The sequence below is a fragment of the Marispirochaeta aestuarii genome, assembly GCF_002087085.1.
In the GTDB taxonomy this organism is placed as follows: Bacteria; Spirochaetota; Spirochaetia; order JC444; family Marispirochaetaceae; genus Marispirochaeta; species Marispirochaeta aestuarii.
In genome coordinates this window covers 1-55,743 of sequence record NZ_MWQY01000023.1, presented here as the reverse complement: position 1 = coordinate 55,743, position 55,743 = coordinate 1, and the positions used below count along the sequence as shown (strand labels likewise).

At 51.2% G+C, this 55,743-nt stretch carries 59 protein-coding genes and 3 tRNA genes (1 of these 62 only partly in view); 22 read left to right on the top strand and 40 right to left on the bottom strand.

What is annotated here, in order from left to right; translation table 11 throughout:
* From B4O97_RS16645 to B4O97_RS16630, 4 genes are all read right to left on the bottom strand, one after another.
* On the bottom strand, positions 1-1,080 hold the 5' portion of the coding sequence (locus B4O97_RS16645; protein ID WP_083052593.1) for a putative bifunctional diguanylate cyclase/phosphodiesterase. 564 nt of this gene lie to the left of the window's left edge; the window shows 1,080 of its 1,644 coding nt (coding positions 1-1,080); it begins with the start codon at positions 1,078-1,080; its stop codon lies off the left edge, out of view.
* A 477-nt stretch (positions 1,081-1,557) separates the two neighbouring features.
* Positions 1,558-1,631 (bottom strand) — tRNA-Thr (locus B4O97_RS16640).
* Positions 1,632-1,650: 19 nt separating this feature from the next.
* Positions 1,651-2,457, bottom strand: a complete 807-nt coding sequence (gene map / locus B4O97_RS16635; protein ID WP_083052591.1) for a type I methionyl aminopeptidase — start codon at positions 2,455-2,457, stop codon at positions 1,651-1,653.
* A complete protein-coding gene (locus B4O97_RS16630; protein WP_143305786.1) occupies positions 2,439-2,693 on the bottom strand; it encodes a hypothetical protein in 255 nt (84 codons plus the stop codon). Before B4O97_RS16630 ends, map begins: the two co-directional genes overlap by 19 nt.
* A gap of 164 nt (positions 2,694-2,857) precedes the next feature.
* Between B4O97_RS16630 and B4O97_RS16625 the strand changes: the two genes are divergently transcribed.
* The 3 genes from B4O97_RS16625 to B4O97_RS16615 are packed head-to-tail and all read left to right on the top strand — an operon-like array spanning position 2,858 to position 5,106.
* Positions 2,858-3,751, top strand: coding sequence for an HAD family hydrolase (locus B4O97_RS16625; protein ID WP_083052588.1), 894 nt, complete (start codon positions 2,858-2,860; stop codon positions 3,749-3,751).
* Between the two features lie 5 nt (positions 3,752-3,756).
* Positions 3,757-4,590, top strand: a complete 834-nt coding sequence (locus tag B4O97_RS16620) for a hypothetical protein (RefSeq protein ID WP_083052586.1) — start codon at positions 3,757-3,759, stop codon at positions 4,588-4,590.
* Positions 4,591-4,605: 15 nt separating this feature from the next.
* Positions 4,606-5,106 (top strand): HIT family protein, encoded by a 501-nt coding sequence (locus B4O97_RS16615; RefSeq protein ID WP_083052585.1) that lies wholly within the window; start codon positions 4,606-4,608, stop codon positions 5,104-5,106.
* Here the strand turns inward: B4O97_RS16615 and B4O97_RS16610 are convergent.
* Both B4O97_RS16610 and B4O97_RS16605 read right to left on the bottom strand, forming a co-directional pair.
* On the bottom strand, positions 5,070-6,824 hold the full coding sequence (locus B4O97_RS16610; RefSeq protein WP_083052583.1) for a DUF5312 family protein: 1,755 nt from the start codon (positions 6,822-6,824) through the stop codon (positions 5,070-5,072). The genes B4O97_RS16615 and B4O97_RS16610 overlap by 37 nt on opposite strands.
* Positions 6,821-7,453, bottom strand: coding sequence for a thiamine diphosphokinase (locus B4O97_RS16605; RefSeq protein ID WP_083052582.1), 633 nt, complete (start codon positions 7,451-7,453; stop codon positions 6,821-6,823). Before B4O97_RS16605 ends, B4O97_RS16610 begins: the two co-directional genes overlap by 4 nt.
* 141 nt (positions 7,454-7,594) lie before the next feature.
* Between B4O97_RS16605 and B4O97_RS16600 the strand changes: the two genes are divergently transcribed.
* On the top strand, positions 7,595-8,467 hold the full coding sequence (locus B4O97_RS16600) for a flagellin N-terminal helical domain-containing protein (RefSeq protein WP_083052580.1): 873 nt from the start codon (positions 7,595-7,597) through the stop codon (positions 8,465-8,467).
* Positions 8,468-8,577: 110 nt separating this feature from the next.
* On the top strand, positions 8,578-9,930 hold the full coding sequence (locus B4O97_RS16595) for a CCA tRNA nucleotidyltransferase (protein ID WP_083052578.1): 1,353 nt from the start codon (positions 8,578-8,580) through the stop codon (positions 9,928-9,930).
* Here the strand turns inward: B4O97_RS16595 and rnc are convergent.
* Genes rnc through coaD form a run of 4 tightly spaced genes read right to left on the bottom strand, consistent with a single transcriptional unit; the run spans position 9,900 to position 11,678 of the window.
* Positions 9,900-10,634, bottom strand: coding sequence for a ribonuclease III (rnc, locus tag B4O97_RS16590; protein WP_233143099.1), 735 nt, complete (start codon positions 10,632-10,634; stop codon positions 9,900-9,902). The two genes, B4O97_RS16595 and rnc, sit on opposite strands and share 31 nt — an antisense overlap.
* Before the next feature lie 54 nt (positions 10,635-10,688).
* Positions 10,689-10,925, bottom strand: coding sequence for an acyl carrier protein (gene acpP / locus B4O97_RS16585; protein ID WP_083052575.1), 237 nt, complete (start codon positions 10,923-10,925; stop codon positions 10,689-10,691).
* Positions 10,926-10,947: 22 nt separating this feature from the next.
* Entirely contained in the window at positions 10,948-11,136 is a 189-nt protein-coding gene (gene rpmF, locus B4O97_RS16580; protein ID WP_083052574.1) for a 50S ribosomal protein L32, read from the bottom strand.
* A gap of 59 nt (positions 11,137-11,195) precedes the next feature.
* Positions 11,196-11,678: a pantetheine-phosphate adenylyltransferase gene (gene coaD, locus B4O97_RS16575; protein WP_083052572.1), complete on the bottom strand. Its 483-nt coding sequence runs from the start codon at positions 11,676-11,678 to the stop codon at positions 11,196-11,198.
* Between the two features lie 104 nt (positions 11,679-11,782).
* Here coaD and B4O97_RS16570 point away from each other — a divergent pair, with 104 nt between their 5' ends.
* On the top strand, positions 11,783-12,352 hold the full coding sequence (locus tag B4O97_RS16570) for a hypothetical protein (protein ID WP_083052570.1): 570 nt from the start codon (positions 11,783-11,785) through the stop codon (positions 12,350-12,352).
* A gap of 68 nt (positions 12,353-12,420) precedes the next feature.
* Entirely contained in the window at positions 12,421-13,146 is a 726-nt protein-coding gene (locus B4O97_RS16565; protein WP_083052568.1) for a HEAT repeat domain-containing protein, read from the top strand.
* A gap of 53 nt (positions 13,147-13,199) precedes the next feature.
* Here B4O97_RS16565 and B4O97_RS16560 read toward each other — a convergent pair whose 3' ends face one another.
* The 15 genes from B4O97_RS16560 to B4O97_RS16495 all read right to left on the bottom strand — a co-directional run bounded on the left by B4O97_RS16560 (position 13,200) and on the right by B4O97_RS16495 (position 24,522).
* Complete coding sequence (locus B4O97_RS16560) at positions 13,200-13,604, bottom strand: hypothetical protein (protein ID WP_083052566.1); 405 nt, start codon at positions 13,602-13,604, stop codon at positions 13,200-13,202.
* Between the two features lie 3 nt (positions 13,605-13,607).
* A complete protein-coding gene (locus tag B4O97_RS19640) occupies positions 13,608-13,751 on the bottom strand; it encodes a hypothetical protein (RefSeq protein ID WP_198947093.1) in 144 nt (47 codons plus the stop codon).
* On the bottom strand, positions 13,748-14,107 hold the full coding sequence (locus B4O97_RS16555) for a YraN family protein (RefSeq protein WP_083052564.1): 360 nt from the start codon (positions 14,105-14,107) through the stop codon (positions 13,748-13,750). The genes B4O97_RS19640 and B4O97_RS16555 overlap by 4 nt, the downstream gene beginning before the upstream one ends.
* The gene (locus B4O97_RS16550) at positions 14,104-15,252 is read right to left on the bottom strand and encodes an HD-GYP domain-containing protein (RefSeq protein WP_083052563.1); all 1,149 of its coding nucleotides are present in this window, start codon (positions 15,250-15,252) and stop codon (positions 14,104-14,106) included. The genes B4O97_RS16555 and B4O97_RS16550 overlap by 4 nt, the downstream gene beginning before the upstream one ends.
* Positions 15,252-15,512 carry an EscU/YscU/HrcU family type III secretion system export apparatus switch protein gene (locus B4O97_RS16545; protein WP_083052561.1) on the bottom strand — a complete coding sequence of 87 codons (261 nt, stop codon included), beginning with the start codon at positions 15,510-15,512 and terminating at the stop codon, positions 15,252-15,254. The genes B4O97_RS16550 and B4O97_RS16545 overlap by 1 nt, the downstream gene beginning before the upstream one ends.
* Complete coding sequence (locus B4O97_RS16540; protein WP_083052559.1) at positions 15,509-16,486, bottom strand: hypothetical protein; 978 nt, start codon at positions 16,484-16,486, stop codon at positions 15,509-15,511. The genes B4O97_RS16545 and B4O97_RS16540 overlap by 4 nt, the downstream gene beginning before the upstream one ends.
* Before the next feature lie 12 nt (positions 16,487-16,498).
* Entirely contained in the window at positions 16,499-16,876 is a 378-nt protein-coding gene (rplS, locus tag B4O97_RS16535; RefSeq protein WP_083052552.1) for a 50S ribosomal protein L19, read from the bottom strand.
* On the bottom strand, positions 16,863-17,618 hold the full coding sequence (gene trmD, locus B4O97_RS16530) for a tRNA (guanosine(37)-N1)-methyltransferase TrmD (protein WP_083052551.1): 756 nt from the start codon (positions 17,616-17,618) through the stop codon (positions 16,863-16,865). Before trmD ends, rplS begins: the two co-directional genes overlap by 14 nt.
* A complete protein-coding gene (gene rimM, locus B4O97_RS16525) occupies positions 17,615-18,118 on the bottom strand; it encodes a ribosome maturation factor RimM (RefSeq protein WP_083052549.1) in 504 nt (167 codons plus the stop codon). The genes trmD and rimM overlap by 4 nt, the downstream gene beginning before the upstream one ends.
* Positions 18,118-18,351: a KH domain-containing protein gene (locus B4O97_RS16520; RefSeq protein WP_083052548.1), complete on the bottom strand. Its 234-nt coding sequence runs from the start codon at positions 18,349-18,351 to the stop codon at positions 18,118-18,120. The genes rimM and B4O97_RS16520 overlap by 1 nt, the downstream gene beginning before the upstream one ends.
* A gap of 39 nt (positions 18,352-18,390) precedes the next feature.
* Positions 18,391-18,642, bottom strand: a complete 252-nt coding sequence (rpsP, locus tag B4O97_RS16515) for a 30S ribosomal protein S16 (protein ID WP_083052546.1) — start codon at positions 18,640-18,642, stop codon at positions 18,391-18,393.
* A 32-nt stretch (positions 18,643-18,674) separates the two neighbouring features.
* Positions 18,675-20,012 (bottom strand): signal recognition particle protein, encoded by a 1,338-nt coding sequence (gene ffh / locus B4O97_RS16510; RefSeq protein WP_083052545.1) that lies wholly within the window; start codon positions 20,010-20,012, stop codon positions 18,675-18,677.
* A 99-nt stretch (positions 20,013-20,111) separates the two neighbouring features.
* Entirely contained in the window at positions 20,112-21,317 is a 1,206-nt protein-coding gene (locus tag B4O97_RS16505) for a hypothetical protein (RefSeq protein WP_083052543.1), read from the bottom strand.
* A complete protein-coding gene (locus B4O97_RS16500; protein WP_143305784.1) occupies positions 21,301-21,621 on the bottom strand; it encodes a hypothetical protein in 321 nt (106 codons plus the stop codon). Before B4O97_RS16500 ends, B4O97_RS16505 begins: the two co-directional genes overlap by 17 nt.
* Before the next feature lie 51 nt (positions 21,622-21,672).
* Positions 21,673-24,522 (bottom strand): chromosome segregation SMC family protein, encoded by a 2,850-nt coding sequence (locus B4O97_RS16495; protein ID WP_083052539.1) that lies wholly within the window; start codon positions 24,520-24,522, stop codon positions 21,673-21,675.
* Positions 24,523-24,688: 166 nt separating this feature from the next.
* Here B4O97_RS16495 and B4O97_RS16490 point away from each other — a divergent pair, with 166 nt between their 5' ends.
* A complete protein-coding gene (locus tag B4O97_RS16490) occupies positions 24,689-25,231 on the top strand; it encodes a ribonuclease HII (protein ID WP_198947094.1) in 543 nt (180 codons plus the stop codon).
* On the opposite strand, the gene B4O97_RS16485 is transcribed toward B4O97_RS16490, so the two are convergent.
* The gene (locus tag B4O97_RS16485) at positions 25,232-25,483 is read right to left on the bottom strand and encodes a DUF3276 family protein (RefSeq protein ID WP_083052536.1); all 252 of its coding nucleotides are present in this window, start codon (positions 25,481-25,483) and stop codon (positions 25,232-25,234) included. It abuts the gene before it with no gap.
* A gap of 155 nt (positions 25,484-25,638) precedes the next feature.
* Here B4O97_RS16485 and B4O97_RS16480 point away from each other — a divergent pair, with 155 nt between their 5' ends.
* Both B4O97_RS16480 and B4O97_RS16475 read left to right on the top strand, forming a co-directional pair.
* Positions 25,639-26,241 (top strand): pentapeptide repeat-containing protein, encoded by a 603-nt coding sequence (locus tag B4O97_RS16480; protein ID WP_083052535.1) that lies wholly within the window; start codon positions 25,639-25,641, stop codon positions 26,239-26,241.
* On the top strand, positions 26,238-26,807 hold the full coding sequence (locus B4O97_RS16475) for an MBL fold metallo-hydrolase (protein ID WP_083052533.1): 570 nt from the start codon (positions 26,238-26,240) through the stop codon (positions 26,805-26,807). The genes B4O97_RS16480 and B4O97_RS16475 overlap by 4 nt, the downstream gene beginning before the upstream one ends.
* On the opposite strand, the gene B4O97_RS16470 is transcribed toward B4O97_RS16475, so the two are convergent.
* The 3 genes from B4O97_RS16470 to B4O97_RS16460 are packed head-to-tail and all read right to left on the bottom strand — an operon-like array spanning position 26,776 to position 28,726.
* Complete coding sequence (locus B4O97_RS16470) at positions 26,776-27,684, bottom strand: RluA family pseudouridine synthase (RefSeq protein ID WP_083052531.1); 909 nt, start codon at positions 27,682-27,684, stop codon at positions 26,776-26,778. The two genes, B4O97_RS16475 and B4O97_RS16470, sit on opposite strands and share 32 nt — an antisense overlap.
* A 6-nt stretch (positions 27,685-27,690) precedes the next feature.
* Positions 27,691-28,029 carry a hypothetical protein gene (locus tag B4O97_RS16465; protein ID WP_083052530.1) on the bottom strand — a complete coding sequence of 113 codons (339 nt, stop codon included), beginning with the start codon at positions 28,027-28,029 and terminating at the stop codon, positions 27,691-27,693.
* Positions 28,030-28,045: 16 nt separating this feature from the next.
* Positions 28,046-28,726 carry a YggS family pyridoxal phosphate-dependent enzyme gene (locus B4O97_RS16460; protein WP_083052528.1) on the bottom strand — a complete coding sequence of 227 codons (681 nt, stop codon included), beginning with the start codon at positions 28,724-28,726 and terminating at the stop codon, positions 28,046-28,048.
* A 143-nt stretch (positions 28,727-28,869) separates the two neighbouring features.
* Between B4O97_RS16460 and pdxS the strand changes: the two genes are divergently transcribed.
* The 6 genes from pdxS (at position 28,870) to fusA (B4O97_RS16430) (ending at position 35,768) form a co-directional block, all read left to right on the top strand.
* Complete coding sequence (gene pdxS / locus B4O97_RS16455) at positions 28,870-29,775, top strand: pyridoxal 5'-phosphate synthase lyase subunit PdxS (protein WP_083052527.1); 906 nt, start codon at positions 28,870-28,872, stop codon at positions 29,773-29,775.
* Positions 29,776-29,802: 27 nt separating this feature from the next.
* Positions 29,803-30,441 carry a pyridoxal 5'-phosphate synthase glutaminase subunit PdxT gene (gene pdxT / locus B4O97_RS16450; protein ID WP_083052525.1) on the top strand — a complete coding sequence of 213 codons (639 nt, stop codon included), beginning with the start codon at positions 29,803-29,805 and terminating at the stop codon, positions 30,439-30,441.
* Between the two features lie 25 nt (positions 30,442-30,466).
* A complete protein-coding gene (locus B4O97_RS16445; RefSeq protein ID WP_083052524.1) occupies positions 30,467-31,264 on the top strand; it encodes a DUF6675 family protein in 798 nt (265 codons plus the stop codon).
* Positions 31,265-31,349: 85 nt separating this feature from the next.
* Positions 31,350-31,422 (top strand) — tRNA-Val (locus B4O97_RS16440).
* Between the two features lie 124 nt (positions 31,423-31,546).
* Complete coding sequence (fusA, locus tag B4O97_RS16435; protein ID WP_083052522.1) at positions 31,547-33,580, top strand: elongation factor G; 2,034 nt, start codon at positions 31,547-31,549, stop codon at positions 33,578-33,580.
* A 106-nt stretch (positions 33,581-33,686) separates the two neighbouring features.
* Positions 33,687-35,768, top strand: a complete 2,082-nt coding sequence (gene fusA, locus B4O97_RS16430) for an elongation factor G (protein ID WP_083052521.1) — start codon at positions 33,687-33,689, stop codon at positions 35,766-35,768.
* A gap of 131 nt (positions 35,769-35,899) precedes the next feature.
* Here fusA (B4O97_RS16430) and B4O97_RS16425 read toward each other — a convergent pair whose 3' ends face one another.
* The 4 genes from B4O97_RS16425 to mfd form a co-directional block, all read right to left on the bottom strand.
* The gene (locus B4O97_RS16425) at positions 35,900-37,252 is read right to left on the bottom strand and encodes a citrate/2-methylcitrate synthase (RefSeq protein WP_083052519.1); all 1,353 of its coding nucleotides are present in this window, start codon (positions 37,250-37,252) and stop codon (positions 35,900-35,902) included.
* 64 nt (positions 37,253-37,316) lie between these two features.
* Positions 37,317-37,943 carry a tRNA (guanosine(46)-N7)-methyltransferase TrmB gene (gene trmB, locus B4O97_RS16420; RefSeq protein ID WP_233143096.1) on the bottom strand — a complete coding sequence of 209 codons (627 nt, stop codon included), beginning with the start codon at positions 37,941-37,943 and terminating at the stop codon, positions 37,317-37,319.
* A 49-nt stretch (positions 37,944-37,992) separates the two neighbouring features.
* A complete protein-coding gene (gene ptsP, locus B4O97_RS16415) occupies positions 37,993-40,269 on the bottom strand; it encodes a phosphoenolpyruvate--protein phosphotransferase (protein WP_083052511.1) in 2,277 nt (758 codons plus the stop codon).
* A gap of 40 nt (positions 40,270-40,309) precedes the next feature.
* Entirely contained in the window at positions 40,310-43,714 is a 3,405-nt protein-coding gene (mfd, locus tag B4O97_RS16410; RefSeq protein ID WP_083052509.1) for a transcription-repair coupling factor, read from the bottom strand.
* An 83-nt stretch (positions 43,715-43,797) separates the two neighbouring features.
* Between mfd and B4O97_RS16405 the strand changes: the two genes are divergently transcribed.
* From B4O97_RS16405 to B4O97_RS16385, 5 genes are all read left to right on the top strand, one after another.
* Positions 43,798-44,697: a hypothetical protein gene (locus B4O97_RS16405; protein ID WP_143305782.1), complete on the top strand. Its 900-nt coding sequence runs from the start codon at positions 43,798-43,800 to the stop codon at positions 44,695-44,697.
* Positions 44,694-45,422 (top strand): hypothetical protein, encoded by a 729-nt coding sequence (locus B4O97_RS16400; protein ID WP_083052505.1) that lies wholly within the window; start codon positions 44,694-44,696, stop codon positions 45,420-45,422. Before B4O97_RS16405 ends, B4O97_RS16400 begins: the two co-directional genes overlap by 4 nt.
* Positions 45,423-45,477: 55 nt before the next feature.
* Positions 45,478-45,855: a hypothetical protein gene (locus B4O97_RS16395; RefSeq protein WP_083052504.1), complete on the top strand. Its 378-nt coding sequence runs from the start codon at positions 45,478-45,480 to the stop codon at positions 45,853-45,855.
* A 17-nt stretch (positions 45,856-45,872) separates the two neighbouring features.
* Positions 45,873-46,856, top strand: a complete 984-nt coding sequence (amrS, locus tag B4O97_RS16390) for an AmmeMemoRadiSam system radical SAM enzyme (RefSeq protein ID WP_233143093.1) — start codon at positions 45,873-45,875, stop codon at positions 46,854-46,856.
* 52 nt (positions 46,857-46,908) lie between these two features.
* A tRNA-Asn gene (locus B4O97_RS16385) sits at positions 46,909-46,981 on the top strand.
* Positions 46,982-47,151: 170 nt separating this feature from the next.
* Here the strand turns inward: B4O97_RS16385 and B4O97_RS16380 are convergent.
* From B4O97_RS16380 to B4O97_RS16360, 5 genes are all read right to left on the bottom strand, one after another.
* Positions 47,152-48,525, bottom strand: coding sequence for a VWA domain-containing protein (locus B4O97_RS16380; RefSeq protein ID WP_158084364.1), 1,374 nt, complete (start codon positions 48,523-48,525; stop codon positions 47,152-47,154).
* 22 nt (positions 48,526-48,547) lie between these two features.
* Entirely contained in the window at positions 48,548-49,429 is an 882-nt protein-coding gene (locus B4O97_RS16375; RefSeq protein ID WP_083052500.1) for an FHA domain-containing protein, read from the bottom strand.
* Positions 49,430-49,435: 6 nt separating this feature from the next.
* Positions 49,436-51,325, bottom strand: a complete 1,890-nt coding sequence (locus B4O97_RS16370; RefSeq protein ID WP_083052498.1) for a serine/threonine-protein kinase — start codon at positions 51,323-51,325, stop codon at positions 49,436-49,438.
* Between the two features lie 2 nt (positions 51,326-51,327).
* Positions 51,328-52,263 (bottom strand): metallophosphoesterase, encoded by a 936-nt coding sequence (locus B4O97_RS16365; RefSeq protein WP_158084363.1) that lies wholly within the window; start codon positions 52,261-52,263, stop codon positions 51,328-51,330.
* Between the two features lie 109 nt (positions 52,264-52,372).
* Positions 52,373-52,909, bottom strand: coding sequence for a hypothetical protein (locus tag B4O97_RS16360; RefSeq protein WP_083052495.1), 537 nt, complete (start codon positions 52,907-52,909; stop codon positions 52,373-52,375).
* 133 nt (positions 52,910-53,042) lie between these two features.
* On the opposite strand from B4O97_RS16360, the gene B4O97_RS16355 reads away from it, so the two are divergent.
* Complete coding sequence (locus tag B4O97_RS16355) at positions 53,043-53,903, top strand: HU family DNA-binding protein (protein WP_083052494.1); 861 nt, start codon at positions 53,043-53,045, stop codon at positions 53,901-53,903.
* Between the two features lie 3 nt (positions 53,904-53,906).
* Here B4O97_RS16355 and udk read toward each other — a convergent pair whose 3' ends face one another.
* Positions 53,907-54,515, bottom strand: coding sequence for a uridine kinase (udk, locus tag B4O97_RS16350; protein ID WP_083052493.1), 609 nt, complete (start codon positions 54,513-54,515; stop codon positions 53,907-53,909).
* Positions 54,516-54,522: 7 nt separating this feature from the next.
* Positions 54,523-55,314, bottom strand: a complete 792-nt coding sequence (locus B4O97_RS16345; protein WP_158084362.1) for a M23 family metallopeptidase — start codon at positions 55,312-55,314, stop codon at positions 54,523-54,525.
* Positions 55,315-55,743 lie beyond the last annotated feature (429 nt).

Here is a 55,743-nt window from a genome sequence, read left to right as displayed (position 1 = left end):
AATGACCCATTCTGTCATGGGGTTTATAAGATCACTTTTCTCTGCATAAGGAATAAATGCTCCGGGACTGATAATCCCCAGGCCTGGGTGCTTCCAGCGTACCAGAGCTTCGGCACTGATAAGACGATGTTCATTTACTGTAACTTTGGCCTGGTATTCAAGATAGAGTTCATCTTTGTCTATTGCTCGTCGGAGCTCTCCGATAAGAGCAATAGCTTCTTTAGGTATAGTCTGCAGACCTGGTGTATACACCACATACTCGCTATCGAGGCGTTGTGCTTCCTCCTGTGCGATTGTTGCCTTTCTTACAAGCTCGAGAGCTGAATCGTCAGTCCCGATTTTGGTTTGATGAAATCCCACCGACAGTTCCAAGTGAATCGGGATATCGTCTATATGAAAAGGTTCCACTGTAATCTGTCTTATCCGCGGCGCAAGTTCAGTTTCCATATCTTCATTAAAATCAGGAACGAGAATGACCAGCTTGCCCATGCGTTTCAGGAAAACAGAAGCTCCTTCCGGACAGTACTTCCCCGCCCTCTCTGTAAACTGAAGTATGCCAGATTCTCCTGACCTCATACCGAAGGTGCTTACAATCTCATCATAGTTTTCAACAGAGCATAAGCACACTCCGATCTGTTTATCCGCGGGCGACTCTTCCTGTAGCTGATAGAAACGGTCCTCAAAGAGAGATAAAGTTCCAATACCGGTTTCCGGATCATGTCGACTTGCCCATTTCAACATGTCCAGACGAGACCGCAGGTAATCAATTATGGAGCCCCAAATCCCACCAGTACCAATGAAAATGAAGAGCCTAAAAATCCAGTTAATGAAGGTCTGGATCTCTCCGGTAGCTACATCCATGGGCATTTTCGGTCCGAGCAACAGGCCTGCAATAAATGCAGTAAGAATACCGCCTTTTGCTCCGAACCATAACCCTGCAAGCAGGATGATCGGATACATTGAATGAGAATAGACATGTTTAATGCCACCGGTTTCATATACCAGAAAAGTTACCGCAAGGAGCGCTAAGCTTAGACTCAATATCTTAACGATATTCTTATGTATATCACGATTTGTCATCGTCTCATTATATAAAACTTTCACTTCAGATCAATAATTTTTCTTTAAATGATACATTTTCTCAACTAAATAACATAGCAACTCAGCAAGTATTTGCCCTGCTGCCTATCTATCCTGAAACCCTTTCCAGTGCATAAGTTATCCATAACAAACTGCTCACAGGTACCCCCACACGATTAACCCGGGAAATGAATATTACGTAGAAACAATGAAATAGAAACACATTGTGCAATAAAATCAATGTGATCTTTCTACCTGAAAAAACAGTAGTATATATAATATCTACCTGCGACAAGAAGCGCTTCGGTGCTTCTTGGTATCCCGTGTTAAAAACGATTTTTACCTATTCTGAATTTGTCTACAGTGTACCCAAAAACGTGCATTTAATCAGCTGTCAGCCAAAATCACGCACATCAATAATACCACGTAATTCCTTACAGGACAATAAAAAAGCTCCCCTAAGGGAGCTTGTAGGTTAGCCGACTGTCAGATTCGAACTGACGACCCCGAGATTACAAGTCACGTGCTCTGGCCAGCTGAGCTAAGTCGGCGTTTGCAGGGCGCATATTATTAGATAAACGGGGGAAAGTCAAGCAGCAGGTCACGCTGATTTCGCATGGTAAGAACCTCTGTATGGGTCGAAAAAACCGCAACGGTATGCTCGAACTGGGCAGTCAGGCTCCCGTCCACCGTCGTCTGGGACCATCCGTCATCCAGAAGCTTTGTGGCAGATCCGCCAAGGGACACAATGGGCTCTATGGTCACCACAAGGCCCGGAACAACAGGACATGGCAGCTGGTCCACCAGCGTATGCAGGACCTTCGGCTCTTCGTGTATGCTTCGGCCGATGCCGTGTCCTACAAAATACGGCAGCACCGTACAGCCGTACCTGCGGGCAACAGAATCAATGGCCTTCCCTACCTCACTCAGATAGAACCCCGCCTTCAGCGCGAGAATCCCCTCCCGTGTGGCCTGCCAGGCGCAGCGCAGAAGTCTTTTGGCCGCCGGCCCCGGTCTGCCGACAGCGAAGGTCCAGGCACCGTCGCCGTGCCAGCCATCCCGCACGGTGGTTACGTCTATCGTAACCAGGTCGCCTTCCTGCAGTACCTCCGCAGTGGAAACTCCGTGGGCCGCCACATTGTTTACGGAGATACAGATGTCCTCGGGAAAGCCGTTAAACCCCCGCAGTGCGGGTTCGCAGCCCTGTCCGCGCAGGAATTTCAAACAGTAGCTCCGCAGTTCCTCAATCGGGTACCCTGTTTTCAGGACCGATGGAAGAGATCTGAACAGTTCTTCTATGGGTGTACAGGCGTAACGGATTCTGTGGATCTCGGGCCTGGTTTTTAAAACCACCTCGTTCACGGAGAATACAGCCATGCCTTCAGGAATTTTACAAAAAAGAGCAGCATTACAAGGGTAAAAAGTCCCAGAGAAGAGCTTATCCAGACTGCAATGGATAATTCCCTGCCGAATACTGCCAGAAAAAGGCTCAGGATAATGAGGAAGAACAGTGAAATGCCGCCGATCATGGCGGTGGTTTCCAGAATCAGCAGGATTCTCTCCAGGGTGGAATCGAGAAAGTTCTGGAAATTCCCGATCACAAACACCGTCATGACTATGCAGACATACAAAAAAAGAAAAAGAGACAAACGGCGAAGAAAGTGAATGAACCAGTATCTTGTTCCGGAAAATCTCACGATGCTAAAATGTAGCATACTATTTAAAAAATGGCCATGAATCTTGATAGTTACGGGTGTAAAGAATAAAATGACGTGTAATGAGTACTGTCTCCAGTGTCGATTACGGACGACATTTCTGCCGTTACTGTTCTCCTCTGGAACCCGAACCAACAGGCGTTCCGGCCCTGCTGCCGGATCTTAATACCGTCGATGCGGTATTGTTCGATGTGTACGGTACCCTGGTAATCAGTTCCAGCGGTGATGTGGGAACCGTCATGGAGGATACAGCAGGCGACACTTTTCGCAGTATGGTCCTCAGGGAGATGGATCTTCTGATTCCTGAGGACGTCCCGGTGGATGAGCTCGTTAAGGAAGAGATACTGAAGGACCATCGGCAGAAAAAAGCGGGGGGTACCCTCCATCCCGAGGTGGAAATCAGATCCATCTGGAAGCGGGTGCTCGGAAAAATCTATACAGACATTTCCAGTGCCAAGTTATCGACTCTGGCGGAAGAGCTTGCCCTGCTGCATGAACTTTCCAGAAACAGGGTCTGGCCGATGCCGGGAAGCAGGGATGTTCTGGAACTGCTTCGGGGCCGTTTCCGCATCGGTGTAGTATCCAATGCCCAGTTTTATACCCCCCTTATGATGAAGCATTTTTTTGGAGAGAGTTTTTCCGTCTTTGAAGACAAATTGTGCATTTGGTCGTATTGTGAAGATATGGCGAAACCTGATCCCGCTCTGTTTAAAAAAGCTTTGGTAAATCTCGGCGGAGAATACCTGGCGCACCCATCACGCGTACTCTATGTCGGGAACGACATGCTCAACGATATAGCTGCAGCCTCTTCCCTTGGAATGCGGACCCTTCTGTTTGCGGGGGACAGGCGGTCTTTGCGAATGAGAAACTCTGAGCCCCGCGTTTTACACATACAACCCGATGGAATTGTAAAGGATTTCAATCAGATGGCCAAAATATTAGGTATTGGAGAGTAACCTGAATGAAGAAGTTTATTTTTACCCTGGTCCTTCTCATTATTATTGCCGCTACGGTATTCTATTTCGGCTATGTTTCTTTCCGTATTCCCGAGGGTTCCTACGGGGTCGTTCTGACAAAGACCAACGGTTATGATCATCCGGTTCTCTCCCCGGGAAGCTTTCAGTGGATGTGGCAGGGATTGTTACCCACAAACCTGCGTCTGTTCCATATACGCCTTCAGGAGCAGACTGTCTCCCTCGATTTTAACGGGGAACTCCCTTCCGCCGGGGCGTATGAGAACTATGCGGATGCAGAAGTGGATTTTGCGCTTCGTGTGAAGGCTTTATTTCGTTATCGTCTTCGGCCCCAGTCCTTACCGCAGATTTTTCAAAGGGCGGGTATAAACGCTGAAACCAGTGATTACAGCGACATTCTTCTTGAAACCTACCAGGTAATCGAAACTGATGTAAAAACTCTCTTTGCCGATGCCCTACGTACGCTTGTCGAGGATGAAAATTTCGACCTGGGTGCTGCGGACTTCGAGGAGGCCCTGAACGCCCGCATAACCCGTGAGATACCCCAGCTTCAGGATTTCGATATCAGCCTATCCGATTACAGCTTTCCGGACCTGGATCTTTACCGAAAGGTAAAAGAGAACTATCTGGCCTATCTGGAAAGAAGTCATGAAATAGCCGTCCAGGCGCTGGAAGCCGCTTCAAGCGCCCGTACCCGGGAAATAAGCCGCATTGAGGTCCTCAAGGAATACGGAGCGCTGCTGCAGGAATACCCGGTCCTGCTGGAAATTTTCCGGGACCAGAGTGATGAACCCCTGATCGTCCTGCCGGAAACAGACTAGGAGAACGGCATTCCCATGGATTATTTTCTGAATTTCGCCAAGGGCGATTATGTTCACGGCAAGCGCCCCGACGGGTGTATTCTGTGCAAACTGACCCGGGGCGATACGGATGTAAGCAATCTCATTGTCTTCTGTACTGCCAGGTTCGGGGTCAGCGTCAATCTCTATCCCTTCAATCCAGGTCACCTGCTGATTTTCTCTCTGAGGCATACGGAGGATTTACGCACGCTTTCCGACGAAGAACAGACGGAGCTCTGGCAGCTGCGAAACTATCTGCTGGATATGCTGGATTCGGTCTATCAACCCCATGCCTACAACGTTGGAGTAAACATGGGATTGGCGGCCGGGGCTTCGATATCCCATCTGCATGAACACATCATTCCCCGCTACCCCAATGAAATAGGAATACCGGAGCTCATGGGTGGCAAAAGAGTCCTGGTGGAGGATCCCCGCAAAACCTGTGAACGCCTGAAATCCTACTACGAGGATCTGCCCTTTTCGATCCGCAGCACCTGATTAAAAAGAATCAGAAAATCGTTAATATGCCTGGTCCAGTGCTTAAGAGCCGATTCAAGGCTTGTGGATTTTCCGTTCAGTAAAAAGTGACTTTTCAGCTGTATCCTGATACTGTCGGATCTGGTAAGAATGAGTTCCTGGAATATTTTTGAGAGTCCCTCCAGGGATTCGTGGGAGCGGTCGAGAAGCGTTTTTACCTCCCGGTCCTTCTGTACCACCAGGGTCCGGTACATACGCTGATGAGAAGGATCCCCGGCCAGGGAAAAACGCAAACGCTGAAAAAGCTTTCCGTCCTCCGAGTCCGGAGAAAGGGAATAGTCGAACTGTTTTATCTTGTCTTCCAGATCTTCCAGGTTCGCGGCATGGGACAAAAGAAGGTCCCGGGTAATTCGATTCTGATCAAGGACGTTCCGTTCCAGTATCCTGACAATCTCCTGCATATACTCCCGGTAGAAAATCTTCAGATAATTATAGACAAGAGAGACTGAACGAGTATGGATAAAAAAGGGCAAATCAGCAGCTTTATAATCAATACTCATGTATACCCGGTAATAGGGAAAGTTAAAGTAGCGTTTTTCCTTGAAAAATTTCGCCGTCTCACGTTCAATATAGGTATCCCGCACCTTGTCGAACACCTCATCGAGATCAGAAAGCAATCGGATTTTCAGTATCGACAGATAAAAATCCTTCAGATTCATTGTGGGCATATAGAAAATCAGCTGATAATAGGGATCTTTGCGGAAAAATCGGATTATATCCGCCAGAGGTACATCGTTGTAAAAACTTTTCCCCAGCTTGATTACGTCCTTAATGCCTTGAATTATCTGCTCTTCGCTGTATACGTCATCCTGATCTTCATTACTGAACAGACGCCTGAGAAGGTTTACGTTCAGTTCTCCTTTGTCATCCGCCTTTGAAATAATATAGACGGCATAGTAGAGACGCTCTATAAGATCCAGGCTCAAATTGGCGGAGGCGGTTTTAAAAAACGGTGCGCTCTCTCCGGGGTCCCGGGGCGGTACATAATGAAACATTTCAAAAAACGAATGAAAAGGAAAGCTTACCAGTTCCTTTATATAATAGACGGGAAGAATTTCCTCCTCCAGGTTATGAAAAATATCATCCCCCAGGGTATCGGTGTAAGACTGGAGCCTGGAAATAAACTCGCTGCGAACGGCAGCACGGGTTCCTTTCCGGGAATAAATCTCTACCATTTCGTCGGTTGTAATGAGATCTTCAACTTTTTGTCGAGGTTCGCCCAGACGTTCCTCGATTACGGCAGCCAGAATCGCCTGAAAATGTTCACCCTCAGACCAGAAGCGTTTAAAGGGCTCCCGGAGGGGCAGAACAGCCTTGAAGAGCTCAAAAACCTTCAGTGCGAAGGCCGGATACAATACCTGGGTATCGAATCCGGCGAAGCCCGGGACCTTTCGGTTCACCCGCCGCTGTATCGATCGTAATTTGTTCTCACTGACGACCTGGTTCAGGGGTTTCCCGGAAAAAGTCATTCTCATCCACAGAAAAAACCTCTGCAGCCAGTTGAGAGCTGCAACCTCTTTTTCTATGAGCTTTTTTCGTTCTTCCCGGTTGGGATCCTTATGGTAGATGTTGTCTTCCGCATCGGTACGGTAATTAAGACTGTCGGAGATCCTCTTGAGAAGAGCCTTACGTTCTTCGTCTCCCAAAGACCTGGACAGTTCATGAAATACATCGCTCATAAGCTGTCCTCGTTTCCCAAATCATAGACCATTATCAATTTTCCTTTTTTCATCTCAATTTTTACTTCTTCATTAGTGACAATATTGCTGATGCCGAAATCCCCGACCTTCCAGCGCAAGCTGTCCAGGGGCCACTTGAGACCGGAGGTCTTCATTCGGCACTCCCCTGTTCCAAGGGGGAAGAAGGATACCCTGCGGTTTATTCCCGGGTATATCAGCATTTCTCCCTGAATGAGCTGTATATGCTCACGGTGGGTATACCAGTAGTCGGGAGGATTCTCCCGGTGAAAGAGGGATAACAGCGCATACAGATGGTCCAGACGGCCACCGCCCCCTCCTACAATATGGATTCTCCGGGCCCCCCGCCTACGCAGAAGTTCGATACCAAGTTCCGTATCCGTCTCGTCCTTGTCAGGTTTATGCCGGTGAATGATCATATCCGGATAATCATCGATACATTGCTGCTCAACGGAATCAAAATCCCCTATGAGTTCCGTGGGCGTCAGGCCCAGACTCCGGGCATGGTGAAGCCCGGAGTCAGCGGCAATAATGATGTCCCAGTCATTCATACGGGGACCAAGCAGGTTTTTGTCCGGCGCTTTTCCGCCTATCAGTAAACATCCGTCCATTTTGTGTAATACCCAGCATACCAAAGGCTAATGGTATTTGCAATTTGTAGTGTAAAAAAAACTAAAGAGTTATTTTCAGGTACCGATCAGTATAGGTGAAGGAACAAGGATGTTCCTATCGAAAACATCACGGAGGATGTTATGATCATCAATCACAACATGAGCGCAAACTTCGCTCAGCGTACTCTCAAATTCTCAAACCGACGGGTAGACGGCAACATGGAGGCCCTCTCATCCGGTATGCGCATCAATCGCGCCGGCGACGATGCTTCCGGACTGGCTGTAAGTGAGAAAATGCGGTCCCAGATCCGCGGTCTGCAGCGGGCGGAACGGAATGCCCAGGACGGCATCTCCTTTATCCAGACCACCGAGGGTTACCTGCAGGAGACCCAGGATATTCTGCAGAGAATGAGAGAACTCGCAGTACAGTCTTCCAACGGAATCTACTCAGCGGAAGACAGGATGCAGATTCAGGTTGAGATTTCTCAGCTCGTTGACGAGATCAACCGGATTGCCAGTCATGCCCAGTTCAACGGCATGAACATGCTCACCGGTCGTTTCGCTTCCCAGACCGGAGAGAATGTGGTTACCGCTTCAATGTGGTTCCATATCGGTGCCAACATGGATCAGCGGGAACGCGTATACATCGGTACCATGACCGCCCAGGGACTCGGCGTCCAGGGAGCCAACGGTGTACCCGAGACGGCTACCTTTATCTCCATGGAGACGCCCGATCAGGCGAACATCTCCATCGGTGTTCTCGACGAAGCCCTGAAAAAGGTATCCAAGCAGCGCGCCGATCTCGGTGCCTACCAGAACAGGCTTGAATACGCCTCCCAGGGTCTCTCTGTGGGTGCGGAGAACATGCAGGCTTCAGAGTCCCGCATCCGTGACGCGGACATGGCTGAAGAGATGGTCGATTTTACCCGCAACCAGATCCTCGTTCAGAGCGGAACAGCAATGCTGGCCCAGGCGAACCAGAAGACCCAGTCGGTTCTTCAGCTCTTCCAGTAAGAGCAGGCTCTCCAGCGTTTCATTGTTCAGCCGTCCCCCTCAGGGGGGCGGCTTTTTTTTATGTTCCCGCTTGACAGCTTTGTATCCTGCTGATTGAATCATGAACGCCTATGCATGTGCCAAAAAACGTACGCACCATCAACACAATTCTCTCGGCCGCCGGTTACCAGTGCTACATCGTCGGCGGAGCGGTACGGAATGATATCGCGGGTATTCAACCCACGGATTACGATCTTGCCACGGACGCTACCCCATCAGAAATTCAGCGTATTTTTCACCGTACCGTTCCCACCGGCATAGACCACGGGACTGTGACGATTCTCCTTGGCGGGGAGCAGTATGAAATAACGACCTTTCGTACCGAATCCACTTACAGCGATTCCAGGCATCCTGACCGGGTGGAGTTCTCCAGCTCCATTGAAGAGGACCTCAGCCGCCGGGACTTCAGCATGAACGCCCTGGCCTGGAATATTTCCGATGCCAGACTGATCGACCTTTACGATGGGGTACAGGCAATACGTGCAGGCCGGATTGTTGCCATAGGAAGGCCCGAGGAACGCTTTGCCGAGGACCCGCTGCGTATTCTCAGGGCCTGCCGTTTTTCTTCCCAGCTGGGATTTGTAATCGAGGACAAAACACGGCAGGCGGCTGCCGGGCTGTGCGGGTCCCTGACCGGTATTTCTTCAGAGCGGGTCCGCGATGAGTTCAACAAGCTGATTACCGGCGAATACTGCGCACAGGGACTCTTTCTGCTGCGGGATCTGGGAATTCTTCCGCATATCCTTCCGGAACTGCACCGGTGCACCGGGGTTTTTCAGAAAGGTTCCCATTCCTTCGATGTTTTCGAACACAGCGTATATTCCTGTGAAGGTGCAGAACAGAGCGATCTGGTCCTTCGCCTTGCTGCCCTTTTCCATGACCTTGGAAAACCCGCCAGCGTCCGGGAAGCGGAAGACGGGACACTCAGCTTTCATCGGCATGAAATACTGGGGGCAGAAATAACGGGAAACCTCATGTACCGCCTGAAGTATCCAAAACAGACCATCCGGGAGGTTCTGCATCTTATTCGGCAGCACATGTTCAATTATACCGACGAGTGGACCGACGCTGCGGTTCGCAGGTTTCTTGCCAGGGTCGGAAAGGATCATATTGAGAAGCTTTTTATGCTTCGCCGTGCGGATGCCTACGGCCTCGATCGGCGTCCGCTGCCACTGGATTACCTGTCCGTCCTTCAGCGTCGTATTGAAGACATCCTGGCTGAAGAGAATGCCCTCAGCCTGAAAGACCTTAAGGTAAACGGAAGGGATTTAATGGAGCTTGGCCTGCCGTCGGGACCACTTTTAGGTGTAATTCTTGATCAACTGCTTGAGACGGTCCTGGACGACCCCGGTATGAACAGCCGAGAAAAGCTTCTGCCCCTTGCCGGAAACCTCTACGAGGAGCTTCGGTCCAGAGACTCCTGATTCCCTTCGCACAGATGGGCGTAGGCAATGGAAGCCGCCTCCTGCTCCGCCTGCTTCTTATTCTTGCCCTTTCCGGGGCCGAAGGTACGATTGTTCAGCTCCACATCTATCCAGAATGTTCTATCGTGGTCCGGTCCGGATTTTTTTACGAGTCGGTAGCGGGGGTAACTGTGATACTTTTTCTGGGCGAATTCCTGCAGCAGGGTTTTATAGTCCTTCTGATGCTTATTCTCCAGAACCTTGTCTATCTCTTCTACAAAAAAAGACAGTACAAAGTTACGGGCGCTCTTTATTCCCGAATCCAGATAACAGGCGCCGATAATGGCCTCCATACAGTCCGCAAGAATCGCTTTTTTCTTTCGTCCTCCGGAGTACTCTTCGCCCTTGCCTATCAGGATAAAATTATCCACCCTCAGGGCTCTGGCTATCTGGGCCAGGCTGTTTTCGCTGACAACAAAGGATTTAATGCGTGCAAGATCTCCCTCGTTCTTGTCGGGAAGGGAGCGGAAGAGATACTCGCTTACAACGATACCAAGAACACTGTCGCCGAGGAATTCAAGCTTTTCGTTATTATCTACTACGCCGGGATTTTCATTGGCGTAGGAACGGTGGGTAAAAGCAAGGTTCAAGAGATCGAGTCTCTTGAACCTGACTTTCGCGTTACGCTCAAAAAGGAGCAGCTCCTTTTTGCGTTCCGCATCCACAGTCGGGGTATTAAATGACTGAAGTTTAGGTAAAGACCCCACTGTTCTTTACAGTTATTTTACCTGTGATTTGATGTACTCAAGGGCATCGGCTACAGTTTCAAACTCGTTAGCCTTCTCGTCGGGAATGCTGATTCCGAGTTCTTCCTCGATAGCATATACAAGTTCATATGTATCAAGACTATCAGCTCCGAGGTCCTGACGGAATGATGCTTCCGGCTTGATCTGGTCCTCTTCAATCTCCAGTTTCTCGGCGATCAACTTCTTGAGTTTTTCAAAAAGATCATCCATTTCTTACTCCTTAGCGTGTGCTTTAGGCCATGTCTTTAAGATCCAGGACCTGCCGGCCCCGGTAGAAACCGCATTTGGGACAAACGCGGTGTGGGAGTACTTTGTTGCCGCAGGTGCCGCACTCAGTGAGCTGAGGAGCAACCAGACGGTTGTTTATGGATCGGCGACGTCGTGAACGTGCCTTCGAAGTTTTATATTTTGGTACTGCCATGTCTTACAACCTCGCAATCTCTTTTAGTCAAAAGAACTTAACCCATATAAATACCATTGTCAAGCACCTGACAGACGCTTTTGCAGCGCCGTGGCCACATTCGGAGGGACCATTGTTTCAATATCTCCACCGAACATGGCGATCTCCTTGATCGCAGAAGACCTCAGTACAAAATACTTGGGGTCTGTGGGCATAAAAATGATTTCCAGAGGAGGATAGAGCTCCTTGTTTGTCATGGCAAGCTCAAATTCGTAACTGAAGTCCGCAAGGGCCCGCACACCTCGGATCATGACAGAGATTTTCTCCCGCTTGGCATAATCCACCACGAGCCTGTCCCACAGACTCACCGTGACATTCGGCATGTCCTTTACCAGTTCGATCATAAGCGTCTTTCGTTCGTTTTCATCGAACAGATAGTTCTTGCCCCGGTTGAAGGCGATGACAACATGCAGTTCATCGAATATCCTGGCGGCACGGGTAATCAGATTGAGGTGACCATTTGTCGGCGGATCGAAGGAACCCGGTAGAACAGCTCTTTGCATATGCAATAATACGCGGCGGGCAAAGAAATTGTCAATGTGAAAAGAGGTCCGGTCTCTCTTTTTCGTTTTGACAAACCATCGCCAAACGAGTAAACTTATCAGCGATGAAAGTAAACATTGTCAGGGTGTTCATCTTCCTTTGCGCAGGGCTTGCTGTACTGACCTTTGCAGGCTGTGCCTCGGTGGAACCCGAAGTCGCAGAACCTGTAGAACCGGCCGTCATCGAGGAAGTTCCCGAACCGGAACCTCCCGCTGAAGAACCTGTGGAAGGGGAACCTGAGGACTTTGTCGTTACCCAGGAAATCTATGAAAAAACCTTTGACGACGTTGAGGTTTTAATCGACCGGTTGAATACGATAATCCGTAACGAAAACTTTGAAGAGTGGAACCAGTATTTAACCCGGGAATATCGGGAACATTACTCAGATCCCGCTGTTCTCAGGGAGATTTCCGATGATCTGAGAAAGAAGTATCGCTACGAACTTCGTTTACGCAGTCTGCGTGACTATTTTCTCTATATTGTAGTCGGCAGCCGGGAAGAGGCAACCCTCGACAAAATAGAATTTATTGATGAGAACCATCTGTTGGCGTACAGTATAGTAAACGACACTCCGGTGATCCTCTACTATCTTGCAAACGACGGAGAGGGCTGGAAGATTGCCCTCTGGCAGTGATATACTGTATTGTATATCTTGTATTACATAACGATATTTTATATTGATTTTGAGAGCAGGGAGTTACAATGAAAAGCAAGTCTACAGTTACTGTTCTTCTTCTGGTCCTCTTTGCCCTGTCCGCGGTATCTGCACAGGAATCGGAGCAGACCGTTCCCAGGGAAAAAACGGCAACCATCGAGGAACTGTATCTTCAAAGCGGCGATATTATGATCATGCGGGAAATGGCCTTCCTCGATGACCGGGATATGAAGCTGATGTCTCTCAACATGCTTGAGGAGTCAATCAAGGACGGTTCTTTCGGTACCGGTGATCCCGGGGCCCACTTTGTACTGGATTACCTCTCTGAAGAGGGAATCAGCCGGATCGTAAGGGAAAACAACAGGACCGTGAACTATTTTCCCACCGTTCGCCGTGAAGCCTGCAGGCTTCTTGGAGAGCTTGGGGGAGAAAACTCGAAGGATACCCTTCTGAATGTTCTGAAGACCGATGACGATCCTGTCGTACTTGCGGAAGCAGCCTATGCACTCGGCACAATCGGTATAGATGAAGAGGGTGAGGTAAGCCGCGCCATAGCCTTCGCACTTCAGAATCAGGACCAGATGGTCCCGAACGACAATTTCGCCCACGCATCACTTTTAGCCATCCAGAAGCTCATAGAAAAGAACGGTTCCACCAACAACAACCGCCAGGTTTATGCTGCTGTTGTTCAGATAGCTCAGAACGGGAACTACATCCGTCCGGTCAAGGAAAAAGCCTACCAGGTAATCTCTCTCATGCGGGAACAGAACTGAACATTCTGCGTTACCGACAAAAAAACGGCTGCTTTCTGCAGCCGTTTTTTTTCTTATCTGATATCCCTGCTGACCTTTTTTCGCCAGTCCAGTTTTTCTTCCTTCTCTTCAAGCTGAACCCTCTTGCGGACGGTAAAACGGGGAGAAGATCCCGTCCCGGAGCGGAATTTGACTATGCCGAAACTCCCGGCCCCCAGGTATACGACCTTTTCTTTCCCCTGAACATCTTCCTGATCCGCTATTGCCTTGAGAACACAGTCAAAATGGCTCGGTTTTCGCTCATCCCCCCAGGCAACCGCCGTAAGGAGGTCCCGTACGCCCTTGCCGCAGATAGGGCACTCGGAATAATAGCGCTTATTCGAACCGCCTCTTCCTCCCCTTCTTTTTCCCCGCTGAGAAGATCGGGAGCGACCGCCTGACTTCTGGCTGGCATTCTTATTCCGGTTTTCCTGGTCCATTGATCATACCTCGTCGATGTGCAGAATTTCTTTGGTTATTGTATGAGCTAGGGTTTGTATAGCTGCATCCAGATACTTTTTATCGTTAATCTTCTTTTTCAATTCGGCTATCTTTTTTGGATCCGTTGGCTTTGCGATTCTTATCATTCTGCTCCACCTTCAAAGGCCTGGGGTATGTAATGCACGCAGCGGTCCGTTTCTGATATATATACCACGTCAAACTGTTTTTCCCAATTCCGGAATCTGCTGTTCTTTGCGAGAAAATCCTCGGCGGTACGTCTGATTCGGTGAATTTTACGCCGGTTTATGGAAAACTCGAGATTTTCCCGGGGTAGAATCCATTTCTTAACCTCCACAAAATGGAGACGTTCATCAAGGCTGGTTATCAGATCGATTTCTCCGTTTCGGGCAGAGTAGTTCCGTGTAACAATATCATGCCCCAGGTTCTGCAGATAACAGGCTGCTTCCTGTTCTCCCGACCTGCCCTGCTGTGACCGATTCATCTGTTCTCCTGCCTGTTTCCCAGCTCCCTGGGATTTATAGCCCGTACTATAAAAAGGGTTTTAGTTTCAAGAAGATCGATGGTTTCACCATCATCGTTTTCATACCGCTTGCCGTCGCTGTCCATCAGGATTCTGACAACCGGTCTGAGAGGCACGGATGCATGGGTACGGACCACACTTCCTATTGAACCATCATTCAGAATAACCACACTCCCCAGGGGGTAGATACCCATACTCTTGAGAAACACCTTGACTATGCTGCTGTCGAAACGCCTGGAATTATCGTTGAGAATCTGTCTCATGGCGCTGTAGCCAATCATGGAGTCCCGGTAGGGCTTATCCCTCACCATCGCCTCAAAAGAATCCACCAGGGACACGACACGGGCCAGGATATAAATCTGTTCACCGGAAATCTGATGAGGATACCCCTTTCCGTCCCACCGTTCATGATGCTGCAATGCGATAAGACCTATATCCTCAGGGTATCCCAGTTCTTTTGTAATGACGTTGTAGGAGTGAACCGTGTGGGTATATATGGTTTTATATTCCGCTTCGTGCAGATCACCTGTCTTGTTGAGAATCGCATCCGGCATCTTGAGCATTCCGATATCGTGGAGAAGCGCTCCAACCGCCAGACTGTGCAACTTGGTATTATCCAGTTTAAGGTTTATTCCGGTTACCAGTGCGAGAATCGCACAGTTTACGGAACTGACCGCCAGTCCCTGATGGTTCTTGTCTGTCCGGATAGTTATCCCGGTCATTTCCGTCGGGCACCGTTTAACGGTCTGAAACAGCAGTTCCGCTACCTTGTTGAATTCCCTGGTGGTAACCCTTCTTCCCTGCTTCATTGTCGCAAAGAGAACATTTATCTGTTTTATAGCGGCCAGGTAGATCTGCAGGAGCTCCTTGTAGGTGCGGGACTCCTTGAGATCGTGGATGGTCTGTTCCTTTGTCTTGCGCTCTTCCTCTTCGTCAATAACGGAACCGGCGGTCTGCACACTTTCTATTTCCCATTTTCGCAGACGGGAAATGTCCTTCTCGGTAATGCGGATTTCCGCAGGCACAAGGATATTCTCCCCGTCTATATACACGGGCTGGTCAAACTTCATTCCGGCTTTCAGATCATCTACTGGTATTTTTTTCATCAGGATTCCTGTACACTGTATATAAATGCAAATATTTCCGCAACTACAGCAAAAAGATACTCAGGGATAAATTCGCCGGGTTCAAGGAAAAAGAGATCCTCCGCTGTCTGTCCTGTAGATATTACAGGAATCCCTGATTCTTCCGCAATCTCCACCATACGCCGGGCGAGAAATCCCTTTGCTCTGGCAGTTACGAAGGGTGCCGGTAATGCCGGATCGTACTTGAGACTTACAGCCCTTTCCTGCCTGGCGTTCTTCATGCCTGTGCGTCCACACCCCTCGGGATTTTGGTATCAGAAATAGAGAAGCCGTCGAAATCTCCCCTACTTAGAGTATCGACATACGGGAAGCCCAGTTTTCGTACTTTTTGAATAAAACCTGCCAGTTTTTCCTTATCCACCGGAGGATGCTCGATAAGATAGAAGGACCGTTCAGGGGTATCCGAAATTCCGAAGACCCAGGACTCCCCGGGGTTGGCAGACTCGTCAACAAGTTTCAGTATTCCATCCAGAAGGACCCGTTCGGAAAGACCGATCCTCAGCCGAAGTTCACCGGACAATACCTTTTCTCCTATTTTCAGGCGCATGGGAATTTTCATCCAATGATCTTTTTTGCCGCTCTTTTTATGATTGAACAGGGCAGTTTCGGTCACAGAAGAGGATTTTCTCAGCAGAATCCCGCGTATACCGGTGGGATCGACGGAAACATCCCTCCATGTATCCTTGCTTTCCGGTGTATCCTGTTCCTCTTTATCCTTCAAAAAATCCGGTGTTTCCGGCTCCAGCAAAGGCAGCATGTTTTTTTCGTCCAGGAGAGTCAGATACCTGGCATACTCCTCCCGTTCCCTGCCTTTTTTTTCGCTTACAAAGCGCCGATACCGCTTGATGTTCTCATCGTTCAGGGAAAGTCCTGAACGAATCAGGGCGCGAACGAGTTCCGGTTCCTGACGCATCAATTCAGAAAGCCGGTGGACGTCTGTGGAAGAATAATCTCCGGGACTCTCGAGGATCTTCAGGAATATTCCCCGGGGTCCGTTTTCTACCCTGGACACAAAAACATCCCCTTTCTGTAAGGGGATATTTGATGAGACTCTGAAACGTTTTCCGTCAGCTTCGATAATCAGCCCCCGGGTTCCACTCTGACGGACGATAACCGTCAGTAAGCGCCCGGACCGGAATATCGGACCAGGTCCACCGCCGCTGAAGCTCAGCGTACCGCGGACTGGGCTGATCATAAAGGCAGCGGATCAGGCCTGCTCGGCCTTGGACTTCTGCTGTTTCCGCCGGATAAGTTCGGTAACCTTGGCAGCCTTACCCACTCTGCTTCTCAGGTAGTACAGCTTGGCACGGCGAACACGGCCGCGGCGTACAACCTCGACCCTCTCTACCCGTGGCGAGTGAAGGGGGAATACACGCTCCACACCCACGCCGTAGGAAATCTTCCTGACGGTGAAGGTTTTACGGATTCCGCTGTTGTTTTTGGCAATTACAACACCTTCGAAGATCTGAACACGCTCGGTTGTTCCTTCGACAATCTTAAAGTGGACCTTAACGGTATCGCCAATGCGGAACTCGTCGATATTTTCCTTCATCTGTTCAGCTTCAATGGCATTAATGGTATTCATGGGTTCTCTCCTCCCTGATTTCCTGTTTTTCTCGCAGTTCCTCTAACAGTCTCTTTTCCCCGTCATCGAGGTTCCTGTTCTCAAGCAGATCCGGACGGTTTCGCAGGGTCTTTGCCAGACGCTGCCGCATTCGCCATTCCCGTATCTTTTCATGATGCCCGGACAACAGAATCTCCGGCACCTTTTCGCCCTCAAAGACTTCAGGGCGCGTGTAATGGGGATACTCGAGCAGTCCGTCGGAGAAGCTCTCCTCCTCCAGGGACTCGGCACTTATTATCCCCTCCCGCAGACGATACACCGCATCTGTTATGACCATGGCCGCCACTTCTCCCGAAGAGAGCACATAATCACCGACACAGACCTCATCATCGACATAACGGTCAATTATGCGCTGATCCAGGCCTTCGTAACGCCCGCAGATAATAACCAGCTCTTCCTCCCGGGAGAACTCTTCCGCCATGGACTGGCGAAACAATCGTCCCGAGGGGCTGGGATAAATAACCCGCTTTCCGGCGATCCCCACCGAATCGAGGGCTTTTGCCACCGGTTCGGGCTTCAGAACCATGCCGGCTCCGCCGCCGTAGGGGGCATCATCACAGGTCCGGTGTCTGTCGAAGGCGAACTCCCGGAAGTTGATCAGCCTGTAAGAGAAAAGCCCCCGATCAACAGCCTTCGCCATAATGGAGGACGAAAAATAGCCCTCCAGTATTTCCGGAAAAAGAGTAAGGATACTTACCTTCATTCCAGAATCCAGTCGACCTTCAGTTCAATCCTCCCGGCCTTTGTATCCACCCCGCCGACGTACTCGTCCTTGAGGGGCAGATAACGGAATCCCCGGTCCGGGGTTTTGATCTCCAACAGGTCGGCCTGACCTGTTTCGGCTACACCGATAACCGAACCGCAGTCCCGATCTCCAAAAAAAACCGAACAGCCTTTGAGATCGGCGATATAGTATTCGTCCTTTCCCAGCGGGGCGGCATGCTTTTTATCGACCCAGAGCTCCCCGCCCGTTAAAGTACGGGCGGCTTCCGGAGAATCGTAGCCGACAAACTTCAGCAGCACCCGGTCGCCGAAAGGGACGACTTCCTCGATTCGAACGGAGATCTCCTTACCGTGCCGGAAAACCAGGGTACCCTCTTCGATGTCGCCAAAATGATCGTAGCTTCCGGAGAAGCTGTTCACCTTGACGTAGCCTTTTACACCATGGGTTTTGCCGATCCGCGCGACGGTAATCCGTTCCATTAATCGAGAATTTCCAGTACGATCCTCTTGCCGGTCTTCGTCGCTGCAGCGCTCAGTATCGTTCGAACAGCTTTGGCAATCCGACCGTGCTTACCGATGACTTTACCGATATCGTCGGGAGAGACCCTCAGTTCCAGAATAGTGGACTTCTCACCTTCGATAACATTGACTACGACCTCAGCAGGGTCGTCCACGAGAGATTTCGCAATATACTCAACGAGATCTTTTTCCACGCAATAATCCTTGCTTGTTTATCTGTTGTTCCGCGACCCTTATTTCATGTAGAGGTTCAGCTTATTCAGAAGCCGCTTAACAGTGTCTGTAGGACGAGCCCCCTTGGAAATCCACTCACGGATACGCTCTTCCTTGATGCTCAACTGTTTCTCTTCCACTTCGATAGGGTGATACAGTCCGACCTCTTCGATAGCGCGGCCGTCCCGGGGTGCGCGGGAATCCATTACAACAATCCGGTAGTACGGCCTCTTCTTTGTGCCGAACCTTTTCAATCTGATCTTAACGCTCACTCGATCCTCCTGTCTATAATCGAACGCTTAAGCTATATATTACCATTGAACTGTGAAAGCATCTGAGCCTGAAGCTTCTTGTTCTTTGTCATTTTCTTCATCATCAGACGCATTTTATCAAACTTCTTCAAAAGACGATTAACGTCAAAAACCGACGTACCGCTTCCCGAGGCAATCCTTTTTCGCCGGGAAGGACCGATAATGCGGTGATTATGACGTTCCTGAAGAGTCATGGACAGTATTATCGCCTCTTCCTTCTTCATCTCCTTGCTGTTCAAAGCATCCTCGTCGATATTTCCCTTCATTCCCGGAATCATCTCGACAAGAGATTGCAGACTACCCATTTTTTTTATTCTTGTAAACTGTTCCAGGTAATCCTGCAGGGTAAAAGTGGAGCTTTGCAGCTTCTTTTGGAGCTCCTCGGCCTCTTCCTCCTGGATCGTCTCCTGGGCTTTCTCGACCAGGGAGACAACATCACCCATTCCAAGGATGCGCGAGGCCATCCGGTCAGGATGAAACTGCTCCAGCTCATCGATCTTTTCACCCACACCGACATACTTTATCGGCTTTTTAGTAACGCTCTTCAGGGAGAGGGCGGCACCGCCCCGGGTATCGGAATCAAACTTGGAAAGGATGACTCCGGTAATACCTACCCGCTCGTTAAACTCTTTGGCGATCTCCACCGCCTGCTGCCCCGTCATTGCGTCCGCAACCAGCAGACCTTCAACGGGCTTCAATACGGAGTTGATCTCCTGAATCTCCTTCATAAGATCGTCGTCCAGATGCATACGTCCGGAAGTGTCGACGATCATCGTATTGAAGCTGTTCTTCTTCGCGAAGCTCAGGGCCTGTTTGACGACCTTTACCGGTTTTTTCTCCCCCTCGACAGCAAAAACCGGGACCCCTGTCTGTTCTCCCAGAAGCTGAAGCTGCTTGACGGCAGCGGGCCGTACAAGGTCGGCGGCAACCAGGAGAGGTTTACGCCCCTCTTTTTTCAGTCGTAAGGCAAGCTTGGCACAGGTAGTGGTTTTTCCCGACCCCTGAAGCCCCATGAACAGAATGGGACTCAAGGTGTCCGGACCTTTCAGCTGCAGCCCCTCGGTTTCCGATCCCAGCAGATTGACCATCCGGTCATGAACGATCTTGATAAACTGCTGTCCGGGATTTACCGAGCGCAATACCTTTTCGCCCCGGGCCTCCTCGATGGTATGATTGACAAAACGACGGACAACCCGCAGATTTACATCCGCCTCGAGCAGAGCGATCTTGATCTCCTCTACTGCGTCCTGGATGTTTTTCTCGGATATGCTGCTTTTGCCGGAAACCTGTCGGAGGACATCGGAAAAGGTCCGTGTCAGTTTGTCAAACATAGCCTGTGCTGTTACCCCAAAGCATAAAGTTTAGGGTCAGTTATAGCCGATAAACCCCGCCCCTGTCAATGGGATACCCGGGCCGCAGGCGAACGCAACTTACCGTACCAGAAGAAAATGCCGTTCAAGGTAGGTGGCCCGCTCCCGGGCTCTCTGCCAGTAGGCACTCAGGGGATATTCGGAGAGGAGATAGCGATACCAGCGGACAGCTTCCGAAATGTCACGGGCGGGACCGGGCTCCTCATAGTCCCCGGCCAGGGCAAACACCAGTTCGTCCATGCCATGATGACCCTGAAGAAGATCGAGGGAGGCGGTCAGAAGCCGTCGCCTGAGTTCCACAGGCAGTTCTGTGCTCAGGTGCAGGATACTTCCGGAAAAATCCTTCTGCAGGGAAGCAGGAAAATTCGCGTAATCCAGGGCAAGCATGTAATCATCCATAAAAAGAGCGGAGGCAAAGGCAGCGGCGGTAAACCGGGAGGGCTTTGACGGATCAAAATCGGGAGAGCTGGTAAGAACCCCGAAGGCATTCTGCCATTCACCCTTCCGCATACGCTCCAGGGCAGCCCCGTAACGCTCATCCTCTGAAAGCCCGGGATCCATTTCTCCCTCCGCCTGAAGGCTGTCCTCTGCGCCGGACTCCCGTCTTTCGGATTCACCGGTTACCCTGGCCATGAACTCTTCCCCTGAAAGGACCTCCACCACGACCCTGTGGGTGCTCCCGCCATCTCCTCCGGAACTTCCCTGAACAAACTGCAGGATATACTTTCCCTCTTTCTGTGCCCGAAAGCTGAAACGCATGTACCGATCCTCCCGCACCCTGCCGTCGTAGGCGATTCCGCCTGAGGGATAGGCATCGATGAAGAGCCAGGAACCGCCCTCAATAGCCAGACTGAATCCCTCGTTAAGGCGGGCGTACACTTCGGGAGCGATATTCTCCATGCGCTCAGCCCGTCCTACCGCCTGCTCCCCGCTCCCGGAGGTTTTTTCCGCACCGCCGGAGGGTCTCCTTTGAGCTTCCGTTTCCCGGGGCAGTTCAGGCGCTGGGGCCCTTTCGACGGTCGTCGCAGTGCCGGACTCCCGGGGAAGAGATTTTTCTGAAACTGCTTCCGGCTCTTTTTTTACCGAAGCGTCTTTCGAAGAAGGGGTAATGACAGGGTACTCGACAATCTTTTCCGGCGGTGCGGGGGGAAGAAGGTATAAATCGAAGCGCGGCTGCGGAAGAGGCGGAGGAGATGCATAAAGCGGGGTAAAAAAAACAAGGGAAGAGACTATAAGCGTAAGGCAGTCCTTACGGTACAGATTCAAAGATCTCCTCCAATATGGCGTCGTTCTCATCCTTCATAATTTCAAGAACAATGGAGCCGGGGGGAATCCAGAAACGATCGACCTGTTCACGGGTCCATTCCAGGCGTCGGGATCGTAAGGGAAGATGATCATTGGCTATAAGACCGCGTTTTTCCTCCGGGAGAATCAGCCGTGAGTAGACGCCGGCGTCGGCATCAACGACAGCGGCATTTTCGCTGTTCTGTTTTTCGGGGGAGTAGAACAGAACCAGGCCGATGACGGAGAAAAAAGCGACGGCAATGACCGCCAGGATATAAACACGCATTCCTGGGGATAATCCTCTGTTCCTCCCGGCATCTCTGGGCATACGGCCTGCCTACTCCTCTTCCTCCAGGTCCAGATCGAGTTCCTCGATCACCTCTTCTGGAACAGGATCAAGACTGCCCCCCTTATCAACCCTGATGGCGATAATCTTGGAGATACCCGACTCCTCCATGGTAATCCCAAGAAGGGTCTGGGCCCCTGCAACAGTCTTTTTATTGTGAGTAATGACAATGAACTGGGATGAGTTGGCGAACTCCATCAGCATTGTCACAAAGCGCCCTACGTTGTTTTCGTCCAGGGCGGCGTCGATCTCGTCAAGGATACAGAAGGGTGACGGACGGACCATGTAGGTTGCAAAAAGGAGGGCCACCGCAGTCAGTGAGCGCTCGCCTCCGGACAGGAGGGTAATATTCTCCAGGCGCTTGCCCGGAGGCTGGGCAAAAATTTCGATACCCGAGGTCAGGACCTGGTCCGGTTCGGTCAGCTTGAGCTCTCCCCTGCCCCCGCCGAAAAGTCTGCGGAAGGTTACGTGAAAATTCTTCTTGATTTTCTCGTAGGTTGACAGAAAAAGCTCCCGTGACTCGGTGCGGATCTGTTTAGTAATGGCATTCAGGTCTTCCCGGGCCTTTCTGAGATCCTGAAGCTGATTTTCGAGGAAATCATAGCGTTCCTTGACCTCCGCAAACTCCTCGGGGGCCATAAGATTGACATGACCGAGTCCACGAAGCTGTTCCCGGGCGGAACCGAGCTTCTCCCGAAGGAGTTTTGCATCCTCCCGGATCTCGTACATGCGGTCTTCAAACTCGGTAAGTTCGCGGGAGTGCTTTTCCCGGAAATTCTCAAAAAGGTTGCGGATCTCCGTTTTGACGGCGGACAGGTCCACCTGGATTTTCTCTACCTGACTCTGGGTCTGGGCGAGCTGGGACATCTTGTCCTTCAGGCTCTTCTCTTTCTGAAGGGCATCCCTGTTTCGCAGACTGATTCCCTTTTCAAGTTCATCCAGGCTTTTACGAAGCTTCTTCTCCTCATCCAGAATGGCTGAATGACGCTCCTTGAGCTCGTTTATCCTTTTTTCCGTGGAGGCCAGTTTTATGCCCGTTTCTTCCATATCGCCCTGGTTTTCCTCCATGGAGGCCAGGGTTGTACGGATCTCCTTTTCCGTCAGGGCAAGGGCATCTTCGGCGGCTGTAATCTGGGCGGAGACCTTGGCTTTCGAGATTTTAAGGTCCTGAAGGGTTCCCCGGTACTCCTCTATTTTACTGAAGAGACTGCGGTTTTCCTGCTGCAGACGGCCGATCTGCTCCTTGTCGGCGGCGATACTGTTCCTTGTGGATTCTATCTGCTCGTCGATATTCCGTTTTCTGGTCATCGTCCCTTCGGGAGCAAGAAAATCGTCCAGAAAGGCCGGGATGGTCTCGGTGTACCGTTTGAACTCATCCTGGAGTGCATCTATACCTGCAAGGGCCTCATTCAGTCCCCCGCGAATGGAGCTGACAAGTTCGGTACGCTCACGTTCCCCGATTTCCGAGAGGGATCCGAGATCACCGACAAGATCGAGCTTGCCCTTGACGTGAATGCGGATCCGGTCGATCCTGTCCCGGACGGCGGATTCAATCCGCATTCTCTCACCGTGGGAGTAAGCGCTCTCTTCGAGCTTGCGGTCCAGCTGACCCACGATATCGTCGGTGATGGCCCGCAGCTGGTCCTGCAGATCGTTGACGGATGCCTCGTTGGCAGCAATCTGACCTTCAAGCCGTGTAATCTCGGATTCATTTCTTCGTATCGTATTCTGGGAGCTGTTAATCCGTTCATCGAACTCGAGAATATTCCTGTCGATGGAGGCATGCCGTCCCTTGAGGTCCTCCAGCACTTCCCGTTTATCCTTAAGGGAAGCCTCGAACTCCGCTTTCTGCTCCTGAAGCTGGGCCTCGCGGTTTTTACAGTACTCCAGATGGCGATGAAGTTCACCCCGGCGTTCCTGTATAATGGACTGCTGGTTCTGAAGGTTCCCCTTCTCCACGTCGATACCGTAGAGCATCTTCTGGTTCTCGATGAGGGAGGACTCCATGGTATTGACCTGGTCCAGGTTCTCTTCCAGGGACTCGTTTATGGTGTCTATCTCGGACTTGATGGAATCTCTGAGACCGCTCTTCTCCTTGAGCTGCTTTTCCTTGGAAAGCTCATCATCGAGAAAGCCTTTGAGCCTGAGGAGCTGAATTTTCAGTTCCAGTTCGAAGATGTCCTCGCGAAACCTGCGGTACTGTTCGGTCTTGTCGGCCTGCTTTTTAAGGGAGTCGTAGGAACGCTTTACCTCGCCGAGAATCCCCTCCACCTGGCGCATGTTTTCCTCGGTACGGCTCAGCTTCCGTTCAGCCTCCGCCCCTTTGACCTTGAACTTGGTAATCCCGGCGGCCTCTTCGAATATGTATCGGCGTTCCTCCGGTTTATGGGAAAGAATCTGGTCGATTTTTCCCTGTTCCATGATCGAATACGCCGATTTCCCTACCCCGGTATCAAAGAAAAGTTCCCGGAGTTCCCGAAGCTTGACGGGCGTGTTATTTACAAAGTATTCACTTTCCCCCGAACGGTAGAGACGGCGCTTGATGGCGATCTCCGGCATATCCATGGGAAGAACCCCTTCGTCGTTACTCAGGGTAAGAGTAACCTCCGCCACATTGAGAGCTTTGCGCTGTTCGGTGCCGTTAAAGATAACGTCTTCCATTCGTTCAGCCCGCAGGCTCCGGGAAGCCTGTTCCCCCAGTACCCACTTTATGGCATCCACAACGTTGCTTTTTCCGCATCCGTTGGGTCCGAGAAGGGCGGAAATTCCGGGAGCAAAATCAATTTTTACCCTGTCAGCAAAAGACTTAAAGCCGAAGATCTCAATATTTTTTAAGAACACTTACTTCGTTCCTGTTTACGCAAAGTTGGAATCGGGTTATGAAACACTTGTTCAACCTACTGCTACTATCTAACACTAGCTGATCTTAATCGTCAAGTTGACGGCGCGGCATTTATTCCCGCCCCTTGATTCCGTCTGTCCCCGGGGTTAGTATCCCTGCATGAAGATAATCTGCGGAATAGACGAGGCAGGCCGGGGGCCCATAGCCGGACCGGTAAGCGCCGCAGCAGTTGTGCTGCCCCGGGATTTCCCCAGGGATCTGTTAAAGGACTCAAAGAAGATGAGTCCTTCGGCGCGGGAGAAGGCCTTTGCCCGCATGCTTGCCATGAAGGTCCCGGTTGGTATCGGCTGGTCCTGGCCGGAGGAGATCGACCGGATAAACATCCACAAGGCATCCCTTCTGGCCATGTCCAGGGCCTTCGGAGCCATGGGCTGTCTGCCGGATGAAGTTATCGTGGATGGTCTGTATATTCCCGACATTCCGACTTCAGCCCGGGCCATGGTCAAGGCCGACGCCCTGGTACCGGAGGTCATGGCCGCCTCCATAGCCGCCAAGGTTGTGCGGGACCGCTGGATGATACGCTACTCCTGGTTCGAACCTGATTACGGCTATGAGCGGCATAAGGGCTACCCGACACGGGCACACCGTGAGGTCTGCCTTCGTCTGGGGCCCAGCCCCATCCAGCGCCTGAGTTTCCGCGTCAGATAATCAGGATTCCGATTTGGCCCCGCCGCCGTGTTGCTGCATGAACCCGACGGCTTTCTGCAGCTCTTCCACAAAGCTTTCCAGGTCTTCGTTGAAAACGATAACCGAGTGGCGTTCAAATCCGGTGCCTTCGTGCTTCTTGCTCTCTACAATGTTTAAAAAGAGGTCGCCGTGCCTGTTTTCCTTTACGTTGAAAAAATAGGTCCGTTTGCCTACCGACGTTTTTGATGAAAATACTTCCCCGCGAATACCCATAGTACCTACCCTTAGCTTCTGTTATTCCCTTCACGCAACGGGTCAGAAAAATATGCTTGGCGAATAGTATAGAATTTGGGACATAGCATCAAGTTGCCGGGCTTATTTCATGAATTTATCTTGTACAGAAGAACTCTTTTTTCTAAGCTATATATATGGATACGAATAAGGCCATGTGCGCCTTTTCCGACTGCAGCAATGCCGCCTTGAGTTTCTCGAACTACTGTGCGGAGCATCTTCCGGATACTCAGGAATATATGGGAACAGTACGGGACTATCTTTCAGGCGTGGAAGATCACAGTAACATCTGCCTGGCGGGAATCACCTTCAGCGGCATGAACCTCGAGGGACACCAATTCAGAGACTGCGTTTTTGATGAGACAGTTTTTCAGGACTGCAGCCTTGAAAAAAGCATGATTCAGGGATGCTTCTTCTCCAATGCCCGTTTTGAAAACTGCCGTTTTTCCGGCTGTGAAATCCGCTACAGCATCTTCTGCGGTGCCGAATTCAGAGACTGCGATTTTCAGGGTTCGGACATTCTCCATTCCAACTTCAACGGGGTGCACGGAGTCAGGGTGAATTTCAGCGATTCGGATCTGTACTATTCGAGTTTTGTCTCCTCAAACCTTGAGGAAGTCCGTTTTATCGACTGCAACCTGAAAAAGGTCAACTACCTGAACACCACCCGGGATAAGGTCAACTTCAAATATTCCAACTATGAGGAAGCGGTATTTGCCGCTGTTCAGAACGAAGAATGAAAATTTTCACCCACTTCTCCTTTGTAAGTTTCTCCAACTCCTACCTGGTGGGACCCGCTGAAGGGGGAGACGCAATCATGATCGACCCGGGAATCATGGATGTTCCTCTTCTGCGGCTCATAGAGAAGAACTCCTACACCGTTCGCTACATACTGGTTACCCACAACCACGAGTCGCATATACGCGGGGGACGTACCCTGCTGAAAATATACCCCGCCGAGGTATTCGGGGGCTCACCCAACCTTCTGGAACGGGATTCCACGCTGCTGAAAGATGGAGACACCCTGGATCTGGGGGGAATAACAATCGAGAGCCTGCAGATCTCCGGACACTCCAGCGACTCCATGGTCTACCGCATCGGGTCCTGCTTTTTTACCGGGGATGTTCTTTCCGCCGGAGGAATCGGATCCACTCCCAACCGTTATGCCCGGGCGCTCCTGATTCAGGGGATACAGCAGAAGCTTCTTACCTTTCCGAAGGGAACAGTCTATCCCGGCCACGGACCTCCGAGCACCATTGAAGCGGAACGCCGTTTCAATCCTTTTCTGCAGAAAGATCCCGGATAAGCTCTCCGAAACGCGGAGACAGAGGTGCCCTGAAACGGGAGAGTTCCTGGGAGCCGGGTAACACTATCTCCAGAGAAAAGGCGTGGAGCATCAGGCTGCAGCCGTCCCGTTCCCCGGAACCGTAGAGGGGGTCTCCCAGTATGGGATGACCGATACCCCGCATATGTACCCTCAGCTGATGGGTCCGCCCCGTTGCAGGATAGAGGGCCACAAAACTCGCCTGCTTCCAGCGCCTCAGTATCCTGTATCTGGTAAACGCCGCTTTGCCGCCCCGGCTGACAGCGGTAAACAGCTGACGGTTTTTCTCCCACCGGCCGAGACGGTTTTCCACCTGGCCCTGGTCCTCCTCGATTCTTCCCCTGCAGAGGGCAAAATAGACCTTGCGGGTGGTCTTTTCCTGGAACTGACGGGAAAGAAACTCATGGGCAGCCTGGTCCTTCGCGGTTATCAGTACGCCGCTGGTATCCTTGTCCAGTCGATGAACGATACCCGGGCGAAAGTCCTCTTCCGGGGCATCGATTTCCCGGTAGTACAGAAGACCGTGAACAAGAGTCCCCGTATAGTTCCCCGGCGCAGGATGTACAACCAGGCCCTGGGGTTTGTTTATCACGATGACCCGGTCATCCTCGTAGAGGATCTCCAGGGGAATCTCCTCCGGCACCAGGTCGATTTTCGGCGGGGCCTCAAGATCAAGCCTGATCCTGTCTCCCGGAGCGATCCTGCGGGACAGTTTGACAGGCTTTTCGTTGATATTCAGCTCACGGACCCGCTGTTTCAGCTGATTGCGGCTTATGAGCCCCAGCTCATCGCTTATAAACTGGTCGATCCGCAGGGGGCGTCGGTAGTCCCGGAGGACACAGAAATCGTAGTGAATCATGGGCTGTTATTCCAGGCGACCGAGGATAAAATCCAGCAGAGCTATCCCCAGGGAGAGAGCCCCGGCGCTTATCAGAATGTTGTAGGTATGCTGCTCATCCGAGAAGGGATATGAATCTCCCGCGGCAGCCTGCCCCAGCTCCCAGCTCAGTCCGGAGAGCAGAAAGGTAATGGGAACTGAACCGAAAAAGATGATCTCCCCCCGTCTCAGCTCCCTTACGGGGCGGGGAAACTCGCCTATTTCGTAAGGGACGGGTTCTGTTTCTTCGGCGAGGAGCCTCTCCGGGGTAACTGTACCCAGAAAAACAAGCAGGGCCAGCGTCAAACAGGAAGTCCGCTTCAACATAGCTCCCTCCGCACGCTTAGCGTGTCCCGAACAGGGCGGTGCCGATCCGGACCAGGCTGGACCCCTCTTCCACGGCGATCTCGAAATCGTTGGTCATGCCCATGGAGAGTACCTCAAAATGGCTGTTCCCGTAGCTTTCCGAAAATTTCTGCCGGAGGGTATGCAGAGAATGAAAGCAGCGCCTCAGAACAGCGACCTCATCTGTAAAGGGTGCCATGGTCATCAGTCCACGGAGTTCCAGGTACCGGCTCTCGAGAATTGTATCGATCAGGGAACGGAGCTCTCCCTCGCCCCGTACTCCCTGCTTGGCGACTTCACCTCCGGTATTGACCTCTATGAGCACGGCGACTTTTCTGTCAATCTCCGCCGCATACCTGTCCAGGGCATTCACTGTGCGAAGGGCATCGACGGACTGGATGCACTCAGCGATTTCCACGGCTTTCTGTGCCTTATTGCGCTGAATGTGACCTATAAGATGAAGTTCAGCCTCCGGGAACCGGCCGCCGAACTTTTCAGCTGCTTCGAAAACCCGGTTCTCGCCGAAGAGCCGCAATCCGGCATCGTAGGCTTCCTGAATCTTCTCCACCGGCTGGGTCTTGGAAACCGCCATCAGGCGCAGATCTTCCCGCCTGCGGCCGGCCCGAATACAGGCTGCTTCAAGCCGTTCTTCTATTCTTTCCAGGTTCTTCTGAATCACCCTGCAATTGTAGCAGTATCTGCAGGCAGAGAAAAGAGGAGCACGACCTGAGCTTCTTGACTTTTCATTCCTTCTGACCTATTTTGACCTAGAATTATTATAGTACAGCAATTGCTGATTCCCATAGAACAGAGGACGAATAAATGGCTGAACAAAACTGGTCGAGCAGACAGCAGGCAACATGGCGGAACAAGGTAGGCCTGGCGGAGATGCTCAAAGGCGGCGTCATAATGGACGTCGTTACCCCCGACCATGCAAAAATAGCGGAGGACGCCGGCGCTGCGGCGGTAATGGCCCTTGAAAGGGTGCCCGCGGATATCCGTACCACCGGCGGTGTCGCCCGTATGTCTGACCCCAAGATGATTCAGGGGATTCAGGAAGCGGTATCCATCCCCGTTATGGCAAAGTGCCGTATCGGTCACTTTGTGGAAGCCCGGATCCTCGAAGCCCTGGGGGTAGATTTTATCGACGAAAGCGAGGTTCTGACCCCCGCGGACGATGCCTATCACGTGGAAAAGCACAGCTTCAAGGTGCCCTTCGTATGCGGCTGCCGTGACCTGGGAGAGGCCCTGCGCCGCATCGGCGAAGGCGCCGCCATGATCCGGACCAAGGGCGAAGCCGGAACAGGAGATGTAGTGGAAGCCGTACGCCACATGAGGACCGTCATGGACGGCATACGGCGCCTGACAATACTGCCCCGGGAAGAACTCATGACCGAGGCGAAGAACTTGGGTGCTCCCTATGATCTTATCGTTGAAATCGCGGAGAGCGGTAAACTCCCGGTACCAAACTTCTCCGCAGGCGGTGTAGCCACCCCCGCAGATGCGGCATTGATGATGCAGCTCGGTGCGGAAGCAGTTTTTGTGGGCTCCGGGATATTCAAATCCGGAAACCCCGCCAAGAGGGCCAAAGCGATCGTGGAAGCGGTAACCTATTACCAGGACCCCAAAAAGCTGGCTGAGATCTCCTACGATCTGGGGGAACCCATGGTCGGTATCGGTATGGAAGAACTTGATCCGGAAAAGCGGATCGCCGGCAGAGGCTGGTAAGCAGGCTCCGGGAATCACGAGAGCCTGATGAGAATAGGTGTACTTGCCCTCCAGGGGGATTTTCATAAGCACGGCGAACACCTGAAACGCCTGGGGCTTGATCCGGTATATGTGCGTACCCGGGACGACGTACTCTCCATTGACGGACTGATTATTCCCGGCGGGGAAAGTACCACCATCGGCAAACTGCTGGTGGACTTTGGCCTTGACGCCTCCCTTAAGGAGCGCCTTGACCAGGGGCTGCCGGTTTTCGGGACCTGTGCCGGAATGATCCTCATGGCGAAGGAGATCGTCGGCCGCGAGCAGTTCAAACTGAATCTTCTGGACATTTCGGTGGAACGCAACGCCTACGGCCGACAGATCGACAGCTTTGAAGCCGAGTTTGAACACAGCCTGCCGCTTCAGGGACCCCTGCACGGGGTGTTTATCCGCGCCCCCAGGATCGCAAAGGTCGGCCCGGAGGTAAAGGTTCTCGCCAGTTTTGAAGACTGCCCGGTGCTCGTTCAGCAGGAAAAGTACCTGGCGGCTTCCTTCCACCCTGAACTTACGGAAAACCTCGAGCTCCACCGCTATTTTCTCTCCCTGGTTGAAAGGGCAAAAGAAGAAGGTCCGGCTGTGCCGACCCTGAACGATGCAGACCGGGGCCGAAAGACCGGAGCCCCATGACGACCGAAAACAAGGAGACGCCCGCATGAAAAGAATCTTATCCCTGATTTCAGCAGTTCTTGTGCTGTTCGGAATCGGAACCTACGGACTTTTTTCGGACTCCGGACTTCCCATGAACCTGGCCGAAGATCTTCAGCAGGAAGGTGAACTGGTACGTTACTTCTACGGTGATCTGGATCTGCAGTACCTCCCCTTCGGCCCCTTGAGTGAAGAGATTGTTGACGACCTCTCGGGACAGGACTCCACCATAGGGGTTGAAGCCCTGTTCAGAATGGAGCTTCCTCCTGCACTTGCAGAAATGGAAAAAGAGGAGCGGGATCTCGCTATTTTCAATATACTGAACCGTGTATCATCCTTAAGCGGCATCGAATACTACTCCGCCAGCCGGGAACGCATGAGGACCCTCTTTACCGAAGTCTTCCGGGTAGAGGAAGAGGGATCGAAGAAGGCCCTTCCCGATCGGCAGTTCAATTCCATCCCTGAACTGCAGGAGGACATACTCTTTCAGGAGGACCTGACCTTCGGCAGGAATTATGTGCGTAACCGCTGCCTGTACCGGGAAGGCCGCTTTCTCATGCAGATCAGAAATCTCTCCACCATGTGGTATTTTATACTGCCCCTAGTGAGGCCTGAGAATTTCCGTATGGACCTGCTGATAATCCCTGAAGAGGACAATCTTGTCTTCTACGGGGCATCAAGCGTGGACTCCGCCTCCCTCTTCGGCATCGAGAAGTCCAAGAAGGATTCCTTTTACAACCGGATAAAGGCCATGCAGGGCTGGTTTTCTGATCAGCTGGAACGAGAGTTCGGATCCGGATCATAGTCCGGCGATGGTAAAATATTCACATTTGCCGGCAAAATCTTATTGACACTTTCCGGCCCTCCATGGTAGTTTCCTTTTGTCTTTCGGGCGATTAGCTCAGTTGGGAGAGCGCCTGCCTTACAAGCAGGATGTCGGCGGTTCAAGTCCGTCATCGCCCATAATTTTTAAACACCCTGCGGGGTGTTTTTTTTATCCTGGGACGGACTCTTTTCCGACATAAGACCATTATGTTAGTATCTCTTTATTCGAAGTAATTTGCAGACCGGGAGAAACATACATACTATGCAGAACATGCGCAACATAGGAATAATCGCCCATATTGATGCGGGAAAAACGACTACCACGGAGCGAATCCTGTACTATACAGGAAAGAGTCACCGCATCGGCGAGGTCGACGACGGCGAAGCCACCATGGACTGGATGACCCAGGAGCAGAACCGCGGGATTACCATTACGTCCGCTGCCACAAGCTGTTTCTGGAAAGAGACCCAGATCAATATTATCGACACCCCCGGCCATGTCGACTTTACCGCCGAGGTGGAACGTTCCCTGCGGGTTCTGGATGGAGCGGTGGGTATATTCTGCGCCGTCGGCGGGGTGGAACCCCAGTCCGAAACCGTCTGGCACCAGGCGGACCATTATCATGTTCCCCGCATAGCCTACGTCAACAAGATGGACCGCATCGGCGCGGATTTCTATTCGGTTATCGAGGAGATGAAAAAGAAGCTGAAGGCTGATCCCCTGCCCCTGCAGCTTCCAATCGGCGCCGAATCCGCCTTCAGCGGGGTCATAGACCTGATCGAGATGCGGGAGATTCACTGGGACCAGGAGACCCAGGGCCGGGAGATGGAGTTCAGCCCCATCCGGGAAGAACTCCGGGAACAGGCGGAAAGTTACCGGGAGCAGCTGATTGACGTTCTGTCCGCCCACAGCGAGGAGATAACGGATCTGTACCTTGAAGGAGCTCAGGTACCCGACGAACTGATTCTCTCCACCCTGCGAAAGGCAACAATAAGCCAGGCCCTGGTGCCTGTTTTCTGCGGGGCCTCCTACAAGAATATCGGGGTCCAGCCCCTTCTGGATGCCGTTCTCAATCTTCTGCCTGCACCTTACGAGGTGGTACCTCCCACGGGGATTGCAGTAAAGAACGAAGAACAGGTTCAGATCCCCTGCGACCCCAAGGGTCCGCCTCTGGGACTGGTATTCAAGATTCAGACAGACCGCGAAGCCGGGAGCCTTACCTTCATCCGCATGTACTCCGGAAGCATCAAGAAGGGCTCTGCGGTGTATAATATCAACAAAAAGAAGAAGGAACGGGTCAACCGTCTGCTGCGAATGCACTCCAACCGCAGCGAAGCTCTGGATGAGGTTTCCGCGGGAGATATCGCCGTTGTCATCGGCTGCAAGTTCTCTCAGACCGGAGACACTCTGGGTTCTGAAGGGCATCAGGTTCTTCTGGAACAGATGCAGTTCCCCATGCCGGTCATAGATGTGGCCATTGAGCCCAAGAGTATTTCCGAAGCAAAAAAACTGAGGGAAATCCTGGAACTTCTGCAGAAAGAGGATCCGACCTTTCTGGTGAAAGAGGATAACGAAACCGGTCAGCTTATAATTTCAGGTATGGGGGAACTTCACCTGGATGTACTGGTAACCCGCATAACCGAGGACTTCAACGTCGACGCCCGTATCGGAAACCCCCAGGTGACCTACCGGGAATCCGTATCGGCGGTCAGGGAGCATACAGAGGTCTACCAGAAGATTCTGGCGGGCAAGGAAAACTTTGCCTCCATCACCCTGAAGGTCGAACCCGCCGAACGCGGCTCAGGGAACTCCTTTCATTCGGAAATCGGCAAATCTGATCTTCCGAAGGAACTTCTTGAAGCTGTGGAACGGGGCGTGGTCAACTCCTTCACATCGGGAATCATGTACGGTTACCCCTGCTACGATGTGAAGGCCAGTTTAGTGGGAGTCAAATATGACGAAATGCGGGCCTCCGCCCTGGCATACGAAGCCGCCGGTGCAATGGGTTTCGATAACGCCTGCCGTGCCGCATCTCCGGTACTCCTTGAACCGGTCATGACGGTGGACGTTATGTGCCCCAAGGATTTTGTCGGAGAAGTCATCAACCACCTCACCACCCGTGGGGGGATCATCAACAGTCTGGAATCCCGGAGCGCCATTGAGCATGTGCGGGCACAGGTTCCCCTGGCTAACATGTTCGGTTACTCCACAGCCCTCAGGAGCATTACCCAGGGACGCGGAACCTTTGCCATGGAGTTCTCTCATTTTCAGCAGAAAAGCGGCGGACTCGGTTAAAAGAAGTCCCCGGCACTTCCGGGCCCCAGCTTTTTGTTGACATCTCCCATGGCTGGGGCTATTCTATTACTCGCATATTTATATCTCAACATTGCGAGGAGACAGAATGAGTTTTTCCACTGCTGATATCCGCAACATCGCCCTGGTCGGCCACGGAAGCACTGGTAAAACCACCTTGTTAGAACAATTGCTGTTCAACTCGGGGGTTATCGATCGGGCAGAACCCGTTGAATCGGGAAAAACTGTAAGCGACTACACCGAAGAGGAGGTTGCCCGGGGAATATCGATTCACACCACCCTTTCCAGCTGTACCTGGAACGATCACCAGGTCAATCTGCTCGATACTCCCGGTTCCTCAGATTTTATTGGAGAGGTAGTTGCCGCATTTCGCTGCGCCGAGAGCGCTTTGATGGTGGTAGACGGCCGTGACGGAGTCCAGATCGAGACAATCAAACTCTGGCGGCGCCTTGACCAGCGCAACAAACCTCGTTTTTGCTTTATAAACCGTCTGGACCGTGATAGAGCTGATTTTGAACATGTCTTTAACGATTTGAAGGAAAAGTTCAAGATGACCTTTGTCCCGGTCACCATTCCCATGATGGACGGCGGCGAATACAAGGGCATTATCAACCTGATTGAAAACAAGGCGTATATGATGCACGACGGTGCGGAAAAAGACCAGCCCGTCGACATCCCCGAACAGTACAACGAAATGGTTGAAGAATATCGCCTTACCCTCATCGAAAGTGCGGCAGAAGGCGAAGACTCGCTGATGGAAAAGTACTTCGAGGAAGGGACCCTAAGTCCCGACGAAATTCGAAAGGGTCTTATCGAAGGCCTGCGGGAGAACAAGATCGTCCCGACCCTGTGCGGTTCTGCCCTGAATAATAACGGTGTCGTTTCACTGCTGAATTTTATCAGTAATATAACCCCGTCTCCTTCCGGCATCCCCGAACTGGCTCAGGACAAGGATAAGAATGAGATCAAGGTTGACATCTCCGATCAGGGTCCCCTGGCCGGCATGGTGTTCCGGACTTCCATCGATCAGTTCTCCGGAAAGCTCTCCTTCATCAAGGTAATCGGCGGAATTCTTGTTGCGGACAGTGAAATCCTGAACTGCGACACAGGAAAAAAAGAGCGTATTTCCAAGCTCTACAAAACCGTCGGAAAGAAACTTGTAGAAACCAAGGAGCTCAGAGCCGGAGACCTGGGTGTCGTTACAAAGGTCGAGGGTTTTCAGACCAATACAAGCTTCTGTACGCCCGACACCTTCTGTAAATTCGATAGACTGCACCTGCCGCAGCCGGTCTTCTCGCTTGCCATAAGCGCGGCAAGCAAGAAAGAGGAAGACAAACTGAACGCTTCTCTGCACCGGGCGGCGGAAGAAGACCTGACCTTTCAGGTTACCTACGATAAAGAAACCCATGAGACGGTTATCTCAGGGATGGGCGAGCTCCATATCAACATGATTCTCGATAAGATTAAAGAGAAGCAGAAAATCGAAATCGAGACCAAGGTTCCCAGAGTCGCATATCGGGAAACCATTACCAGGAAGGCCGGCGCCGAATACACTCACAAGAAGCAGTCCGGCGGTCACGGGCAGTACGGCCGGGTTGTCATGGATATCGGTCCCATCGAACGGGGCAAGTACATGGAGTTCTATAACGATATCAAGGGTGGTTCAATCTCCAAAGGATATATGCCCGGTATAGAAAAGGGTATTCTCGAAGGCATGGAAGAAGGTTACCTGGCAGGATATCCTCTTGTGGACATCGAAGCCCACATTATCGACGGCAAGGAACACCCCGTAGATTCATCTGAAATGGCCTTCAAACTTGCAGCCAAGGGCGCCCTCAAGAGTTCCCTGGAAAAAGCCGGGGTGGTACTGCTGGAGCCGGTCATGAAACTGCGGGTGTTCGTGGACGAACAGTACCTGGGGGATATACTTTCCGATCTGTCTTCCCGCCGGGGAAGGGTCCTGGGACAGGAGTCCCTGGGAGGAGGCATCAACGAGGTTGATGCGGAGGTTCCCCAGGCTGAAATGCTGCGCTACGCCATTGATCTGAAATCCATGACTTCCGGTACCGGCTCCTTCGAAATGGAATTCGACCATTACAGTCCGATTTCAGGACGGGTAGCTGACCTGGTAATCCAGGAAGCCCAGAGCCTCAAAGCTGCAGAGGAATAGGGTCTTTCCGCCGGATAACAATTGGAATCCTTTTTACAAAAAAGGGGCTGTCTGAGAATGTGAGGTGAACCCTCAATCTCGGACAGCCCGTTGTATTTTAAACAAAAATTGAATCTGTTTTTTTTGTTCTATCAGTCGTTCTCTCTCGCGTCCAGGGGAATATAATTCCTTGGCCTCACTATGCTCTTGTAGGCGGGGCGAATTATTCTGCCGCCACTGATCAGCTCCTCCATTCGGTGAGCGCTCCAGCCGGCTATCCTGGAGATAGCAAAGAGAGGGGTATACAGCTCAAAGGGAATGTTGAGCATGCTGTAAACAAAGCCTGAGAAAAAATCCACGTTGGGGGAAACGACCTTGTCGGAGTTTTTTACCTCCTGAAAAACCCTGGGCGCGAGTTTTTCAATCATCGAGTACAGATTGAATTCCTCTTCGTGGTTTTTTTCCCGGGCAAGCAATTCAGCCCGCTCACGAAGCAGCACGGCCCTGGGATCCGAGAGGGTGTAGACCGCATGGCCTATACCGTAAATCAGGCCGGATTTATCATAGGCCTCGCGGTTGAGGATCTTTTTCAGATAATTGCCGACTTCAGTCTCACTGCTCCAATCCTTTACATTCGCCTTGATGTCCTCCATCATTCCCATGACCTTGATATTGGCGCCGCCGTGCTTTGCACCTTTCAGGGAACCGATTGCTGCAGCCATGGTGGAATAGGTGTCTGTTTCGGCGGAGGAGACCACATGTACGGTAAATGCTGAGTTGTTACCTCCACCGTGTTCGGCGTGAAGAACAAGACTCAGGTCAAGCAAGTCAGCTTCCAGTTGACTGTAAGTCTGGTCCGGCCGGATCATCTGGAGCATGTTTTCCGCTGTGGATAGTTCCGGATTCGGATTATGGATATACAGACTCTCGTTGTAGAAATTGTGCCGCCGGGCCTGGTAGCCGTAGGCAGCAAAAATCGGAAGCTGGGCGATAAGGGTAATACACTGACGTAAGGTATTGGCAACAGAGTAGTCCTCTGCCGCTGCGTCGTAGCTGTAGGCTACAAGCACACTTCTGGCCATCTTGTTCATTATGTCCTGGCTCGGTGCTTTAAGGATGTTATCCTCGGTAAAATTTACCGGCAGGAAGCTCGATTCGTTAATCAGCTTTCCGAAGGATTCGAGTTCGCTTTTGTTGGGTAATGAACCGAAAATCAGCAGAAACGCCGTTTCCTCAAAACCAAAGCGTTTTTCGTTCTGGAAACCCCGGACAAGATCGACAACATCGATTCCGCGGTATCTGAGACGTCCTTCCACCGGGATTTTATCGCCTTCGTCCATGATATAACCATGAACATCGCCTATCTCCGTCAAGCCGACCAGAACACCAGTTCCGTCAGCGTTACGAAGTCCCCGTTTTACGTTGAACTTTTCATAAAAATCGAGGGGTATCTTGGTATTAGCCTGTGCCTTGCCCGCAAACTTTTCCAGCCAGTCCTGTTTCATTACTCCTCCGGAAATCCCAGAAATGCATAAAGATACGTCATAATCGTATAAATATAGAGAAATTTCAAGTGGTTTTTGTAAAATACACTTCCCGAATACGATGGGATTTATCCAGTCCCCTGGATTCAAACTTTGTGCGGGGCCTCCACGGCTGAGGTTCCGCAAAACCTTCGTATGCGTTCTGCAGCCCTTCAGCCTGACTGCACACGGAGAGGATTTGTTCGGCATATTCCTCCCAGTCGGTGCAGATATAGAGGTAGCCTCCGGGAATAAGCCTGGGAACGATTAAGTCTACAAAGGGTCCCTGAATCAGTCTGCGTTTATGGTGCTTCTTCTTGGGCCAGGGGTCGGGAAAAAAGATATGGACGCCGTCAATACTCTTATCGGGAATCATGCTTTCGAGAACCTCAACCGCATCGTGATTTATAATCCTGAGGTTATCCAGGGACAGGCGCTCGATTTCACTCAATACCTTCCCTACCCCCGGTTTATGTACCTCGATACCGAGATATCCAAAATCAGGATTCTCTCCGGCAAGACGGACTGTCGCCTCCCCCATCCCGAAACCTATTTCCAGGATATACTTCGAAGCGGCGGGAAATATCTCCTTCAGGGATATCCCGGACTCCCTGTACGGAACGGAGTAGCGGGGCAACAGGTCATTGTACGAACGGCGCTGCAAATTGCTCATCCGCGCAGCCCGTAAAACGTAACTGCGCAGTTTTCTGTGTCCTTCTGTGTTATCTGTCTGCTTCATGGTTTTGCGAATCAATATACTCCCGAATTTCCCTGGTGCTTCCCAGTCGGAGCAGGTTGCGGCTGAACTCCTTGTGGTCTTCAACATTATTGTTGTTTTTTATCCATTCATGAATACCGGAAACAGAACCCGGAGCGATGCTGAAGATGCGAATACCGAGTCCCATCAGGAAGCGTGCCATATTCCTGTCGGCGGCGGAATCCCCGCAAACCGAAAGGGGTATCTTTTTTGAACTGCAGACTTCCGCCACCCGGGCGATAAAACGAAGAACCGCAGGATGAAGTGGTTGGTAATAGTGGGAAACGTTGGTATTGGTGCGATCCACAGCCAGAAGATACTGCACAAGATCATTTGTTCCGATGCTCATGAAATCGACTTCGTCGGAAAGCTCTTCAAGAAGGTATCCGACGGAAGGAAGCTCGACCATTATACCCAGTTTCGGTTTTTCGTTATGCTCTATACCCTGCTCACTAAGCTCCAGAGAGGCTCGCTCCATTATGCTGCGCATTTGCCGGATCTCCTCGATTCCGGATATGAAGGGGACTATGATATTCAGATCACCCTCGAGCCCTGCCCGGAGCATCGCCCGCAGCTGAGTTGAAAGGATTTCCGGGTTCTTCAGGGTAAAGCGTATGGCCCTGAGTCCCAGAAAGGGGTTTGGCTCAGAATCGCCGGCTAAAAAACCGAGCTGCTTGTCGCCGCCCATGTCGAGAACACGCATGTATACCGGTCCGCCTTCGAAGGCCTCAAAAATACGTCGGTATATACGGTACTGTTCCTCTTCCGAGGGAAAGTCATTCCGTATCAGGAAGGGAAATTCGCTGCGGTAGAGTCCGATACCCCGCAGTCCGTACCCCCTGGCGACCCGAAGGTCTCCGAGAAGTCCGATATTGGCAAGAAGAGAAAGAGAACTGCCGTCGCTCAATGGAATCAGGGGATCGATCTTTGTGGAGGAATCAATTTCCGCGTGTTCCCGGGCAAGCCGGATAAAGCGTTCCCGGGTTTCCGGATCGGGATCAACAAACACATTTCCATGAAAACCGTCCAGCACAAGGGGGACGCCGTCATTCAGGTTGAACAGCTGTTTGTCTTCGATGCTGACAATGGGAATCTTTACCGAGAGAGCCAGGATTTTCAGATGGGAGGTGATGCTCGCCTTGTGCAGAATAATACCCGCAGCCCCCTGGGCAGCAAACTTTATGAGCTCCGAGGGATACAACTCTTCGGTAAGAATAATGGTATCCCGGTAATCCTCTATTTTTCCGTTCTTTCTGGAAAGGTTAATAAGAACCCGGTGCCCGAGATCCTTCAGATCCTGGGCCTTTTCCCGGACAGACGCGGCTTCGGCTTCAGAAAAGATACGGATATAGTTGTTCACCACATCCCTTACCGCAGCGGCAGGTGTTTCCCCCTGCTGTATTCTCTGCTCCATTTCGCCGGTAAAGGTCTTGTCCATCAACATCAGAAGATGGGCATGAAAAATGAGGGACCCCACATCGGCGAAATGTTCCTTGAGCTGTTTCTGAAGGCTTTTTATCTGTCCTTTTGTCTCTTCCACGGCCCGCCTGAAATCATCAAGGGTTCCCCGATACTCTTCGGAGGGATCGGGAGAGTGGAGAGAATCCGCTCCTGAACGTCCCAGGGAAAAGCTTCTTCCGATGGCTATTCCCGGACTCGTCTGGAGGCCATTAAGGTATCTCGGCAGTTCCTGAGCTTTGGGCTCCTGATCAGTCCGTTCCTTTCCCCGATGCAGTTCCATCAGGAGCAGGGCATTTTCTATCATGGCAGCCATCTGGGCTGCGATTGCTGTCAAAGCACGAACATCCCAGCTGGAGAAATAGTTGATTTTCTTCTGCTGACAGACAATAACACCGACTCTCCGCAAACCGCGAATTATGGGAACCGCCAGAAAGGCCTCGTACTCTTCCTCATGCAGGTCCGGGACGGCCTTGAAATGGGGAGACTCCTTGGCCCGGGGAACAATAATAGGTCTCAGCTCCTTAAGAGCAGTTCCGGTAATACCCTCTCCCGGTTCAAGGGTCAGACTTCCGATGGCCTCCGGGTTCAGGCCTGTACTCGCCCGCAGAACAAGAAGTCCGCTCTGTGTGTCCACAATGAAGATGGAGCAGAGATCCGTTCCCATGTGCTGGGCAATCAGCTTTACCGTATGGTCAAGAAACTCTTCGATACTCTTTTGCCGCTCGAAAAGGGAGGTCAATTCGGCTACGCTGCATATAAGATCGATGGCCTTTCGTTCCATGGCATCCTTCCTTTGGCTCTGTTTTTATTGTACACCCACTTTATAAAAGAGCCGAGAGCCGTTCCCGAATAAATTCCGATTTTTCCTTGAGACCTATTGATCCGGTCTCCAGCAGAAGAACGTTCGGATTCTTCGGGTCCGGCTTAATCTTGCCCCCGGAGGTCTGCATCAGGCTCAGGACCTTATCCACGGAAATCAGGGATACCTTCCCAAACTCGACCCTTACCTTTCCTCCCCGTTCCCGTAAGGAACGGACCCTGAGTTTCCGGCAGACGATCCGGACTTCCGCCAGGGAGAGCAGGCTGGCCGCAGCCTCGGGCAGAGGGCCAAAGCGGTCGTGAAGCTCAGCGTGGACCTTCTCCAGTTCCTCATCCGAGTCGATGGCAGCAATCTTTTTGTAAACCTCCATCTTTTCCACAGGTTCCGAAATATAGCTGTCCGGGATGTAGCCGGAATAGTCTAGTTCGAGGAAGATTTCTTCCCTGGTCTCTTCACCTTTTTCGCTTCGTTCGGCCACAGCCTCGTCAAGAAGCCGCAGATACATATCGAAACCCACCGAGGCAATCTCGCCGCTCTGCTGCCGTCCCAGCAGGTTACCCGCTCCCCTGACCTCCATGTCCTTCATGGCTATCTTGAAGCCCGCCCCGAGATCGGAGTAGTCCGAAAGGATCTGAAGGCGCTTCATGGCGATTTCGCTCAAGGCCTTGTCGGCGGGATAGAGCAGATATGCATAGGCTTTGCGTTCCGAACGGCCGACACGCCCCCGAAGCTGATACAGCTGTGATATGCCGTATACATCCGCCCGGTCGATTATGATTGTATTGACATTCGAGATGTCGATGCCGTTTTCAATTATGGTGGTGGCAACCAGAACCTGAAAAGCGCCGTGAATAAATCGATGCATTACCTCTTCCAGTTCTGCGGAACTCATCTGCCCGTGGGCCGTCTCCACCAGGGCCTCCGGCACCAGGCGTTCCAGGAACATGCGGGTCTCCCGAAGGGTTTCCACCCGGTTATGCAGGTAGAAGACCTGTCCGCCCCGTTCAAGTTCTCTGCGGATGGCGGCGGCGACCATCTCCTCGTCGAACTCACGGATATAGGTATCCACGGACTGTCTGTTATGGGGGGGCGTGGTCAGCAGAGACATGTCCCGTATCTTCAGGAGACTCATGTGCAGGGTGCGGGGGATCGGGGTCGCAGAGAGAGCCAGAGCGTCCACTGTGTGCTTCAGCTGTTTGAGACGCTCCTTATCCTTGACTCCGAAACGCTGCTCCTCGTCTACGATTATGAGTCCCAGATTCTTGAATACCACATCCTTCTGCAGAATCCGGTGAGTACCGATCAGGATATCCACCTCCCCTTCGGACAGCTGTTTGAGGGTCTGCTTCTGCTCCTTTCCGTGGACAAAACGGGAAATCATGCGAATCGTAACCGGGTATTTATCAAAGCGTTCACAGAAGGATTCGTAGTGCTGTTCCGTCAGAATCGTGGTGGGGGCCAGAATCGCCACCTGTTTTCCCGCCATAACGGCCTTGAAGGCGGCCCGCATGGCTACCTCGGTCTTACCATAGCCCACATCACCGCAGATCAGCCGGTCCATGGGACGGGTGCTCTCCATGTCCTCCTTGACGTCGGCAATACAGCTCAGCTGGTCCGTGGTCTCTTCGTAGGGAAAGGCGGCCTCGAATTCCACCTGCCAGTCCGTATCCTCTCCGTAGGAGAAGCCCTGGGCGTTCTGGCGTTTGGCATACAGATCGATGAGCATGTCCGCCAAATCTTCGACGGACTGCCTGACCCGGTTCTTTCGCTTCTCCCAGGATTTTCCTCCCAGGGAATCAAGGGCCGGAGGACGTCCCTCCTGTCCGATATAGCGCTGAACGAGGTTGACCTGTTCAATGGGAATAAAGACCGTCTCGTCTCCGGCATACTCAAGCTGAATGTAGTCCCGTTCAGTTCCGGCAGCCCGGATTCGCTCAATACCTTTAAAACGTCCTATTCCGTAGTTTACATGAACAACAAAGTCCCCCGGGGACAACTCGACAAAGGTATCGATAGCCCTGCTGCGGGCTTTCTTGACCGAAGACGGGACTCTTTTGCGGCGGCCGAAGATTTCGTTTTCCTGGATCAGGATTATTTTTGCCTCGGGAAGCACGAAGCCCTGGCTCAGGTGGGCGGAAAAAAGATGAACTTCGTAGTCCTTTAACAGCTGCGAGATCCTCTCCGACTGGGTCTCTGTCTCGGCACAGATGTAGACCTGGTATCCGGATTTTGCGTACTGTTCGAGTTCCTCCTTAAGATACTGGATATTTCCGAAGAAGGACCTGGGATCCTGACAGACAATCTCGGGCACCGTTAAATCCGCTTCCTGATCCTTGAGGGACTGGAACATGATTTTCCTGCGGCAGCCTTCCACCAGATCCGGATAGGAAGCCAGAATTCTATCCGGCGGAGGGAAGGAGAGTTTCTTTTCCCGCACGGTCCTTCGATACAGCTCGTCAAACTCCTTGTTTACCCCTTCCGCCGCGTTCTCCAGTCGCTTGTCTGAGATGAACAGGGAGAGCCCGTCCGCCGGCATGTAGTCCGCAAGGGTCGCGGGTTTTTCAAATCCCAGGGGAAAAAATATCTCATCAAAGGCGCAGCTGCGGCTTACCCGCAGGTGCTCGAGAAACTCCTCATCGCCCTTTCCCGGGTATCGCCTGGAACGCATGAATTCTTCAACACGATCCATGGCATCCTCTTCCCACAGGAATTCGGTGGCGGGAAAGAGGGAATACTCCTCGAGGCTGCCATAAGAACTCTGGGTAAGGGCATCGAAGGTCCGTATCTCCTCGATTTCGTCGAATTCGAATACGACCCTCAGGGCTTCACCGTCTCCTCCGGGTATCCCGACATCAAGAACCTCCCCCCTCAGAGCGAACTCGCCGGGAGACGAAACCCTGGGCACCCGCAGATACCCCCAGTGCTCCAGGGTCTGCTCGATTTTCTGGGGATCGAAACTCTCACCTTTTTTCAGGGGAATCAGGTTCTCTTCCAGGAGTTTCCTGGGAGGAAGAAAGCCTATGTATCCCCGAAGGGAGACACAGATAACCCCTTTTTCTCCCGTCAGAAGGTTTTTCAGTATCGAAATACGCCGGGCGGCGACATTTGAATGGGTGGGCTGTTCGCTGTATGGCGCTGACTGCCACCAGGGAAAATGGACTGCCGGGACACCAAAGGAGATGCAGTCCCTCAGAAGGTTTTCCGCCTCCTTTTCCGAGGGCACAACGCACAGAATTGCCCTCTTTTTCTGGCGCATCAGAGCAGCAAGAACCACGGCGAGAAAGGAACCCCTGGGTCCGTAGGTCCTGATGGGATACTCTTCCCGTCCGCTGTGTCGCATGAACTCCGCGTAAGGGCGGGAAGATTTTAATTTCTCCAGGGTACTTTCTAAGAATAATGTTACCATGTTAATATTCCGACAATGTAACCAGTGGTGTTATGATTATGAAGAAATTTTTCATTTGCATTATATTTCTCGCTGCGGTTTATATGCCATTCTCTCTCGTAGCACTCGATAACAACGGTGTCGATGTAACAATACGCCTGTATGATAAGCGGATTTATTATCCGGAAAGCGAGATCCAGATACTGATCGAGATTTCCAACAATACAAATGAAACGTATCGTTTCAAATCCGCCCATGACCGCAGGTTCAATGTCGACTTCAACGTTACGACTCTTACCAATGAACCGGTCAAGCATTCAGAGCAATTTATCATGGCCCGCCAAAGGAATCAACACATCTACTACCGGGACATTGATATAGAACCGGGGGAACGCTTCTCCTTTGTGGAGCCTCTGAAGGATTATATTGCCATAGAAAAACCCGGAGCCTATGTCGCCCAGGTTTTCTATTACCCTGAGCTCAGATCAGCGGGAGATGTTTTACGGTCAAACCTTATCTCCTTCACTGTCCGCCCTTCAGAAGGCCCCCAGGGGATAGAATCGCGAATAGACGCCGAAACCGGAGAAATACTGCGAAGGGAAGCTCTGCCTCCCGACGAGGTTGTTGAATACTTTATCAGGGCCCGACAGATGGAGGAATGGAACAAGTTTTTCCTCTATCTGAACGTGGAATCTCTCATGCTTGAAACACCGGAAATTCGACGCCGCTATGACCGGTCTTCAGAAGCGGAACGTCTTTCAATGGTACAAAACTTCAGGGAAGCACTTCAGTCCCGGGAAACCCGGGATGAGATCCTCCTGATTCCGATTTCTTTCGAGATTCTTGAAACCAGGTATACCCCCACCCAGGGAACGGTGAGGGTACGCGAGAAATTTCAGAATCCCGATTTTATAGAGGTAAAAGAATTTACCTATTATCTGAACCGACGAGACAGCGTCTGGATGATCGTATCCTACGATGTCCGCAATCTGGGAAGCGAATGATTGTTTTACTGGTAGCCCGTGATCCGAACTTCAAGGAACCTCTGCAGGAACAGTTTTCTTCCAGGGGGGGAGACATTGTTCAGTACAGAAATCCCGTTAAAGCCATGGATAACCTGGAGGAAATCCAGCCGGACCTGGTTATCTTTCATACCCAGGACTTTCCCAGGCACTGGAAGCCCTTTGTAAGATACTACCGGACAATGAAAAAGAAGGATCAGGGTATATGCGTACTCTTCACAGGTGATCTCTTCACTGAAGACGAAGCTGCCAAATCTCAGCTTCTCGAGGTAAACGGACTGGTTCCCTATCTTCAGGAAGACCATGTAATACGATCATCCATCGAAGAGATTATCCAGAGATACGCGCTCTTCAGCGAAGATCGAAAGTACCGACGCTACACACCGAAAGCGTATGACGAAATCTCCTTTATGTTCAGCCATCCCGACAACTTCTCGATTATTACCGGCGCAATTATCGATATCAGTATTCACAGCGTTCGTTTTTATCCTGACTCTCCGGATAAGACCATAACCATTTCAGAAAATACCGTTATTTCCGACTGTTCCCTTCAGCTGGACGATAAAATCCTCACCTTTCCTTCCCGTATTGTCAGAAACAACAAGATCCTGACCCTGGATATGGGGATGAGTGACCACGACAGGGCAATACTGGACGATTACATATCCGGCGCCGCGGAGAGGGCCCTTTCCACCCATTCCAGATAAGCTTTTGCGTAATTCACCGTATCGGTCTATACTGTATAGCGGAGGATATGCTGAGATGAGCATTCGAAAATATCTATCCACTGCCCCTCTTTTTGATATTACCAGATACGAGTCGGAAGAGGACTTTACCCAGGATTGTATAGCCTTCGAGGGAGCTCCCAAGAAACACCCCTACGACCCGGATAAGCTGCTGTTGATCATAAAACCCTTCAGCAGCAATACGACCTTTTATGAATTCAGAGTCAAGGATATCCGGCATGCTGAAAACATGCCCAGTATCGTTACCGATTCGGGGTCCAACCTTTTTATGGCCAGGCTTTGGATACGCCGCGGAAGCATGGGAGTAAAATACGAACCCTTCGAAGTGGGCGATACCATCAAGTATTACCACGACTCTGAACTTCTGCATCAGGTTCTTACGGACAGAGAATAAAAGGAAGGACACATCCCGTGGCCTACACGGTATCGCAAAATACCATACTGGAATGCACTCTCTGCCCTCACAGCTGTAAAATTGCTCCAGGGAAAAGAGGCTTGTGTGCAGTACGGGAGAACCGTGGGGGAGAACTCTATCTGCCCTTCTACGGAGCAATATCCTCCGGCGGTATTGATCCGATAGAAAAAAAACCGATCTTTCATTTTCTGCCCGGGACAAGAAGCTTTTCCATCGGGTTCTGGGGCTGTAACATGCGCTGTCCCTTTTGCCAGAATTACGAGATTTCCCAGCGGGTACGGGAAAATTCCGTTCATATGAGCCCCAGTCAAGTCGTGAAAAAAGCCCGTGAAGCTGGCTGCCCCAGCATCAGCTATACCTATTCCGAGCCCCTCGTGCATATTGAATTCTGCCTGGACTGCGCAGACCTGGCCAGAAAAGCGGGAATTGCCAACGTTATTGTAACCAACGGCATGGTCAATACAGGGGCCGCTGAAGAGCTTTTTTCGGCGATGGACGCGGCGAATATCGACCTCAAGAGCTTTAATCACGATTACTATAAAAATGAACTCGGAGGGAACCTCGATGCCGTCAAATCATCCATTGCCACAGCCTCAGAACGCTGTCATGTGGAGCTTACGACTCTGATTGTCCCCGGGAAAAATGATGCTCCTGAAGAAATCGAAAACCTGCTTGGTTTCATAGCAGGAATAGACAGGAATATTCCCCTGCACATAAGCCGGTATTATCCGAACTACAAGTCACAAATTCCGGAAACTGCCATGAAATCCATGGACAGTATAACAAAACGGGCCGGAGAGATCCTGACCTACGTATACCAGGGAAATACTGGTGCTGCCGCCGATACCCTCTGCCCCCACTGCGGGAGGACCCTGATTCAGCGCAATGGCTACAGGGTCCGCATACTGAATGATGATGAATACTGCTGCGATACCTGCGGTTACGAACTTCACTACCGGGTCAATTTTTTTCACCGATAGTATTGACAGTAATCTGCCCCTCATGTATATTTCCCATCGTCACTTGGGACATTCCCCTGTAGCTCAGTCGGTAGAGCGGGTGGCTGTTAACCACTAGGTCGGCAGTTCGAGTCTGTCCGGGGGAGCGTAAGGCTATCTGAATTACTTCAGATAGCCTTTTTCATTTTTCAGAACTGACTCGAACCTATCGAGTGTTTTGCTGCCGCACAACACGCCGGTACGACAGGTGTTTCGTCAGAAACACCGCAAGTACTCGAGTCTGTCCGGGAGAGGGAAAACCTGAGAACAATTGTTCTCAGGTTTTTTTATGTTTTGGGGGTCTGTCAAAAACCACCGTGGTACCGTCAAAGTCGAGAACGTCTCCGCTCTTCAGGGTGTGACTCTTTTTTAAACGGTTGTTTACCCGGAACTCCGCATCCGCACTGACCGTATAGTTGCCGGAATTTCTGTCGAACACAATAGTCGCATGGGACTCACGCATGGCAGGATTTCCTGCTATGGTCATATCTGCGTTTCGCCCCGCTCCAATTACTGTTACTTCTTTTGTAAGATTCACCCGGGTTCTGGGGGAGAAATTCTTCCCGGCTGCAAGAAGATTGATTTCCGCCTCTGTTGCCGGTTTTTCCCAGACATACAGAAAAGCGAGGACTATCAGCCCCGCTGCAATAAGCAGGGGTATAAGAACCAGCCAGCCCAGGGGAGACGCATATTTACCCAGGAAATGGGGTACGTAGTAGTCGGCCACAGAGGTCTGGTCTTCTATTTCCAGTTCCACCGTATGTACATCGGATCCCCTGTAGGGCGGTCGAAAACGCAGTCTGTACTCCTGCTGTATCTCATCACGAATCGTCAGATACACATTCATGAGATTTCCTCTGTCATCCGCGGTAAAACTTCTCCCCCCGCTTTCTCTTGCAATATCGTCAAGGGGTTTGTCCTTCGTCTCTCCGATATGAACAGCGTAAAGACTAATGCCTTCGTCCACCAGAGTCTTGAGGGCATCCTGATGATCAAACTCCTTTTCTCCGTAAAGAGGATGGGGGTTCCCGGACAGGGTATAGGGAAAGTTTTCTCCATCCGAAAGGACGATGATGGCCCGCCGTCCCCGGGAATCAGCCAGATCCAGTGCAGCCTGCTGTATGCTGCGATAGAGTTCAGTGTAGGAGTTTTCCCTCGATGGTCTCTGAATTGAATTCAGGGCCGCTTCAAACTGTGCGGAGACCTGACTGACGGGAATAAGGGGAGTATAGAAGGTATTGAATGCGGACAGGCCGATTCTGTCCAGAGGATTATCTATATCCTGCAGGAACTGATCCACTGCGAATCTGGCGGTCTCAAAACGCAGCATATTCCCGAGATACTCATCGTGCATGGAACCTGAGTTGTCAATGAGCAGCAGAAAACTGATTCCCTGTCTCCGCGGAGCATCCTGCTCCAGGCTTAATATTCTCTGGGGAATCCGTTTTTCACCATCCACCACAAAGAGTTCCGGTTCCGTATTCTCCGGAAGAACCCGGGGTTCACCCTCTTCATTTCTTGGCAGAAAATAGATATCAAGGGTACCGTCGACAAGGAGGCTTCGGTTTTCTATCTGGGTAATCTCGACGGACTGACCCCACAGCACCGAAAAAAACAGCAACAAACAGATACTAATTGTCAGTCGTTTCATATTCACTCCACCATGCAGATCATCACGGTAAGAACCGGATAACCGTGTGTCCGACGCGAAGGACATCTTCATATTTCAGACGCTGAATCTCACAGCTTTTATCATTGACAAAAAGAGGAGACGCGTCGGTTTTTCGTTCGATATGCATTTCCCGGTTTTTCCGGAATACCCGTGCATGGAACTTCTGCATGTCCGGGTCTCCCGGGATGGAAATATCGCATCGGTTTTCCGAACCGATATTGCTGCTCTTTTTGGAAAGAATAAACTCCTTTCCCTTGTAGCGGCCATTCATGACTTTCAGAACTCCGAAGCGTCCAAGGGATTCCAGAAGACTGAAACCCCCTCCGATAAAGAGACCCAGGGAACAGAAACCCAGCAGGCGAAGCAGTGAGGCTGAAACCTTTACAGCGTTCAAGCCCTCGAAGAGAAGCCCGCCGATGAGCCCCCCCAGAGTTCCTCCGATTACCCCGAAAAGGGCCCGTCGCAGGGATTTTGCCCGTATCCCCTCCACGGTGCCGAGCAATGCGCCCATGAAAGTCCAGCCCAGAATTCTCGCCACGGGAAGGTATCGTTCCGTAATATCGGCAATCGAAGCACTTCCTGATCCTGTAAGAATCAGCAGCATGCCCTGGGCGACAAGAATGGCTGCAACTCCGGCAACAAGACCTATTCCGAAGCCCAGAGAGGCGCCCAGGAGGGCCTTAGATCGAAGAGAAACGGAAATACCCTCTCCTGCTCCTAAAACCCCGCCGTAAACGGCTCCAATCAATCCTCCCTGGAGAATGAGCCGCAGATAAAAGGTTCCGCCGCTGACGGCCATGAATGGTTCTGTTACAACCCACACAAGGCATCCTGCAGAAAAACCCAGCAAGATATAGAGAATTTTCTTAATTGTCCTGGTCATATGGTTCTATCTCCTTCGGGGTTCACGAACAATTTTCAGTGTCCCGTTATCCATTTTTCCAAGGATCGAGGCGGTTTCATCGGAAACAAGGTTGATATCATAAACAGTCTTTTCTCCTTTACGTTCAAAGGAAATCCGATACCGTCCCGGGGCGACGGACAAGATTTGTCCGTCTGCAGGTTCGATTGCCACGGAATGTATCAGATATGTTCCATCCGGTACATCAGCATAGGCATCAACAGTCCGTGAATCGTTTATCCGTATTTCTGCATCCGGTACATCTGAATCAAGGCGCAGGAATGCAGGTCTGGGCAAAAGGGCGGCGTTAATGGTCAGGTGACTTTCCCTGGGGTCCAGATACAGGGAGTATACCTGTTCGATGTATCCCCTGGATCGTACAATGAAACGCCATACCCGCCCCGAAGTAATCTCCGGAAACCTGTACAGAGGAATAGCACCGTCTTCGGTCACGACATAAGCCAGGGATTGATCGTTGAGAGATTTCCCCCGCACCGCATCATAGACATTGAAGGAAATCTCCACAGGTCCGGATTCAATCTCCGGAAGTTGTATGGACTCCACTGTCTCTGCAAATATTCCGCCCTGAACATCCGCCGAGTACGGAGGCAGATAAAAGGATTTCCAGTAAACCTGACCTGCATAGAGTACCTTTATCCTGTACATCCCGGATTTGAGCATAAGCGGCAGGGTGGTATACCTTCGAGTTTCACCCTTCGATACAAAACCCAGGGGAATCAGTGCAGGGAGGCTTATTCTGGGAATGTCCTTTCCGTCATCGGCAAAAAGTTCCGCCTTTACCGGATTACCTGCATAGTATCCTGCGAGTCCGGGCACCTCCAGATGTATCCGCAGCCTGCCGTGGGTGGCGCCAAGCACCAGGGGCTGAAACAGGGTACTGGCATATACACCCCACAGCAATAATCCCGCTGCAGCCAGGATTCCCAGCCAGCGCAGAAGAGTTCGTAAACGCCGTTTACGTGGTTTTGGTGCGGGAATATCCTTTTCTCCCCGCACCAGTGCACCCAGGAGGTTTTTGACTTCATCCTGATCATAGGGCTCCAGGACCTTGCGTGCCTGCCGTATTATCGGGTCCACGCTGTGGTACCTGCGTTTTCGGGAACTTCGCATTGCTCCCCGTATAATCTTCAAGAGCGGTTTTGCTATGACAGGGACGAAACTGGTCGGCCTTTTATACCTGCCCTTCTGTTTTGCATGGATCAGATCAGGGGTAAAACCGCCGGCATAGGGGCGTTTCCCCGTGCTCATTTCGTAGGTCATTATACCGAGGGCATAGATATCCGCCTTGGCATCAACATTTCTGGAGTTCTCGAACTGTTCAGGGGCCATATACGATGGGGTTCCCAGGGTCATTCCATCACTTGTAAGGGCCAGATCGGTGTCATCGGCGGAAGCTGCTATTCCGAAATCAGCGAGCTTGATAGCACCTTCCCGGGAAATCAGTATATTCGCGGGCTTTATATCCCGATGAATAACTCCGCGATCATGGGCATACGCAAGGGCCCTTGCTGAATGGAAAACAATGTAGGCACATACAAGGGAATCCAGGTACCGGTGTTCCCGCAGCAGCTCTTCCAGGGAACTGCCTTCCACGTATTCCATGACTATGTAGTATGAGCTCCCCTGCTTGAAGTGGTCAAAAACCGTGACAATGTCGTCATGGCGAAAATCCATCAGGATTCGTGCTTCCCGCTTAAAGCGCTCAGCAAAGGAACTCTGCCCCCGCAGGGTCAGTTTCTTCAGAATCACCGGACGATTCAGGGTTGGATGAACAGCTTTATATACTGCCCCCATGCCGCCGCGGGCGATAAGGGACACCTCGTTGTATTTGTCGATCTTATCCGGCTGCTTCGCCATTCTTATCCTCTCCGCACCGTGTTATCAGTATCAAGCCGCACAATCTGCTCGTCCGGGGAAAAATCCTCACCCCGTCGAACTATTGCAACAAGTTGAGCTACGGGATGGTTTATCTGCACATACCGGTCCTCGTTTCTCAGGGCGAAAAAGCCTTTTACCGGCCTGTGTCCGCCGAAACAGATTGAGCCCGTCCTTTCAGGGAAGAAGCTGTCCAGGGTATTCGCCACCGAACCGGGCTGTGCCTCTCCATTGTCAGTCCAGGTAAGCCCGTAGAGAACATCGTCATCACTGTATGCGTTTATAATCTCCATGCGCGAAAAGCCCCGCTGCGGTTCAGCATGGGTAACAAGAAAGCCGTCCCCTTCCGCCGCAAGGGGCAGCAGGTTTTCATACTGTTTCAGAAGAGCGAGACAGTTATCCCCGAGAAAAAGCCGGGTCCAGACTTTGACCATTTCTCCCTCATTGACGAATTTTCTGAAGGGATAGTTTCCCCGCCCAAGCTCATTGTCAATGTTCTCGTGATTTCCCTTGAGAAAGAAAAAATTCTCAGGGTATTCCTGCATAACCGAGAAGATCATCTGCAGCAGTCTGAGATTGTCAGCCATCTCGTGGTTCATAGCTCTTCGCTTCCTGAATCCGGTGAGAAACTCATCGTAGGCCGCTTTCCACCTCTCCCGAACCGGCGCTTCTCCGTGAAAAGCATCCCCCACGCAAACAACATTTCCCCTCTTTTCAGCCAGAAGGTCCAGAAAATTCCTGCCCTGATACAGGGGAAGCGTCAAGGCGCGGTAAAAGAAATCCCTCCTTCCATGAAGGTCAGGAATAACAAGACTTGGAAGATTGGGTTCCAGCCTTACAAGTCCTCCCGGAGCTGCTGAGTCGTCGAGGGGACGTACGTTCCAGGAAGGTGAACTCATGAGCCCTATTATCGTATGCAACTCCCCCTCCAGGATATCACATCCCGGAGGGGTTTTTGCATCTCGAAGTTTTTTCAGTTTTTGTATCAGTATCTGGTTGACCGCCATAGGGTAATTATCGACAACCTGCCTACTCACCGGCAATTATAGTACGGTTTACTTCGGTAAAATCTTCAGCAAGAATCTGGGTTACCTCCGCCAGGAGCTCTTCTTCTTCCGCCGCATCCATCTCTTCCTTGAATATGGCCATTTTATATATCTTTGAGCTGCTCTGAACCGGTCCCCGGACAAAACGGGCCAGATCCCCGGTCCGTACCGGTCCTTCGAGCTGGGCATCTTCTTCCTCAGCGAACTCGGGTACATCCTGTCGCAGACCTATACTGGCATAACTTGCACTGCGCAGGTTGTTCTGCCGCGGACCTATACTCAGCAGAGATCCGGAATAGGTTAGCAGAAGAACCCCTCCTTCTTCAGTGTCGGGATCAAACTCCTCCACTGTTTCCATGCTTTTTTCATCGATCTGGCGATTAAAGGCATCCTCCTTCTCAATCCATGCCTGTGCAAGTACTTCAAGCGCTTCGTTGTCGTTTTCAATGTCAAGGGATTTTCTGATTCCCTTTAAATGTTCTGCAATAGCGGTGTCCAATTGATTAAAATACTCAGTCATATTGTATCCTCCATTACCGGTTAAAGTAACGCTGTTTTCCAGATTAATCCATTTATATTGGGATTTTTTGAAAAAAAGAGGTATACTGTAATAATGAATCAAGATCCATGAAATCATTTTTAAAGGGGCTGTGATGGTTTTTGAAAGTTTACCTCCGGAAATCCAGCGTCATCTGGAAGCACTGGTCCGGCTTCTGCCCGACCAGAAAGAGAACTCCCTCGAGCTTCTTGCACGGGTGTGGGAAGAAAAAGATTCCCTGTTCCAGGAACAGGCCGAAGCCCTGGGAATGTTTCTTGAGAGAAAGGTCGTACCCGGAGAAGGAAATGGCATACTCGCCCTTACGAGCTCAGGTTCCATTTTGAGCATCGGACCCGGTACGGAAGAGCGGCTCCTGGAATATGCGAGTATAAAAACCAGGACTGATGTACCTGACATCTTTACCGAGACCATATCAGTATATCCGCAATCGATCGTCGTTGGTGAATCTGTCTCTTTTCCCGAAGGCAGGCTGAACAAAACCAGTCCGATCTACCGCATAGCAGTCTGCTCCTCCGATACACCCAGAGAAGAACAGGAAAAACGTATACGGGAAGCAACGATCTACCTTACCAACGGCTTCATGAAGCTGAACAGAAGCCTGCACCTTGATCCGTCCTCCGTACCTGACCAGTTCACCATGAAAAGCATGGTGCGTTATGTCGCAAAGAAAAACGCTGTAACAGCTGCCGAATGCAAATCCATAGTGGACGATTTTCTGTATCTTATCGAGACAGGTCTTTGCCTGGGAGAAAAGGTTCCCCTGGGCAGGATAGGTCGATTTTCCATAAAACAGCAGGATGCAAGGAAGGCCAGGATCGTCAAACACCCGGGAACAGGCAGGGAAGTGACTGTGGAGGCGAAGCCGGCGGTTGTGGTTCCGAGAATATCCTTTTCCAGCTACCTGAAAGAACGACTTTCGGAACTCCCTCTTCCCAATTCAACAATAGAACGGTAATAATCAGGAACCGACGGAGCGGAGAAAAGAGATAAGGACTTCCAATGCTATTTCGTTGAATCCCCCTTCGGGGATAATAATATCCGCATAGCGTTTTGTCGGTTCCACAAACCCTGAATGACCGGGCCGCACCTTTTCCAGATACTGCTGAATCACAGAGTCCATGGTACGTCCTCGTTCATGAATATCCCGCTGAAGTCGGCGAATAAAGCGAATATCATCCGGTGTGTCGATAAAAACCTTGAGATCGATCAGATCCCGTATTCTTTTATCAAAAAAAATCAGGATACCCTCAAAGATAATCAGGGGATGAGGATCCACCCGGACAGTCTGATCCTGACGCTTATGATTTACAAAGTCGTACTGCGGCATTTCCACGGATTTACCCTTTTTCAGCGCAGAAAGATGCTGCATTATCAGTTCATTATCAAAGGCATCGGGATGATCAAAATTGACATTGGTAATGTTTGAGTTGTCTATATTGAAGGCCGATCTGTAGTAATTATCCTGGGGAATACAGACAAAATCAGGAAACGATTCTCCGATCTTCCTGACCACAGTTGTTTTTCCAGAACCCGAACCTCCGCAAATTCCGACAATTCTGGTATTCATCCTGGTTCTACTTCCTCGGTGCCGATTCAGGGTCGACGGGTTTTCCGTTCCGGTAGACGAAAAAGAAGGCTTTGGCAGCGCCCTCTGATCCTCCGGCTCCCAGAAGTCCAAGCTTCTGACCGGGCCTGACGTTATCGCCTACATTGACCAGAGTATCGCCGTTTCCTCCGTAGGCAAAGATATGCTTGTCCGGAGCTTCAACCATGATGATCTTGCCGTATCCATGGTATGGTGCTACCCAGATAACCTTTCCCGAAGAAACCGAAACAACAGGGTCTCCGTTGAGGCCCTTTATCTCTTTGCCGACCAGTTTTCCGTTCAGGCTGATCCTTTCTCCCTGATGAGGCCAGAAAAACTCGGTTTTCCCATCCCCGGAGACGTTTTCGTCTCCGTTCTCCGGTTGGTTTACAGCAACTGCCTGCTGATTCGTTACACCGTTTTCCGAATTCTCTTCAGTTGTACCGATTTTCAGTACCTCGCCTACCCTCAGCATATGATCTTCATTGAGATCATTCAATTCAAGCAGCTCACTAAGACTCATGTCGTTGTTTCTGGCTATTCGATAGAGGGTATCGCCTTTTTCGACAGTGTATTTTTCAAAGGTCGATGAGCTTGTCTGCTCTCTCCTGATTAAAAGACGGGTACCGACTCGTATGTCACTTACGTCATCAATGTCGTTGATTGTTTTCAGTTCGTCTACGGAAACACCATATTCCCGGGACAAACGATAGAGGGTTTCTCCCGGCTTTATCGTATGATAAATATCCGCCCCCGCCGCAGCACAGATGCAGAGAATCAAGCAACTGATTAGGTGTCTTCTTTTCATCGTCTGTTATATGTTCGGCTCCGAGCCCGTAAAACTTCACCGCCGGGGTAAGGCCGATAAAAAAAGCCTCAGCCCTTCCGTATATTCATTTGAGGGCTGGGCCCAACGAATCGCAAAGCGATTCGCAAGCCAAGCGTACGGCAGGCGAATCCGTCAGGATTCTGCCGATAGTGCGCGAAGAAGCCCGATAAAAAAAGCCCCATCCCTTCCGTATATTCATTTGAGGGCTGGGCCCGGCGAATCGCAAAGCGATTCGCAAGCCAAGCGTACGACAGGCGAATCCGTCAGGATTCTGCCGATAGTGCGCGAAGAAGCCCGATAAAAAAAGCCCCATCCCTTCCGTATATTCATTTGAGGGCTGGGCCCGGCGAATCGCAAAGCGATTCGCAAGCCAAGCGTACG

Excerpts from the sequence above, each read along its gene's own strand:
- map (WP_083052591.1), bottom strand. The coding sequence starts at position 2,457 with ATGGCTGTATTCTCCGTGAACGAGGTGGTTTTAAAAACCAGGCCCGAG.
- B4O97_RS16630 (WP_143305786.1), bottom strand. The coding sequence starts at position 2,693 with ATGACGGTGTTTGTGATCGGGAATTTCCAGAACTTTCTCGATTCCACC.
- B4O97_RS16625 (WP_083052588.1), top strand. The coding sequence starts at position 2,858 with ATGAGTACTGTCTCCAGTGTCGATTACGGACGACATTTCTGCCGTTAC.
- B4O97_RS16620 (WP_083052586.1), top strand. The coding sequence starts at position 3,757 with ATGAAGAAGTTTATTTTTACCCTGGTCCTTCTCATTATTATTGCCGCT.
- B4O97_RS16615 (WP_083052585.1), top strand. The coding sequence starts at position 4,606 with ATGGATTATTTTCTGAATTTCGCCAAGGGCGATTATGTTCACGGCAAG.
- B4O97_RS16610 (WP_083052583.1), bottom strand. The coding sequence starts at position 6,824 with ATGAGCGATGTATTTCATGAACTGTCCAGGTCTTTGGGAGACGAAGAA.
- B4O97_RS16605 (WP_083052582.1), bottom strand. The coding sequence starts at position 7,453 with ATGGACGGATGTTTACTGATAGGCGGAAAAGCGCCGGACAAAAACCTG.
- B4O97_RS16600 (WP_083052580.1), top strand. The coding sequence starts at position 7,595 with ATGATCATCAATCACAACATGAGCGCAAACTTCGCTCAGCGTACTCTC.
- B4O97_RS16595 (WP_083052578.1), top strand. The coding sequence starts at position 8,578 with ATGCATGTGCCAAAAAACGTACGCACCATCAACACAATTCTCTCGGCC.
- acpP (WP_083052575.1), bottom strand. The coding sequence starts at position 10,925 with ATGGATGATCTTTTTGAAAAACTCAAGAAGTTGATCGCCGAGAAACTG.
- rpmF (WP_083052574.1), bottom strand. The coding sequence starts at position 11,136 with ATGGCAGTACCAAAATATAAAACTTCGAAGGCACGTTCACGACGTCGC.
- coaD (WP_083052572.1), bottom strand. The coding sequence starts at position 11,678 with ATGCAAAGAGCTGTTCTACCGGGTTCCTTCGATCCGCCGACAAATGGT.
- B4O97_RS16570 (WP_083052570.1), top strand. The coding sequence starts at position 11,783 with ATGAAAGTAAACATTGTCAGGGTGTTCATCTTCCTTTGCGCAGGGCTT.
- B4O97_RS16565 (WP_083052568.1), top strand. The coding sequence starts at position 12,421 with ATGAAAAGCAAGTCTACAGTTACTGTTCTTCTTCTGGTCCTCTTTGCC.
- B4O97_RS16560 (WP_083052566.1), bottom strand. The coding sequence starts at position 13,604 with ATGGACCAGGAAAACCGGAATAAGAATGCCAGCCAGAAGTCAGGCGGT.
- B4O97_RS19640 (WP_198947093.1), bottom strand. The coding sequence starts at position 13,751 with ATGATAAGAATCGCAAAGCCAACGGATCCAAAAAAGATAGCCGAATTG.
- B4O97_RS16555 (WP_083052564.1), bottom strand. The coding sequence starts at position 14,107 with ATGAATCGGTCACAGCAGGGCAGGTCGGGAGAACAGGAAGCAGCCTGT.
- B4O97_RS16550 (WP_083052563.1), bottom strand. The coding sequence starts at position 15,252 with ATGAAAAAAATACCAGTAGATGATCTGAAAGCCGGAATGAAGTTTGAC.
- B4O97_RS16545 (WP_083052561.1), bottom strand. The coding sequence starts at position 15,512 with ATGAAGAACGCCAGGCAGGAAAGGGCTGTAAGTCTCAAGTACGATCCG.
- B4O97_RS16540 (WP_083052559.1), bottom strand. The coding sequence starts at position 16,486 with ATGATCAGCCCAGTCCGCGGTACGCTGAGCTTCAGCGGCGGTGGACCT.
- rplS (WP_083052552.1), bottom strand. The coding sequence starts at position 16,876 with ATGAATACCATTAATGCCATTGAAGCTGAACAGATGAAGGAAAATATC.
- trmD (WP_083052551.1), bottom strand. The coding sequence starts at position 17,618 with ATGAAGGTAAGTATCCTTACTCTTTTTCCGGAAATACTGGAGGGCTAT.
- rimM (WP_083052549.1), bottom strand. The coding sequence starts at position 18,118 with ATGGAACGGATTACCGTCGCGCGGATCGGCAAAACCCATGGTGTAAAA.
- ffh (WP_083052545.1), bottom strand. The coding sequence starts at position 20,012 with ATGTTTGACAAACTGACACGGACCTTTTCCGATGTCCTCCGACAGGTT.
- B4O97_RS16500 (WP_143305784.1), bottom strand. The coding sequence starts at position 21,621 with ATGCGTGTTTATATCCTGGCGGTCATTGCCGTCGCTTTTTTCTCCGTC.
- B4O97_RS16485 (WP_083052536.1), bottom strand. The coding sequence starts at position 25,483 with ATGGGTATTCGCGGGGAAGTATTTTCATCAAAAACGTCGGTAGGCAAA.
- B4O97_RS16480 (WP_083052535.1), top strand. The coding sequence starts at position 25,639 with ATGGATACGAATAAGGCCATGTGCGCCTTTTCCGACTGCAGCAATGCC.
- B4O97_RS16475 (WP_083052533.1), top strand. The coding sequence starts at position 26,238 with ATGAAAATTTTCACCCACTTCTCCTTTGTAAGTTTCTCCAACTCCTAC.
- B4O97_RS16470 (WP_083052531.1), bottom strand. The coding sequence starts at position 27,684 with ATGATTCACTACGATTTCTGTGTCCTCCGGGACTACCGACGCCCCCTG.
- B4O97_RS16465 (WP_083052530.1), bottom strand. The coding sequence starts at position 28,029 with ATGTTGAAGCGGACTTCCTGTTTGACGCTGGCCCTGCTTGTTTTTCTG.
- pdxS (WP_083052527.1), top strand. The coding sequence starts at position 28,870 with ATGGCTGAACAAAACTGGTCGAGCAGACAGCAGGCAACATGGCGGAAC.
- pdxT (WP_083052525.1), top strand. The coding sequence starts at position 29,803 with ATGAGAATAGGTGTACTTGCCCTCCAGGGGGATTTTCATAAGCACGGC.
- B4O97_RS16445 (WP_083052524.1), top strand. The coding sequence starts at position 30,467 with ATGAAAAGAATCTTATCCCTGATTTCAGCAGTTCTTGTGCTGTTCGGA.
- fusA (WP_083052522.1), top strand. The coding sequence starts at position 31,547 with ATGCAGAACATGCGCAACATAGGAATAATCGCCCATATTGATGCGGGA.
- fusA (WP_083052521.1), top strand. The coding sequence starts at position 33,687 with ATGAGTTTTTCCACTGCTGATATCCGCAACATCGCCCTGGTCGGCCAC.
- B4O97_RS16425 (WP_083052519.1), bottom strand. The coding sequence starts at position 37,252 with ATGAAACAGGACTGGCTGGAAAAGTTTGCGGGCAAGGCACAGGCTAAT.
- trmB (WP_233143096.1), bottom strand. The coding sequence starts at position 37,943 with ATGAGCAATTTGCAGCGCCGTTCGTACAATGACCTGTTGCCCCGCTAC.
- ptsP (WP_083052511.1), bottom strand. The coding sequence starts at position 40,269 with ATGGAACGAAAGGCCATCGATCTTATATGCAGCGTAGCCGAATTGACC.
- mfd (WP_083052509.1), bottom strand. The coding sequence starts at position 43,714 with ATGGTAACATTATTCTTAGAAAGTACCCTGGAGAAATTAAAATCTTCC.
- B4O97_RS16405 (WP_143305782.1), top strand. The coding sequence starts at position 43,798 with ATGCCATTCTCTCTCGTAGCACTCGATAACAACGGTGTCGATGTAACA.
- B4O97_RS16400 (WP_083052505.1), top strand. The coding sequence starts at position 44,694 with ATGATTGTTTTACTGGTAGCCCGTGATCCGAACTTCAAGGAACCTCTG.
- B4O97_RS16395 (WP_083052504.1), top strand. The coding sequence starts at position 45,478 with ATGAGCATTCGAAAATATCTATCCACTGCCCCTCTTTTTGATATTACC.
- B4O97_RS16380 (WP_158084364.1), bottom strand. The coding sequence starts at position 48,525 with ATGAAACGACTGACAATTAGTATCTGTTTGTTGCTGTTTTTTTCGGTG.
- B4O97_RS16375 (WP_083052500.1), bottom strand. The coding sequence starts at position 49,429 with ATGACCAGGACAATTAAGAAAATTCTCTATATCTTGCTGGGTTTTTCT.
- B4O97_RS16370 (WP_083052498.1), bottom strand. The coding sequence starts at position 51,325 with ATGGCGAAGCAGCCGGATAAGATCGACAAATACAACGAGGTGTCCCTT.
- B4O97_RS16360 (WP_083052495.1), bottom strand. The coding sequence starts at position 52,909 with ATGACTGAGTATTTTAATCAATTGGACACCGCTATTGCAGAACATTTA.
- B4O97_RS16355 (WP_083052494.1), top strand. The coding sequence starts at position 53,043 with ATGGTTTTTGAAAGTTTACCTCCGGAAATCCAGCGTCATCTGGAAGCA.
- udk (WP_083052493.1), bottom strand. The coding sequence starts at position 54,515 with ATGAATACCAGAATTGTCGGAATTTGCGGAGGTTCGGGTTCTGGAAAA.